The sequence below is a fragment of the Variovorax sp. 01N429 genome, from assembly GCF_056399425.1.
The window spans coordinates 226,384-281,173 of the sequence record NZ_JBFTRG010000005.1 but is presented as its reverse complement, the minus strand read 5'-3'; the positions used below and the strand labels follow the sequence as shown (position 1 = coordinate 281,173).

The 54,790-nt window shown below is 63.4% G+C and carries 55 protein-coding genes (2 of these 55 running past the window's edge); 32 read left to right on the top strand and 23 right to left on the bottom strand.

Going from position 1 to position 54,790, the window contains the following annotated elements:
• From AC1DSF_RS11800 to AC1DSF_RS11770, 7 genes are all read right to left on the bottom strand, one after another.
• Positions 1 to 447, bottom strand: partial view of a ParB/RepB/Spo0J family partition protein gene (locus AC1DSF_RS11800; RefSeq protein ID WP_478127620.1) — the beginning only. The gene continues 495 nt to the left of window position 1, outside the view; the window shows 447 of its 942 coding nt (coding positions 1–447); it begins with the start codon at positions 445 to 447; its stop codon lies beyond the left edge, outside the window.
• 5 nt (positions 448 to 452) lie between these two features.
• A complete protein-coding gene (locus tag AC1DSF_RS11795) occupies positions 453 to 995 on the bottom strand; it encodes an RBBP9/YdeN family alpha/beta hydrolase (RefSeq protein ID WP_478127619.1) in 543 nt (180 codons plus the stop codon).
• 28 nt (positions 996 to 1,023) lie between these two features.
• The gene (locus AC1DSF_RS11790; RefSeq protein ID WP_478127618.1) at positions 1,024 to 1,878 is read right to left on the bottom strand and encodes a ParA family protein; all 855 of its coding nucleotides are present in this window, start codon (positions 1,876 to 1,878) and stop codon (positions 1,024 to 1,026) included.
• A gap of 65 nt (positions 1,879 to 1,943) precedes the next feature.
• Positions 1,944 to 2,558, bottom strand: coding sequence for a LysE family transporter (locus tag AC1DSF_RS11785; RefSeq protein ID WP_478127617.1), 615 nt, complete (start codon positions 2,556 to 2,558; stop codon positions 1,944 to 1,946).
• Between the two features lie 59 nt (positions 2,559 to 2,617).
• Positions 2,618 to 3,256: a 16S rRNA (guanine(527)-N(7))-methyltransferase RsmG gene (gene rsmG, locus AC1DSF_RS11780; protein WP_478127643.1), complete on the bottom strand. Its 639-nt coding sequence runs from the start codon at positions 3,254 to 3,256 to the stop codon at positions 2,618 to 2,620.
• Positions 3,257 to 3,261: 5 nt separating this feature from the next.
• Entirely contained in the window at positions 3,262 to 5,208 is a 1,947-nt protein-coding gene (gene mnmG, locus AC1DSF_RS11775; protein WP_478127616.1) for a tRNA uridine-5-carboxymethylaminomethyl(34) synthesis enzyme MnmG, read from the bottom strand.
• Between the two features lie 165 nt (positions 5,209 to 5,373).
• Positions 5,374 to 5,568, bottom strand: coding sequence for a DUF1328 family protein (locus tag AC1DSF_RS11770; RefSeq protein ID WP_478127615.1), 195 nt, complete (start codon positions 5,566 to 5,568; stop codon positions 5,374 to 5,376).
• 173 nt (positions 5,569 to 5,741) lie between these two features.
• Here AC1DSF_RS11770 and gstA point away from each other — a divergent pair, with 173 nt between their 5' ends.
• The gene (gene gstA / locus AC1DSF_RS11765) at positions 5,742 to 6,350 is read left to right on the top strand and encodes a glutathione transferase GstA (RefSeq protein ID WP_478127614.1); all 609 of its coding nucleotides are present in this window, start codon (positions 5,742 to 5,744) and stop codon (positions 6,348 to 6,350) included.
• Between the two features lie 32 nt (positions 6,351 to 6,382).
• Here the strand turns inward: gstA and AC1DSF_RS11760 are convergent, their stop codons facing one another.
• Entirely contained in the window at positions 6,383 to 7,618 is a 1,236-nt protein-coding gene (locus AC1DSF_RS11760) for a YbfB/YjiJ family MFS transporter (protein ID WP_478127613.1), read from the bottom strand.
• A 118-nt stretch (positions 7,619 to 7,736) separates the two neighbouring features.
• On the opposite strand from AC1DSF_RS11760, the gene AC1DSF_RS11755 reads away from it, so the two are divergent.
• Positions 7,737 to 8,837 carry an alkene reductase gene (locus AC1DSF_RS11755; RefSeq protein WP_478127612.1) on the top strand — a complete coding sequence of 367 codons (1,101 nt, stop codon included), beginning with the start codon at positions 7,737 to 7,739 and terminating at the stop codon, positions 8,835 to 8,837.
• Positions 8,838 to 8,967: 130 nt separating this feature from the next.
• Here the strand turns inward: AC1DSF_RS11755 and AC1DSF_RS11750 are convergent, their stop codons facing one another.
• Positions 8,968 to 10,338, bottom strand: a complete 1,371-nt coding sequence (locus AC1DSF_RS11750) for a sensor histidine kinase (protein ID WP_478127611.1) — start codon at positions 10,336 to 10,338, stop codon at positions 8,968 to 8,970.
• On the bottom strand, positions 10,335 to 11,024 hold the full coding sequence (locus AC1DSF_RS11745; protein ID WP_478127610.1) for a response regulator transcription factor: 690 nt from the start codon (positions 11,022 to 11,024) through the stop codon (positions 10,335 to 10,337). Before AC1DSF_RS11745 ends, AC1DSF_RS11750 begins: the two co-directional genes overlap by 4 nt.
• Before the next feature lie 157 nt (positions 11,025 to 11,181).
• On the opposite strand from AC1DSF_RS11745, the gene AC1DSF_RS11740 reads away from it, so the two are divergent.
• A complete protein-coding gene (locus AC1DSF_RS11740; protein ID WP_478127609.1) occupies positions 11,182 to 11,376 on the top strand; it encodes a heavy-metal-associated domain-containing protein in 195 nt (64 codons plus the stop codon).
• Positions 11,377 to 11,415: 39 nt separating this feature from the next.
• Here AC1DSF_RS11740 and AC1DSF_RS11735 read toward each other — a convergent pair whose 3' ends face one another.
• Positions 11,416 to 12,456: a cupin-like domain-containing protein gene (locus AC1DSF_RS11735; RefSeq protein WP_478127608.1), complete on the bottom strand. Its 1,041-nt coding sequence runs from the start codon at positions 12,454 to 12,456 to the stop codon at positions 11,416 to 11,418.
• Positions 12,457 to 12,555: 99 nt separating this feature from the next.
• On the opposite strand from AC1DSF_RS11735, the gene creB reads away from it, so the two are divergent.
• Together creB and creC are read left to right on the top strand one after the other, a co-directional pair.
• Entirely contained in the window at positions 12,556 to 13,317 is a 762-nt protein-coding gene (gene creB, locus AC1DSF_RS11730) for a two-component system response regulator CreB (RefSeq protein ID WP_478144803.1), read from the top strand.
• A gap of 4 nt (positions 13,318 to 13,321) precedes the next feature.
• Positions 13,322 to 14,761, top strand: a complete 1,440-nt coding sequence (gene creC, locus AC1DSF_RS11725; protein WP_478144802.1) for a two-component system sensor histidine kinase CreC — start codon at positions 13,322 to 13,324, stop codon at positions 14,759 to 14,761.
• Here creC and AC1DSF_RS11720 read toward each other — a convergent pair.
• Both AC1DSF_RS11720 and AC1DSF_RS11715 read right to left on the bottom strand, forming a co-directional pair.
• A complete protein-coding gene (locus tag AC1DSF_RS11720) occupies positions 14,755 to 15,360 on the bottom strand; it encodes a hypothetical protein (RefSeq protein WP_478182871.1) in 606 nt (201 codons plus the stop codon). The genes creC and AC1DSF_RS11720 overlap by 7 nt on opposite strands.
• A 64-nt stretch (positions 15,361 to 15,424) precedes the next feature.
• A complete protein-coding gene (locus AC1DSF_RS11715) occupies positions 15,425 to 17,809 on the bottom strand; it encodes a penicillin-binding protein 1A (RefSeq protein ID WP_478182870.1) in 2,385 nt (794 codons plus the stop codon).
• Positions 17,810 to 18,151: 342 nt separating this feature from the next.
• Here AC1DSF_RS11715 and AC1DSF_RS11710 point away from each other — a divergent pair, with 342 nt between their 5' ends.
• From AC1DSF_RS11710 to AC1DSF_RS11660, 11 genes are all read left to right on the top strand, one after another.
• Positions 18,152 to 20,218 (top strand): VIT and vWA domain-containing protein, encoded by a 2,067-nt coding sequence (locus AC1DSF_RS11710; RefSeq protein ID WP_478127603.1) that lies wholly within the window; start codon positions 18,152 to 18,154, stop codon positions 20,216 to 20,218.
• Between the two features lie 20 nt (positions 20,219 to 20,238).
• Positions 20,239 to 21,129, top strand: a complete 891-nt coding sequence (gene xrtQ, locus AC1DSF_RS11705) for an exosortase Q (RefSeq protein ID WP_478127602.1) — start codon at positions 20,239 to 20,241, stop codon at positions 21,127 to 21,129.
• On the top strand, positions 21,110 to 21,682 hold the full coding sequence (locus AC1DSF_RS11700; protein WP_478127601.1) for a hypothetical protein: 573 nt from the start codon (positions 21,110 to 21,112) through the stop codon (positions 21,680 to 21,682). The genes xrtQ and AC1DSF_RS11700 overlap by 20 nt, the downstream gene beginning before the upstream one ends.
• 7 nt (positions 21,683 to 21,689) lie before the next feature.
• A complete protein-coding gene (locus AC1DSF_RS11695; protein WP_478127600.1) occupies positions 21,690 to 22,970 on the top strand; it encodes a biosynthetic peptidoglycan transglycosylase in 1,281 nt (426 codons plus the stop codon).
• Positions 22,971 to 23,014: 44 nt separating this feature from the next.
• On the top strand, positions 23,015 to 24,127 hold the full coding sequence (locus tag AC1DSF_RS11690; RefSeq protein WP_478127599.1) for an ABC transporter ATP-binding protein: 1,113 nt from the start codon (positions 23,015 to 23,017) through the stop codon (positions 24,125 to 24,127).
• 73 nt (positions 24,128 to 24,200) lie between these two features.
• Positions 24,201 to 25,472, top strand: coding sequence for an ABC transporter substrate-binding protein (locus AC1DSF_RS11685; protein ID WP_478127598.1), 1,272 nt, complete (start codon positions 24,201 to 24,203; stop codon positions 25,470 to 25,472).
• Positions 25,473 to 25,620: 148 nt separating this feature from the next.
• Positions 25,621 to 26,538, top strand: a complete 918-nt coding sequence (locus AC1DSF_RS11680) for an ABC transporter permease (RefSeq protein ID WP_478127597.1) — start codon at positions 25,621 to 25,623, stop codon at positions 26,536 to 26,538.
• Positions 26,535 to 27,425 (top strand): ABC transporter permease, encoded by an 891-nt coding sequence (locus AC1DSF_RS11675; protein ID WP_478127596.1) that lies wholly within the window; start codon positions 26,535 to 26,537, stop codon positions 27,423 to 27,425. Before AC1DSF_RS11680 ends, AC1DSF_RS11675 begins: the two co-directional genes overlap by 4 nt.
• Positions 27,425 to 28,159 carry an aspartate/glutamate racemase family protein gene (locus AC1DSF_RS11670; RefSeq protein WP_478127595.1) on the top strand — a complete coding sequence of 245 codons (735 nt, stop codon included), beginning with the start codon at positions 27,425 to 27,427 and terminating at the stop codon, positions 28,157 to 28,159. Before AC1DSF_RS11675 ends, AC1DSF_RS11670 begins: the two co-directional genes overlap by 1 nt.
• Before the next feature lie 49 nt (positions 28,160 to 28,208).
• Positions 28,209 to 29,120: a pirin family protein gene (locus AC1DSF_RS11665; protein ID WP_478127594.1), complete on the top strand. Its 912-nt coding sequence runs from the start codon at positions 28,209 to 28,211 to the stop codon at positions 29,118 to 29,120.
• Between the two features lie 154 nt (positions 29,121 to 29,274).
• The gene (locus tag AC1DSF_RS11660; RefSeq protein ID WP_478127593.1) at positions 29,275 to 29,838 is read left to right on the top strand and encodes a Spy/CpxP family protein refolding chaperone; all 564 of its coding nucleotides are present in this window, start codon (positions 29,275 to 29,277) and stop codon (positions 29,836 to 29,838) included.
• A 76-nt stretch (positions 29,839 to 29,914) separates the two neighbouring features.
• Here the strand turns inward: AC1DSF_RS11660 and AC1DSF_RS11655 are convergent, their stop codons facing one another.
• Positions 29,915 to 30,343 (bottom strand): serine/threonine protein kinase, encoded by a 429-nt coding sequence (locus AC1DSF_RS11655; RefSeq protein WP_478127592.1) that lies wholly within the window; start codon positions 30,341 to 30,343, stop codon positions 29,915 to 29,917.
• A 208-nt stretch (positions 30,344 to 30,551) separates the two neighbouring features.
• Between AC1DSF_RS11655 and AC1DSF_RS11650 the strand changes: the two genes are divergently transcribed.
• The 4 genes from AC1DSF_RS11650 (at position 30,552) to AC1DSF_RS11635 (ending at position 34,404) form a co-directional block, all read left to right on the top strand.
• Complete coding sequence (locus AC1DSF_RS11650; protein WP_478127591.1) at positions 30,552 to 31,307, top strand: endonuclease/exonuclease/phosphatase family protein; 756 nt, start codon at positions 30,552 to 30,554, stop codon at positions 31,305 to 31,307.
• On the top strand, positions 31,304 to 32,545 hold the full coding sequence (gene clsB / locus AC1DSF_RS11645) for a cardiolipin synthase ClsB (RefSeq protein ID WP_478127590.1): 1,242 nt from the start codon (positions 31,304 to 31,306) through the stop codon (positions 32,543 to 32,545). Before AC1DSF_RS11650 ends, clsB begins: the two co-directional genes overlap by 4 nt.
• Positions 32,545 to 33,537, top strand: coding sequence for a lysylphosphatidylglycerol synthase domain-containing protein (locus AC1DSF_RS11640; protein WP_478182869.1), 993 nt, complete (start codon positions 32,545 to 32,547; stop codon positions 33,535 to 33,537). The genes clsB and AC1DSF_RS11640 overlap by 1 nt, the downstream gene beginning before the upstream one ends.
• A gap of 117 nt (positions 33,538 to 33,654) precedes the next feature.
• Positions 33,655 to 34,404 carry a TIGR03915 family putative DNA repair protein gene (locus tag AC1DSF_RS11635; RefSeq protein ID WP_478182868.1) on the top strand — a complete coding sequence of 250 codons (750 nt, stop codon included), beginning with the start codon at positions 33,655 to 33,657 and terminating at the stop codon, positions 34,402 to 34,404.
• Here AC1DSF_RS11635 and AC1DSF_RS11630 read toward each other — a convergent pair.
• Positions 34,346 to 35,056, bottom strand: coding sequence for an acyloxyacyl hydrolase (locus tag AC1DSF_RS11630; RefSeq protein WP_478127587.1), 711 nt, complete (start codon positions 35,054 to 35,056; stop codon positions 34,346 to 34,348). The genes AC1DSF_RS11635 and AC1DSF_RS11630 overlap by 59 nt on opposite strands.
• A 42-nt stretch (positions 35,057 to 35,098) precedes the next feature.
• Between AC1DSF_RS11630 and AC1DSF_RS11625 the strand changes: the two genes are divergently transcribed.
• Positions 35,099 to 35,599 carry a polyhydroxyalkanoate granule-associated phasin gene (locus tag AC1DSF_RS11625; RefSeq protein WP_478127586.1) on the top strand — a complete coding sequence of 167 codons (501 nt, stop codon included), beginning with the start codon at positions 35,099 to 35,101 and terminating at the stop codon, positions 35,597 to 35,599.
• A 3-nt stretch (positions 35,600 to 35,602) separates the two neighbouring features.
• Here the strand turns inward: AC1DSF_RS11625 and AC1DSF_RS11620 are convergent, their stop codons facing one another.
• From AC1DSF_RS11620 to dnaA, 6 genes are all read right to left on the bottom strand, one after another.
• Entirely contained in the window at positions 35,603 to 36,784 is a 1,182-nt protein-coding gene (locus AC1DSF_RS11620) for a metallophosphoesterase (RefSeq protein WP_478182867.1), read from the bottom strand.
• A gap of 144 nt (positions 36,785 to 36,928) precedes the next feature.
• Positions 36,929 to 37,399, bottom strand: coding sequence for a hypothetical protein (locus AC1DSF_RS11615; RefSeq protein WP_478127584.1), 471 nt, complete (start codon positions 37,397 to 37,399; stop codon positions 36,929 to 36,931).
• Between the two features lie 126 nt (positions 37,400 to 37,525).
• Positions 37,526 to 38,023 carry a hypothetical protein gene (locus AC1DSF_RS11610; protein ID WP_478127583.1) on the bottom strand — a complete coding sequence of 166 codons (498 nt, stop codon included), beginning with the start codon at positions 38,021 to 38,023 and terminating at the stop codon, positions 37,526 to 37,528.
• Positions 38,024 to 38,159: 136 nt separating this feature from the next.
• Entirely contained in the window at positions 38,160 to 40,787 is a 2,628-nt protein-coding gene (gene gyrB / locus AC1DSF_RS11605) for a DNA topoisomerase (ATP-hydrolyzing) subunit B (protein WP_478127642.1), read from the bottom strand.
• A gap of 134 nt (positions 40,788 to 40,921) precedes the next feature.
• Complete coding sequence (gene dnaN / locus AC1DSF_RS11600) at positions 40,922 to 42,028, bottom strand: DNA polymerase III subunit beta (RefSeq protein WP_478127582.1); 1,107 nt, start codon at positions 42,026 to 42,028, stop codon at positions 40,922 to 40,924.
• A gap of 269 nt (positions 42,029 to 42,297) precedes the next feature.
• Entirely contained in the window at positions 42,298 to 43,677 is a 1,380-nt protein-coding gene (gene dnaA, locus AC1DSF_RS11595) for a chromosomal replication initiator protein DnaA (protein WP_478127581.1), read from the bottom strand.
• 350 nt (positions 43,678 to 44,027) lie between these two features.
• On the opposite strand from dnaA, the gene rpmH reads away from it, so the two are divergent.
• From rpmH to AC1DSF_RS11560, 7 genes are all read left to right on the top strand, one after another.
• Positions 44,028 to 44,162: a 50S ribosomal protein L34 gene (gene rpmH, locus AC1DSF_RS11590; protein WP_047486751.1), complete on the top strand. Its 135-nt coding sequence runs from the start codon at positions 44,028 to 44,030 to the stop codon at positions 44,160 to 44,162.
• A 75-nt stretch (positions 44,163 to 44,237) separates the two neighbouring features.
• Positions 44,238 to 44,627 (top strand): ribonuclease P protein component, encoded by a 390-nt coding sequence (locus tag AC1DSF_RS11585; protein ID WP_478127641.1) that lies wholly within the window; start codon positions 44,238 to 44,240, stop codon positions 44,625 to 44,627.
• Complete coding sequence (yidD, locus tag AC1DSF_RS11580) at positions 44,624 to 44,914, top strand: membrane protein insertion efficiency factor YidD (protein WP_478127580.1); 291 nt, start codon at positions 44,624 to 44,626, stop codon at positions 44,912 to 44,914. Before AC1DSF_RS11585 ends, yidD begins: the two co-directional genes overlap by 4 nt.
• Positions 44,911 to 46,665 carry a membrane protein insertase YidC gene (gene yidC / locus AC1DSF_RS11575; RefSeq protein WP_478127579.1) on the top strand — a complete coding sequence of 585 codons (1,755 nt, stop codon included), beginning with the start codon at positions 44,911 to 44,913 and terminating at the stop codon, positions 46,663 to 46,665. The genes yidD and yidC overlap by 4 nt, the downstream gene beginning before the upstream one ends.
• 65 nt (positions 46,666 to 46,730) lie before the next feature.
• Positions 46,731 to 48,137 (top strand): tRNA uridine-5-carboxymethylaminomethyl(34) synthesis GTPase MnmE, encoded by a 1,407-nt coding sequence (gene mnmE / locus AC1DSF_RS11570; RefSeq protein WP_478127578.1) that lies wholly within the window; start codon positions 46,731 to 46,733, stop codon positions 48,135 to 48,137.
• A gap of 86 nt (positions 48,138 to 48,223) precedes the next feature.
• Complete coding sequence (locus AC1DSF_RS11565; RefSeq protein ID WP_478127640.1) at positions 48,224 to 48,691, top strand: Crp/Fnr family transcriptional regulator; 468 nt, start codon at positions 48,224 to 48,226, stop codon at positions 48,689 to 48,691.
• Positions 48,692 to 49,032: 341 nt separating this feature from the next.
• A complete protein-coding gene (locus AC1DSF_RS11560; protein ID WP_478127577.1) occupies positions 49,033 to 49,557 on the top strand; it encodes a hypothetical protein in 525 nt (174 codons plus the stop codon).
• 16 nt (positions 49,558 to 49,573) lie between these two features.
• On the opposite strand, the gene AC1DSF_RS11555 is transcribed toward AC1DSF_RS11560, so the two are convergent.
• On the bottom strand, positions 49,574 to 51,559 hold the full coding sequence (locus tag AC1DSF_RS11555) for a monovalent cation:proton antiporter family protein (protein WP_478127576.1): 1,986 nt from the start codon (positions 51,557 to 51,559) through the stop codon (positions 49,574 to 49,576).
• 77 nt (positions 51,560 to 51,636) lie between these two features.
• Between AC1DSF_RS11555 and AC1DSF_RS11550 the strand changes: the two genes are divergently transcribed.
• From AC1DSF_RS11550 to AC1DSF_RS11535, 4 genes are read left to right on the top strand one after another with little or no spacing between them, the layout of a single operon-like run.
• Entirely contained in the window at positions 51,637 to 52,638 is a 1,002-nt protein-coding gene (locus tag AC1DSF_RS11550) for a KpsF/GutQ family sugar-phosphate isomerase (RefSeq protein ID WP_478127575.1), read from the top strand.
• Entirely contained in the window at positions 52,638 to 53,186 is a 549-nt protein-coding gene (locus tag AC1DSF_RS11545) for a KdsC family phosphatase (RefSeq protein ID WP_478127574.1), read from the top strand. The genes AC1DSF_RS11550 and AC1DSF_RS11545 overlap by 1 nt, the downstream gene beginning before the upstream one ends.
• Positions 53,183 to 53,836: an LPS export ABC transporter periplasmic protein LptC gene (gene lptC / locus AC1DSF_RS11540; RefSeq protein ID WP_478127573.1), complete on the top strand. Its 654-nt coding sequence runs from the start codon at positions 53,183 to 53,185 to the stop codon at positions 53,834 to 53,836. The genes AC1DSF_RS11545 and lptC overlap by 4 nt, the downstream gene beginning before the upstream one ends.
• Entirely contained in the window at positions 53,833 to 54,603 is a 771-nt protein-coding gene (locus AC1DSF_RS11535; protein WP_478127572.1) for an SDR family oxidoreductase, read from the top strand. Before lptC ends, AC1DSF_RS11535 begins: the two co-directional genes overlap by 4 nt.
• 59 nt (positions 54,604 to 54,662) lie before the next feature.
• Here AC1DSF_RS11535 and AC1DSF_RS11530 read toward each other — a convergent pair whose 3' ends face one another.
• Positions 54,663 to 54,790 carry the end of an RNA recognition motif domain-containing protein gene (locus AC1DSF_RS11530; protein ID WP_478182866.1) on the bottom strand. 412 nt of this gene lie beyond the right edge of the window, so the window shows 128 of its 540 coding nt (coding positions 413–540); its start codon lies off the right edge, out of view; it ends in the stop codon at positions 54,663 to 54,665.

The following is a 54,790-nucleotide window of genomic DNA, read 5'->3' as shown; positions in this document are numbered from 1 at the left end:
CAGGCCTTGGGCTTCCTCCAGGGGATTCAAGTCTTCGCGCTGGATGTTCTCGATCAGTGACATGGCCGCAGCAGCCTCATCGGGCACATCGCGCACCAGCACAGGCACACTGACGAGCCCGGCCAGGCTTGCGGCCCTGAAGCGCCGCTCACCCGCGATGATTTCGAACTCGGCCTTCTTGGCGAGGGCAAGCTCCGGTTCAAGCCGACGAACCAGAATGGGCTGCATGATCCCTTGCGCCTTGATGCTCTCGGCCAACTCGTAGAGCGCGCCCTCGTCCATCCTGGTACGTGGCTGGTACACGCCGGGAACCATCTGATCGAGATTGAGCGTCGTCGGGCTTGGCGGCGCCGAGTCGTCGGAGCTTGCCTGATCGGCTCCGTTGAAAGTCGGCCCGAGAAGGGCTTCGAGTCCTCGGCCCAGGCCCTTGAGTTTTTTGGTCGCCATGGATATCAGTTTTCTTTCAGGAGGTCGGTCAGCAGCTTGCGGCCTTCGAGCCAGTCGCCCAAGCCGGATTCGCTATTGATGTGGCCGCGGGCACCCAGATTGACGTAGTCGGCACCCCAGTCTTCGGCCATTTGGCGGGAGCGTTCGGCGGTGCAGTACGGGTCATTCGTGGCTGCAATCATCAGGGAACGAAACGGCAACGGGCGCCGCATGATGGGCGCCCAGCCGGGAATCATTTGCCGCAGGTCGTCGCGCTCCAGATCACCGGGGGCGACAAGCAGTGCGCCATGCACCTTGCTCGAATGGCTTGAATGAGCCGCCCATGCGGCCACAAGGATGCATCCCAAGCTGTGCGCGACCAACGCCACCGGCCCCGGCGACGCCAGCACCTCTTCCTCGAGCCGAGCCGACCAGTCGCCGCGCAGCGGGCGCATCCAGTCATGCTGATCGACCCGCTGGTCACCGTGAATGGCTTCCCAGCGGCTTTGCCAATGCGCGGGGTCGCTGTTCTGCCAGCCGGGCAGCAACAGGATTTTCGGCGTCTTCATCGATGCAAGATGCGTTCTCGGCGACGGCTCAGATGCCATCGGGGGCATGCACCGTGACCTCCGGTGCATCCATGGGCACGGGTGCGGGTGACGCTGTCTCGGTCGCCATTGCGCTCGCCGGTGGCATCTTGACGACCAATTCTTGCGCAAAGGCAATGAACGCCTGGCTGCCCTTGGCAGGCGGGTCGAAAACCACGCCCGGCAAGCCGTAGCTCGGAGCTTCGGCGAGCCGAACGTTGCGGGGAATGACCGTGTCGAAAACCTTGTCGCCGAAATGCGCCTTCAATTGCTCGCTGACCTGTTGCTGAAGCGTGATACGCGGGTCGAACATCACGCGCAGCAAGCCGATGATCTGCAGGTTCTTGTTGAGGTTGGCGTGCACTTGCTTGATGGTATTGACCAGATCAGTCAGACCTTCGAGCGCGAAATACTCGCACTGCATCGGCACGATGACACCATGCGCGGCGCACAAGCCGTTAAGGGTCAGCAAGCTGAGACTTGGCGGGCAATCGATCAGAATGAAGTCGTACTCCGCGCCCACTGCGGCCAGCGCCGTCCGCAAACGCTTCTCGCGACGGTCGAGCGCCACCATTTCGACCTCAGCGCCGGCCAGCTCGCGGTTTGCGCCCAGGACGTCGTAACCGCACTTCTCAGCCTTCACTCGGGCTTCTGCCACGGAGGCAGACTCCAGGAGCACGTCGTACACCGTCGTCTCGAGCTGACGCTTGTCGATGCCAGAACCCATGGTCGCGTTGCCCTGCGGGTCCAAGTCGATCATGAGCACACGCTGCCCTACGTTGGCGAGGCCGGCGGCAAGATTGACGGTTGTCGTCGTCTTTCCGACCCCACCCTTTTGATTTGCAATGCAGAAGATCTTGGCCATGTCTTAGCCGCCGTGCCCGAGGACATGGCCAGATGCAGGAGTGCGCGGCGGAAGGTTTTGCATACTTATTTGGAAACCGCAAGCCTGACGCCGAACGCGATCAGGAAAACACCGGCGAGCTTGCCTAGGACCCCCGAAATGCGCGGATTGGCCCGCATCCGTTCTGCAAGGAAATGGGTCAAGAGCGTTGCCGTGGCCCCGTACAAAAAGGTGAGCGCTGCGATCGTCAACGCCATAACGGCGAAGGTGGTGATGCCCTGATGACGTGCCGGATCGACGAACAGGGGGAAAAACGCCATATAGAAGACGATGGCCTTGGGGTTGAGCAGCGTGATCATCATCCCTTGGCGCAGGTAGTGCGACGGACGGATGTTGAGAATAGGAGCAGCGCCAGGCCTTGCGCGCAGCATCTTGAAGCCGAGCCACGCCAGATAGACGGCGCCCAACCACTGCACGCCCCGAAACGCCGCAGGATATGCGGTCAGCAGCGTTGCGACGCCGGCAACGGCCGCCCACATCAGCACCTGATCTCCCGCAATCACGCCTAACGTGGCGGCCAATCCGCCACGGATGCCGCCTTTGCTCGTCGACGTGATCAGCGCCAGATTTCCGGGACCGGGGAGCGCCAGAAAAAGAACAATGGCGGCGACGAACGCGCCGTAATCAGCGATGCCGAACATGCAAATTGCTCAAAAAGGGAAGCGTCGAGTCTAAGCGAGGTCGACGCGACAGATGCGGCTCAGGAAACGAGTTTTCGCATCCAGACGATGCATCGCTCGGCATCGAGCCCTGGAACGTTCAGTTGTTCCACGTGAAACGCTTCGGTCTGCGGGGGAAGTTGGACGATTTCGTCCGCAGGCACCCTGCCCTTCATGGCCAGCCAAACGCCGTCAGGCGCCAGCAGGTGTATCGAACCTGAGACGAAATCGACTAGCGAGGCGAACGCGCGAGAACTGATCACCTCGTAAGCGCCCGTCATGGACTCGACGCGCGCATGGAGGCCGCGAAGGTTACGAAGACCAAGCTCAGAGGCGGCTTGCTGGACAAAAGCGGCCTTCTTGGCGACAGCATCCACACAGGTTACGTGCACGTCCGGTCGCATGACGGCGATCACGACGCCGGGCAGGCCCGCACCCGCGCCGACATCCAGGAGCTTCGCAGGGCCGCTGTGCTCTCGTCCGAGTGGCCCGACGGCCGCCAAGCTGTCGAGCAAATGATGCGTGAGAACCGAATCCGCATCACGCAGTGCGGTCAGGTTGTAGACCTTGTTCCATTTCAGTATGAGGGCGCCGTAAGCCAGCAACTGCTCGGTCTGCCGATCGGTCAGCGCGATCCCGAGAGAAAGCGCTCCTTCACGCAGTCTTTCCTCCTGAACCATTCCGGTCATTCGGCAACCGGCGATTTTGACGCGAGGCCAACCGTGAATGCCCGATGGCCGCCTTTGCGGAGATGAATCATAAGAAGCGAGATCGCGGCCGGAGTCACCCCTGATATCCGGGATGCCATGCCCAACGTCTCAGGGCGGTGCTTGGCGAGCTTCTGTCGCACTTCGATGCTCAACGCCTTGACCTGACCATAGTCGAGATCACTCGGCAGCCGGAGATTCTCGAAATGGGCGGCGCGCTCGACTTCATCGTGCTGACGGGTGATGTAACCCGAGTACTTGGCGGCAATCTCGATTTGCTCGACCTCCGTCTCTCCGAGCGGCGCACTCGACCGGTACTTGCCGCCGTCGAGAGACATCAGAGACTCGTAGCTCACATTCGGGCGGCGGAGGAGCTCACCAAGATTGTGTTCGTGGTCGATGGCCTTCCCCAGCACGCGCTCGGATTCGGCTTCTGGCAAGTTCCGAGGATTGACCCATATCGAGCGCAGGCGCTCTGTTTCACGTGAAACAAGGTCGCGCTTCCGCGAAAAAGCGTCCCAACGCGCATCGTCCACGAGGCCGAGCTTGCGTCCAGCGTCGGTCAAGCGCATGTCGGCGTTGTCTTCACGCAGTTGCAGCCTGAATTCCGCACGACTGGTGAACATGCGATACGGCTCAGTGACGCCCTTTGTGATCAGGTCGTCGACCAAGACGCCGAGGTAAGCCTCGTCCCGCCGAGGAAGCCAAGCCTCTTCGTCGCGGCATTGCAATGCAGCGTTGATGCCGGCAAACAGCCCCTGAGCGGCGGCCTCCTCATACCCTGTCGTCCCATTGATCTGGCCCGCGAAGAACAAACCGCGGATTGCGCGCGTCTCGAAGTTGCTCTTGAGCTCACGCGGGTCGAAATAGTCGTATTCGATGGCGTAGCCGGGCCGAAGGATGTGCGCGTTTTCCAATCCAGCCATCGACCGAACCAGCTGGTACTGCACGTCAAAAGGCAGGCTGGTCGAAATTCCGTTCGGGTAATACTCGTTCGTGGTCAGCCCTTCCGGCTCGAGGAAGATTTGATGGCTTTCCTTGTCCGCGAATCGGTTGATCTTGTCTTCGACGCTCGGGCAGTAACGCGGGCCGACCCCATCGATCTTGCCGGTGAACATTGGGCTGCGGTCGAAGCCAGAGCGGATGATCTCGTGGGTGCGCGCGTTGGTGTTCGTGATCCAGCACGGCATTTGCTGCGGGTGCATGTCAGCACGACCCATGAAGCTGAAAACCGGCATAGGTCCCGCACCGCCCGGCATGCCGTCGCCCGGCTGCTCGGTGCATTTTGAAAAATCGATGGTGCGTCCGTCTAATCGCGGAGGCGTGCCCGTCTTCAAGCGGCCTTGGGGCAGTTTCAGCTCCTTGAGACGCGCCGACAAGCTGATCGCCGGCGGATCGCCCGCCCGCCCCGCCTGGTAGTTGTCGAGGCCGACGTGAATACGCCCGTCGAGAAAGGTCCCTGCGGTGAGAACCACGGTCCGCGCCCGGAACGCGATGCCGACCTGTGTGATGGCGCCCACGACACGGTCGCCTTCGATCATCAAGTCATCCACGGCCTGTTGGAACAGCGAAAGGTTCGGCTGGTTTTCCAGGCGGCGACGAATCGCGGCCTTGTAGAGCACGCGATCGGCCTGTGCGCGTGTCGCGCGCACTGCCGGGCCTTTGCTCGAATTGAGCACGCGGAATTGGATACCGCCCTCGTCCGTGGCAATTGCCATGGCGCCGCCGAGCGCATCCACCTCTTTGACCAGATGACCCTTGCCGATGCCACCAATCGACGGGTTGCAGCTCATCTGCCCCAGCGTCTCGATATTGTGGGAGAGCAAGAGCGTGCGGGCGCCCATTCTGGCGGATGCGAGCGCCGCTTCGGTGCCCGCGTGACCGCCGCCGACGACGATCACATCGAATTCTTCGGGATAAAGCATGAGAGTGAGGGCGCACTGACGCGTGCGCTGCGCAAAGGGGCGCTGATTTTAATCTCCGGCGCCTGTTTGTGCCGGTCAGGGCCAAATCCGCCCAGACCGTCCTCGTTCCAATCCCGGGCCAGCATTGGCCCCCAAGCTATCAAATCGATAGCAGTTGCTTTGGATTCACGGGGATCGGTCCACAGCGTTCTTCACTGCGCCGACACCCAGCGCAGCGAGCACCAGGAACACCACGGCAAGTATCAGGAACAGCCCAAACAGGATCTTTGCGATACCGGCAGCCCCTGCCGCCACGCCGCCGAAGCCCAGCGCGCCGGCGATCAGCGAAATCACGGCGAAAACAATGGCGTACTTCAACATGTACAGGCTCCTCGCGATGACTTCATCGCAGTGCCGCGAGCTTAGAAACCCGCGAAATGTGCACTCATAGTCGCCGCCCGCGAGAAGCCGTAGGACAAAAACGCCGAGGCCTCGAACTCGCTAGCATCAGCCTCTTCCACCAGAATACGTTCCTCATTCATTGGAGTTTTTGCATGAAGCTGTACTACTCGCCGGGCGCCTGCTCGCTGTCTCCCCACATCGCGCTGCGTGAAGCTGGCCTCGCTTTCGAGCCCGTGCTCGCCAGTACGAAGAGCCACAAGCTGCAAGATGGAACCGACTACTACGGCATCAATCCGCTGGGCTATGTCCCGCTGCTCGAGCTCGATGACGGTACGCGTCTTCGCGAAGGCCCGGCCATCGTGCAGTACGTCGCGGATCTTGCCCCGGCAAAGAACCTCGCTCCAGCCAACGGCACCCTCTCGCGCTATCGCCTGCAGGAATGGCTCACCTTCATCGGGACTGAGATCCACAAGGGCTTCTCGCCGCTCTTCAATCCCAACATGCCTGAAGAAGCCAAGACGATTTCCAAGACCAAGCTAAAGTCGCGCTACGAGTGGCTCGATGCTCAGCTCGCAAGCAAGGACTACCTCATGGGCGAGCACTTCACCGTCGCCGACGGCTATCTGTTCACCGTGACCAATTGGGCGCAGCCCACCGGGGTCGACATTTCCTCATACGCGAATGTGAAGGCGTGGCATGCACGCGTGGGCGCTCGCCCGGCAGTCCAGGAAGCGATGAAAGCCGAAGGTCTGCTCAAGTAAATTTCGAGCAGGAAGAATGGCGCGGGTTTGATTCAGGACGTCAAGGGCTTCTGCCTCGACGCGAGGATCGCACCGGCCCAAAGTGCTGCGGCCGAGGCCACGAGGCCTCGGGCCAGCCCACCCGGACCATCCGAGATCCACCCGGTGACCGTCGGCCCGACGATCTGCCCCAGCGCGAAGGCGATCGTGAATGCACTGATACCCGTTGCCCACTGCGAAGCCGGCAAGTTGTGCCTGACCAAGGCTGTCGTCGAAGCAACCACCGACAAAAACACCCCACCGAACAACAGCCCCGATGCCATGGTCATCGGCCAAGCAGAGCTCAGCACCGGCAGCAGGGTGGCAACCCCGAGCAGCGCGTTGAGCAGCGCTTGCGGTCCGCCGCCGCGAGAGCGGTCCAACAGCCCGGCCCAAATTCGTGACGACGCCATGCAGGCCAGCCCGAGCAAGGCGTAGAACAAGGTGATGTCGCCTGGCCTCGCGCCCTGCTCGCGCAACAACGCGATCACGAAGGTCATGTAGCCGATGTATCCGGCCCCGAAAAGCGTGTAGCCGGCGAGTGCCCAACCGAAGCGCCGCACCGGCGCAGCTGCGACAGATGACCCGGCGTGCGGCGAGTTGGGCGCCCTTTGCGCATTTTTTGCATGCATCTGTCCCGGCATTGCACGCATTGCGGAAGCCAAGACCGCGGTCGCCGCAAAGCTGGCGGCTGCCAGCGCCCACCATGCCCAGGCCCAGCCGTGCGGAGCCCCCTTTGCACCTTGCAGAACAGCCGGCACGAGGAGCGCGGAGAGCGTGATTCCGGCACCCGTACCGCCGTAGTACAGCCCCAGCAGAAAACCTGCACGAGAAGGCTGCAGTGTGCCCAGACGCGCGGCGAGCAATCCCCCGGCAACGAAGACCCAGGCGCTCGCAAGGCCTGCCAGCAACCGCTGCAGCAGCAACGCGGCCGCTGAAGTGAAGAACCCACTGGCGACCATGAAGAGGCTCGCCCACAGCGCGCCGCCCACGAGCAGGCGCACGGGTCCGAAGCGCCGTAGCAGCGCGGGCGTCATTAACGCGCCGAGCAGGTATCCCGCAGCATTGGCCGTGTTCATGCTGCCGGCCAGCGTATAGCTCCAGCCGAGGTCTTCGCGCATCGGCGGCAGCAGCAGGCCGTATGAAAAACGCGTGATCCCAAGTGAAACAGCGGCGCCCAACGAGAGTGCCAGCGCGAGCCGCAGTACTTGTGCGGGGGTGGTCAGAAGCGGGGCGTCGTGAACGATCATGGATGCGCGGTCATTCTGCGGCACTGCATAGCAGCAATGCGACAACCCCGCGACAGCGAAGGGAGACGCCGAGGGTTTACCCTCCGTTTCGCCTCCACAACAACCATCAAGATCAAAAATGTCCTCCCTCTTCGATCCCGTGCAAGCTGGCGACCTCCAGCTCAGCAATCGCATTGTCATGGCGCCGCTGACGCGCAACCGTGCGCCCGATGCGGTGCCGCGCGACATCACCGCCACCTACTATGCACAGCGGGCCAGCGCCGGCCTGCTGATCACAGAGGCCACCGCGATCAGCCATCAAGGCCAGGGATACGCGGATGTGCCCGGACTCTACGGCACAGAGCAGCTCGACGGCTGGAAGCGCGTTACCCAGGCCGTGCATGCAGAGGGCGGCAAGATCGTCGTGCAGTTGTGGCACGTCGGGCGCGTCTCGCACACCGAGCTTCAGCCGGAGGGAGGCAAGCCGGTTGCGCCGTCGGCCATTGCGGCCAAGACCAAGACCGTGCTGATCAAGGACGGCGTGCCGACTTTCGTCGATACCTCCGAGCCTCGGGCGCTCGACGTCGGTGAGCTGCCCGGCATCGTGCATGACTACGCCGTCGCCGCACGCAACGCCATCGAAACGGCTGGCTTCGACGGCGTGGAGATTCATGGCGCCAACGGGTATTTGCTCGACCAGTTCCTCAAGAGCGGCAGCAACAAGCGCACGGACGACTACGGCGGCAGCATTCAGAACCGTGCGCGGCTTTTGCTCGAAGTGACGCGCGCCGTGGCGGACGCCGTTGGCGGCGGCAAGACCGGCATCCGCTTGTCGCCCGTCACGCCGGCCAACGACGTGCATGACGACAACCCGCAGCCGCTTTTCGACTATGTCGTTCGACATCTCGCGCCACTGAATCTCGCCTACATCCACGTGATCGAAGGCGCCACCGGTGGCCCGCGCGAACTCGCCGACCGTCCCTTCGACTACGAAGCTCTCAAGGCCGCCTACCGCCAGGCTGGCGGCAAGGGCGCGTGGATGGTGAACAACGGCTATGACAAGCCGCTCGCGGAAGAAGCACTCAAGGAGGGCGACGACCTGGTCGCCTTCGGGAAGCCCTTCATCTCCAACCCCGATCTGGTTCGCCGTCTGCGCGAAGGCGCACCGCTGAATGCGTGGGACAAGAATACGTTCTACGGCGGCGGCGAAGAGGGGTATATCGACTATCCGGTGATGTAGCTCGCCCCCAGGCTTGCCCACTTCGTGTGGCCGCCAACCCCCTGCCGGGGGCAACCCCGGTGGCCCGGCGGAGCCGGTTCCACGGGGTTTCTGGAGGGGCACCGCAGTCTTTGGGGTGGGTGCGCCGGCTTCAGGATGGGGGGAACGCGAGGCTTACGCGGAGGCCGCCTTCGGGGGACGCTTTGGCGAAGGTGAGTTCGGCGCCCAGCAACCTTGCGTAGCGAGCGACGATCGCCAAGCCGAGGCCGGCGCCTTGGCCGAGCTTTTGGCCGGCGGGGCCTTGCGCCCAGCGGCGCAAGAGGTCGCTCTGGGTTTCCGGCGGGATGCCGGGGCCGTCGTCGACGACGCTCATCGTGTGGCCAACGAGTTCGATGGTGATCGTGCGGCCACCGTAGCGCAGTGCGTTGTCGATCAGGTTATCGAGCGTTCCTTCGACCAACGCGGCATTCGCCAGCACGGTCACGGGTTCGTCGAGACCCTGCGCGCCGAGGTCAACGCCCTTGGAATCCGCGCGCGCGAGGTGCCGCAGCACCGCTTGCTGGATCAGCTCGTCCAGCCTCAATGGCTGGCGCTGGAGTCCGGTGCGGCTTTCGTCGGCCAGCGCGAGCGCAAGCAATTGGTCCACGAGATGGCTGGCCCGCGCCTGGCTGGCAGCGATGTTCTGCAACTGCTCCCGCCAGACGTCCGGCGCCTGCTGGGCAAGGCCGTATTCGGCCAAGGCGCGTATTCCTGCCAGAGGCGTACGCAGTTCATGCGCGACATTGCCGGCAAACTCACGCTGAGCCGACGCGCTCTGCGCAAGCCGATCGAGCAGCGCATTGAGGGTGTCGCCCAACTGCTCGAGTTCGCGTGAGCTTCGGGCGACCGGCACGGGGGCAAGATCGTGAGCATCCCGCTTCTCCAGGGTCTGCCGCAGTTCCCCGAGTGGACGAAGCTCGCGTCCGATGCCGCGCCAGAGCCAAGTGGCCAGTGCCGCCAGAAGCACGAACTGCGGCGCGAGCGAATAGACCAGCAGCCGCTCGACCAGCACTGTTCGCGCCTGCGTGGTCTGCGCGATGACCACGCGATACGCGTCCGGCGCCTCGTGGTTCAGCACCACGGCGCGCAATGCCTGGCCGTGATACAGCACATGCGAGAAACGATATCGCGCGCCCGCCTCCGGCGCAGGCGCCTGCAGCCCTTCATGGCCCGCCAGCAGTGACCCATCGGGCCGCAGCACGGCAAAGAACACCGCTTCGGACTGATCGAAAAGCACACTCGTCACCTCACGCGGCGAGAGCAACAACTCCATGCCGCGCTCGCCCGCCTGCACGTTGGCGGACACGGAATAGGCATCGTCGAGCATCGCCCGGTCGAAAGCCTGCTCGGTGAAATAGCTCGCCACATAGAGCGCGACTGCTGTCCCGACCAGCCACGTCAGTGCCAGCGGGAACAGCACGCGCTGCAGCACGCGCGCGGTCAACGATGGCGCCGCCGAGTTGCGCGGCGGCGTTCCGGTCACGCGTCGGCTTCCAGCAGATAGCCGATGCCGCGCAGGGTGCGAATGACGGCCCCGCTGCCGACCAATTTCTTGCGCAAGCGGGAAATGAATGCTTCGAGCGCGTTGTCGCCCAACGATTCATCGAAGGTCGAGAGCTTGTCGGACAGCTCTCGCTTGCTGATCGTGCGGCCGGGCGGGCTCATCAACTCCCATAGCACTTCGAATTCGCGGGCGGGCAGGTCGAGCGGCATGCTGCCGACACCGAAGCGCCGTGCTCGCCGGTCGAGGCGCAGGTGTCCGAGGATCGCAATGTCTTCCGTGCCCTGCGCTCGCCGGACGAGCGCGCGCAACCGCGCCTCGACTTCCGCGAGATCGAAGGGCTTGCCCAAATAGTCGTCCGCGCCCGCATCGAGCCCGGCGATCCGTTCCTCTGTGCGATTGCGCGCGGTAAGAACCAGCACCGGCGTCCGGTCGCCCCGGGCTCGCGCATGGCGCAATGCCGTCAATCCGCTCGCAAGCCCGCTGGTCGGGCTGACCGTTGCAGGCAAATTGAGATCCAGCAGCACGGCATCGAAAGTCTGCACTCGCCAGAGGTGATCTGCCTCCTCTACGCTTGCCGCCACGTCGACACGGTGACCCGCATCACCAAGGCTGCGCAGCATCACGCCGCGCAGGACCGCATCGTCTTCGACCAAGAGGATTCGCATCGGGATTGAGAGATGAAAAGGTACGTCTTTTTACAGCATGGAAGAGGCGGAGCGCCGCGAAGACCGGTAGGCTGGGCGCGTCACGTCCCCTCGCTGGACATTGACATCGTGAGAAGGTTCACACTCCCATTTCACTCAACTCGAAGGAGCAACCACGATGAGCCAGAAGATCCAGGTCACGGGCATGAGCTGCGGACATTGCGCAAACTTGGTGCAAAACGCCGTGCAGACCATCGACCCCAAGGCACAGGTCACGGTCGACCTCGAAACAGGTCATGTCGACGTGGTCAGCCAGCATCCGAGGGAAGACATCATCGTGGCGATCGAGAACGCCGGCTACAAGGCTCAATAACGCGGGCGCTGGCGCCGGCCTCGGCCACGCCCTGGATGCTCAATCCGTAGGAATCCGGATCCGAAGCTGGCGCCGCGAAGGATCGGGCGCCGTTTCCGCAGAGAGGGGCGCGATGATTGCGGGAAACACCAGCGCCCGCGCCAACCCAGGCGAGCGACGCTGAAAACCTTCCAGCCCCGTCAACACTTTGTCGATCAGCGTGAGCCGCTTGGCCAGCGCCTGGGCCGCGCGCTCGGAATTCTTGGTCGCCTCGACCGCCACGACCTCATCCTGAAAGCCCTTCCAGTTCGATGGATCCAGCATGTTCGTGCAGGTCGAGATCGACGTCGACAACGCCCTCGCCGCATGCCACCAGCGCGCCGGCACGAAGATCATGTCTCCCGGCTTGAGCACCGTGCGATACAGCGTTGCCTTGGCCAGCAGCGGAAAGCGCACGCGATCCTGCATCACCGGGTCGTCGACCATCGATTGGTTCGGCAATGCCGAACGCGGATAGAGGTACTGGCTGTCTTCGGGTGGAAAGACCACGAATTCCTTCTCGCCGTAGATCTGGACGATGCCAGCGTGAGAGTTCTCGCCATCGAAATGCATGACCGGAAACTTGCTCCCGACCCCGCCCACCAGCAGCTTGAGGTAGCCGTCCGGACGGCGCCACTTTTCCGGCATTAGCGGGCTGGCATAGCGCCGCGGAAATGAAAACTTGATCTGCGGCCGCACGTCCGGCAGCAATTCCGGCAGCACCTCATGCAGGAACGATCGGTACATGTACGGACCCGGATTCTCGGCACTGGACGCAAGAACCTCGTCGATGAATTGATCGAAAGGCATATCCCGCCCGTAGCCGATCGCCACCGGCTGGCCGCCGAATCGCTTCTTGAAGTTCTCGGGCGTCCAGGTGCGCATGGCGGCCCAGCCTTTGCCGACGTTCGAAATCACGACCGGCCGGTTGCCATGCATGTAGCGCGCGAGGAAATCGTCGTAGCTCAGCTTGTCGCCGTCGACGCGTTCGATGGGAAGCCAGGGGGCCGGCGTGCGCGCCTCGCTTTCAATCGCGATTCCCCCGTCAAGGATATTTTGCATTTGCATACAAAGATACTACAAGGAAGCCCTTGGCTTGCCTAGCAACCATTGGTCGATGTCCAAAGGAACAGCTGCCGCCGGTCGCTACCATCGGCTCCCATGCTCCCCAACCCGCGCATCCTCCTCGTCGAAGACGAATCCGCCATTGCTGACACCGTGCAGTACGTGCTGCGCACCGATGGCTTCGTGCCGCTCTGGTGCCCGACGGCGCAGGAGGCTATCGCGCAGTTCACGGCCGATCCGCCCGCGCTTGCAATTCTTGACGTCGGTCTCCCGGACATGAACGGGTTCGAGCTCTTCAAGCGGCTGCAAGCGCTGCCCGGCGGCGCGCAGGTGCCCATGCTGTTTCTTACGGCGCGAAGCGATGAGATCGATCGCGTCGTGGGTCTGGAGCTCGGCGCGGACGACTACATCGCCAAGCCGTTTTCGCCGCGCGAACTGGTGGCACGCGTACGAACCATCCTTCGGCGCAGCGCACGCACCGGTCAAGCCCCGATCGCGCCTGTGCCCTCATCGTCGCCCTCGCCCTCGTCTTCGCCGGCATCGCCTTCGCCAACAATGCCTTTCGCACTCGACGCCGAACGCATGCAGATCCGCTACTACGGGCGCCTTCTCGAACTCTCGCGCTACGAATATGGGCTGCTGCGCCTGATGGTGCAGCGCCCCGGCCGCGTCTTCACGCGCGACGAATTGCTGCGGCTGGTGTGGGACGAATCGAGCGAAAGCTACGACCGCACGGTCGATGCGCACATCAAGACGCTGCGCGCCAAGCTCAAGGCGATCGCGCCGGACATCGAGCCGATCCGCACCTTGCGCGGCACGGGCTATGCGCTGAACGAAGAACTGCCTCAGAGCACGTGACAGGGTGAGCCGAAGAACACGCATCTTCGTCGGCATCCTGCTGATCTACACAGCGGGCATCGCATTCCTGCTCTATCGGGTGGTTGCCGACATCGATCCGCGCTACCGCGAATCAGCGGAGGAATCGCTGGTCGAGACATCTCAACTCATGGCGAGCCTGATCGAGCAGGACGTCATCGCCGGCGCCATCAACACCTCGCGGCTCGAGCCGTTGTTCCGATCGGTCTATGCCCGTCAGTTCTCGGCGCAAATCTACAACCTGCACAAGCGCCACGTCGAGCTCCGCGTCTACGTGACTGACCGCAATGGTCATGTGCTCTTCGACTCGCTGGGCCGCAGCACCGGGGCGGACTACTCGCAATGGGCCGACGTCAGCCGCTCGCTCGCCGGCACCTACGGCGCGCGCACTTCGCGCGACATCGAAGGCGATCCGATGACCTCCGTGATGTATGTGGGCGCGCCCATTCGCTGGAACGACGAGATCGTCGGCGTGGTCACCGTGGGCAAGCCGGTGCGCAGCTTCGGCCAGTTCGTGCAAGACGCTCGCGCGCGCACGCTAGGTGTCGGCGTGGGCTCGGCCTTTGCGCTGCTGGTGCTCGCGATCATCGTGTCGGTGTGGCTGGTGCGGCCATTCGGATTGATCTCGGACTATCTCGGCTGGCTGCGCAACCAGCGCAGCCCGACCCTCTCGCGGATGATCCGCCGCGCCGTAGATACCTTGCGCAGCGGCGTCGGCGAGATGCGGGATGCGCTCACCGGCCGCAACTATGTCGCCGACTACGTGCAGACCTTCACGCACGAGATCAAGAGCCCTCTGTCGGCGATCCGCGGCGCGGCGGAGCTGATCCAGGAACCGTCGATGCCGCAAGCCGTGCGCGAACGCTTTCTCGCCAACATCACGAGCGAAACGCAGCGCATCCAGGAGATCGTCGACCGCATGATGGAGCTCACGGCCCTGGAGGCGCGGCGCGCGCTGGAGCGCAGCGAACCGGTCGCGCTCGCGCCGCTTCTTCGTGAGGTCGGCGCGGGCGCGCAAGCCGCGGCCTCGGCGCGCGATATTCATGTGAACGTCGCCATCCACAACGAAGCCAGCGTCGAGGGCGACCCCTTTCTCCTGCGCCGCGCGATCAGCAATCTGCTGGACAACGCCATCGATTTTTCGCCTCCAGGCGCCGAGGTTCTTCTCGCGCTGGAGACAGGCGGCCGCAGAGCCCGAATCATGGTGCGCGATCGCGGACAAGGCATTCCGGACTACGCGAAAGACAAGGTGTTCGAGAAGTTCTATTCGCTCGCACGGCCGCACAACCGCAAGAAGAGCACCGGGCTCGGGCTCGCATTCGTCAAGGAAATTGCCACGCTGCACCGCGGCCGGGTCGAGCTCGCCAATGCGCCGCGCGGCGGCGCGCTGGCGACGCTCACACTGCCGCTGCTTTCACATCACTGACCAACCAGCGCCAGATAGGCCTTGCGCGTGCCGGGACTCACCGAGTCGATGAGCTGCTGGTAGGAGGTCTTGTGCCGAGCCAGCATGCGCGCGGACGCCACGCTCTTCGATTTGCAATACCAGTGGCAGGTGTGTTGCATCAGGAAGAGCTCGGCCGACATGGTGAAGGCCTTGGCCTTCGAGCTGCGGTGCGCCTCATTGCGCATCACGTCCGCGATGCCGCGTGCGTGGATCGCGAATGCCTTTCGCAGATCGAAGGTCAGGGCCGGAAAGAACTGGTGCGCGTAGGGAATGGCAAGGGGCAGCTTGCTCACGCGCGTCTCGCTTGCGTCGATGTTGGCAAACTCGGCCGCAAAGCTGTCGAACTGCGCGGACAGCTTCTGCTCGGTGCTGTCCAGAAGGGCCCATATCTGGGCGCGACGTTCCACGTCGTCTTCGCCGAGGCACCGCAGATAGCCTTCGGTGAGGTTCTCCATCAGCTTTTCGATCTGGTAGTGGCCCAGATGGCTGCCCAGCAATGCGATGCGGCGGCGCTGATCGACTGACTTGAGAATGGAGGCGCCGACGACGATGAAGGTCGCCAGGATCAGAATTTCCATGACTGCGTGAGAAGAGAGGGATGTGGAGTGTAGATACCTCCGCAAGCCCCCTCGTCTTGGGGCGCTACCTGAACAGATCGAGGATGCGGTTGCGCTCTTCGGGCGCCGCCGGCGGGCTCACCGGCACCCCGGCCAGTTCCTCCGCCGTCGGAGCGGGCGCCTGGACCTGGGTGTCGACGCCCAGGCTCGCGATGCCGCGGCCCGGCGCGTAGTCATCGAAATACCATTCGCCTTCGACGTTGACCACGCCCGCAGGCGCGCGCGGCTCGCTCACCGGAACGCCTTGCAGCGCGGTCTGCATGAAGCCGACCCAGATCGGCAAGCTCAGGCTGCCGCCGGTTTCACCTCGAACGCCCAGCTGACGGGGCGTGTCGTAGCCCACCCATGCAATGCCGACCATCGTCGGCTGGAAGCCCGCAAACCAAGTGTCGAAGGAATCGTTGGTCGTGCCAGTCTTGCCAAAGAGGTCGTTGCGCTTAAGCGCCTGGTGGGCCTTCGTCGCGGTGCCGCCATTGACGACGCTCTGCAGCAGCGATCCCATCACGAAGGCGTTGCGCGCTGGGATCGCGCGCTTGTCTTCCCCAAGCACCGGAGGCTCGGTCTCCAGCAACACCTTGCCGCGGAGATCGGTGACGCGCGTCACAAGATAGGGATTGACGCGATAGCCGCCGTTGGCGAACACCGAATACGCAGCCGCCATCTGCATGGGCGTGACGGACCCGGCACCCAGTCCCATCGGCAGATTCGCCGGCTGCCTCTCGCGGTCGAAGCCGAAGCGCGTGATCCAATCCTGCGCGTAGTCGACGCCAATCGACTGCAGCACGCGGAGCGTGACGAGGTTCTTCGACTCTTGCAGCGCACGGCGCAGCGTGATCGGCCCTTCGTAAGTGCCCTCGAAGTTCTTCGGCTCCCAGGCTTGTCCACCCGGGCCCGCTTCGAAATACAGGGGCGCATCGTTGACGACGGTGCTCGGCGTGAAACCCTTTTCGAGCGCCGCGGAATAGATGAAGGGCTTGAAGCTGGAGCCCGGCTGGCGCCATGCCTGAGTGACGTGGTTGAACTTGCTCTTGCCATAGTCGAAGCCGCCGACCATGGCCTTGATCTCACCGGAGCGCGGATCGAGTGCAACGAATGCGCCTTCGACCTCCGGCAGCTGGGTGATCTCCCAGCCGCCCTTCGCAGTCTTTGCCACGCGGATCACCGCACCCCGCCGGATCTTGATCGCGGCAGCCGCCTTGTCCGACAGACCCGACTGCGCAGGCCTCAAGCCTTCGCCCGTGATCTGCAGCGTCTCTCCGTTCGCGCGGACGGCCTTGACCTCCTTCGCGTTGGCCTGGAGAACCACGGCCGCGAGCACGTCGCCGTTGTCCGAATGGTCGGCGAGCGCGTCGTCGACAGCGTCATCGAGATCCTTGGGATCGTCCGGAAGCTCCGCAAAAGCCTCAGGGCCGCGATAGGGCTGGCGGCGCTCGTAATCCATGATGCCGCGGCGCAGCGACCGGTAGGCCGCCGCCTGGTCAGCGGCGACGATCGACGTGTAGACGTTGAGGCCGCTCGTGTAGATGCTGTCGCCGTACTGCGCATGCATCATCTGCCGCACCATCTCGGCGGCGTGCTCCGCGTGCAGGCGGTTCGGGTCGGCAGCATCGCGCAGATGCAGTTCTTCCGACTTGGCTTGCGCCGCTTGCTCGGCGGTGATGAAGCCGGTTTCCTGCATGCGGTCGATGACGTAGAGCTGCCGCGCACGCGCACGGCGCGGATTGGTCACCGGATTGTTCGTGCCCGGCGCCTTGGGCAGCCCCGCCAGCATCGCGGCCTCGGCGATCGTGACGTCCTTCAGCGGTTTGCCGAAGTAGGTATCGGCAGCGGCCGCGAATCCGTAGGCGCGATTGCCCAGGTAGATCTGGTTCAGGTAGATCTCCAGGATCTGGTCCTTGCTCAGCTCGCGCTCCAGTTGCATGGCCAGCAGGATCTCGTAGGTCTTGCGGCTCAGCGTGCGCTCCGAACTCAGGTAGACATTGCGCGCCACCTGCATTGTGATGGTCGAAGCGCCCTGCTGCCTTCCGCCCTTCAGGCTCGCGACCGCCGCACGCAGGAAGCCCTTGTAGTCCACACCGCCATGGTCATAGAAGCGCGCGTCCTCGACCGCCAGGACGGCGTCTTTCATGACCTGGGGAATATCCGCGAAAGGCGTGAGATTGCGGCGCTCCTCGCCGAATTCGCCGATGAGGCTGCCTTCGGACGAAAACACTCGCAGCGGCAGCTTGGGTCGGTAATCGGAAAGCTCCGAAATATTGGGCAGCTTGGGATAGATCAGGACCGCCGCGATGCCCGCGGTGATCAGAAGCACGAGCGCGCCGGCCGCGACGATGGTGCCGCCCCACAAGGCGATGCGCCGAAGCCGGGTCGACCGCTGGGCGGGCCCGCTGGAAGGTGATGTTTTGGACATGACAAGAAGCGTCGACGGAGGGGAAAAGCTCGGGGAGTCCGTTGCGGAACCGCACTTTGCTATCGAATAGATAGCAGCAGATGGCGGCATGGCGCTGTCGACCCGCAGTAGGAGCGCTCAGACAATTCTCAAGTTCCCCACCGAAATTGCATAAGAAGCGAGGTCCTCATACTCGCCCATGGAACTGAAGCCCATATGAAGTCCCCGCTCGCCGGGACTTCATACAGGCTTCACACAAGGCCGCTGGCTTCAAACAGGCTTCCAACTGTCTTCTCGCCCGCCCACGACATTGGCTCCCGTGCACTGTTGCACGACGCCCTTCCGAGGGACAAGGACCACGTCATGGACGCCACTACACCCCGCCCCGGCCGCTGGCTCTGGCTCGGCACATTCGGCCTCGCGGCTGCTTGCTTCTTCATGCTCGTGGCGCAGCCCGCAGAGGCCCAGGAAGGGCCCGCGCCGCGCCTCAAGACCGAAAGCCCGTACTTCTTCGTCAAAAGCGACGATCCCGAGGTCGATCGCCTGCCGCTCAAGGGCACCGAAGTCGATGTGAAGATTTCGGGCGTGATCGCCGACGTCACGGTCACGCAAACCTATCGCAACGAAGGCCTCCGCCCCATCGAGGCGAAATACGTGTTCCCTGGTTCGACCAAGGCGGTGGTCAGCGGGCTCAACGTGCGGCTTGCCGATCGCCTGATCACGGCGCAGATCCGCGAGAAGGCACAGGCACGCATCGACTACGACAACGCCAGGAAAGAAGGCAAGACGGCCGCGTTGCTCGAACAGCATCTGCCCAATGTCTTCCAGATGAACGTCGCCAACATCCTGCCGGGCGATGACGTGAAGGTCGAACTGCGCTACACGGAACTGCTGGTTCCCCAGGGCGGCAACTACCAGTTCGTGTTTCCGACGGTCGTGGGGCCGCGGTACAACAGCCCGCAATCTGAAAACGCGCAAGCCCGATGGGTCGGGCAGCCGGTCTTGCGTGCGGGCGTTGCAAGCGGCACCGCATTCAAGCTCAAGGTCGCGCTCGACACTCCGCTCGGCATCAAGGAGATCCGCTCGCTGACGCACGAGATCGAAGTCAGCCGCCGCGACAACGACTCTCATGCCGACATTGCGCTGACCCGATCCGCCGAACCCGCAGACAACCGCGACTTCGTGCTCGACTATCGCCTGGCGGGCGAGAAGATCGAATCGGGCCTCATGCTCTACAAGGGCCAGGGCGAGAACGCGGAGAACTTCTTCCTCGCCATGGTCGAGCCGCCGAAGTCCGTTGCCGCCAGCGCCATCACGCCCCGCGACTACATCTTCGTGGTCGACATCTCGGGCTCGATGCACGGCTTTCCGCTGAACACGGCCAAGGTCGTGCTGGAGCGCCTGATCGGCGGGCTGCGGCCGAGCGACACCTTCAACGTGCTGCTGTTCTCGGGCAGCAACCGGATGCTGTCGCCGCATTCGGTGCCCGCCACGCGCGCCAACATCGATCAGGCGCTCTCCACCATCGGCAACTACAGCGGCGGCGGCAGCACGGAGCTGATTCCGGCACTGAAGCGCGCCTATGCCGAACCCAAGGCAAAGGACGTGTCGCGCACGATCGTGGTCGTGACCGATGGCTACGTCACGGTCGAGCGCGAGGCTTTCGAGCTGGTCCGCAAGAACCTCTCCAATGCCAATGTGTTCGCCTTCGGCATTGGCTCGTCCGTCAATCGGCACCTCATGGAAGGCATTGCACGTGCAGGCATGGGCGAGCCCTTCATCATCACCGACCCCCTTCAGGCGCCTGAACAGGCCACCCGCTTCCGCCGCATGATCGAGTCACCGGTGCTCACCAGCGTCAAGGCTCGGTTCGAAGGACTCGACGTTTATGACGTGGAGCCGGCCGCGCTGCCCGACGTGCTGGGCGAGCGTCCGGTGATCGTGTTCGGCAAGTGGCGCGGCGAGCCCAAAGGCCGCCTCGTGATCGAAGGCCGGAGCGCCAGCGGCCCCTATCGCCAGGAACTGGAGGTCGATCCCCACGCACCGCGCGGCACCGCCGCCTTGCGCAGCCTCTGGGCCCGTCATCGCGTCGCGAGCCTGAGCGATCAGGAAGCGCTGGAAGGCGGCGACGAGTTCCGCCAGCGCATCACCGATCTGGGCCTGCGCTACAGCCTTCTCACGCAATACACGAGCTTCATCGCTGTCGACGAAGTGGTGCGCAACGCAGCACCGCAGAACAACGTCGGCGTCGACCAGCCGTCGCCGCTGCCCAAGGGCGTCAGCGAAATGGCGGTCGGGCAAAGCCTGGGCGCCGAAGTGCCGAGCACACCCGAACCCGAGGTGTTCGGCGCCGTCGCGGTGGTGCTGTCGATGCTGGCGATGCTGCGCCGTCGCGCACGCCGCAACGACACGCGTCGATTCACTTCGTGAATGCGGGGAGGAACGACGCCATGACGCTCGCAGGCCTTGCACAAACCCATCCGCGTGTCATCGACTGGGGCATCCAGCTCGATCGCGCGCCCGCCGCCGGCTTGCTGGCTTTGCAAGCCGCCGCCCTCGCGCCACACTGGATCTGGATGGCCCAGCGGCTGCGCGACGGATCGGACGATCCGCTCGGATTGCTGGCACTCGCAGCGCTGGCCGTACTGACCTGGAAATTGCGGCGCGAGCTTCGGACTTCGCCCCGGCTTGGTTGGCTCTCGGCGGCCACGCTCGGCACGTTGGCAGCCACCCTTCTGCGTACCGGTGCAGGGGCGTTGCCATCGATTCCGCCGCTTGCAGCCGGTCTTGTCGCGGTGCTCTCGGTGGCGTGCGCGATGCTGGCCTTTCTGCCAAAGCGCGTGCCGGCACTGCCTGTCGCAGCCCTCGCTGTGCTTGCACTGCCGCTCTTGTCCTCGCTTCAGTTCTATGCGGGCTATCCCCTGCGCGTGCTCGTCGCCGAGGCCTGCCGCTGGATGCTGGCATCCGGATTCGACGTGATGCGTGAAGGCAGCAGCCTGTGGATCGACGGGCAATTGGTGATCGTCGACGCCCCGTGCTCCGGCGTGCAGATGGTCTGGCTTGGCTACTTCACCGCGTGCGTGGTGGCGTTGTGGGCCGGGCGCGACGATCGAGGTTTTCTCGCGCGCTTGCCAGCGGTCGGCCTGCTGGTGCTGGCCGGCAACATCATTCGCAATGGCGTGCTGATGGCCCTCGAAGCAACGGGACATTCGCCGGCGCCCTGGGCGCACGAGCTGTTCGGCCTGGCCATCCTTGCGCCGGTCTGCGGCGGCATCGCGTGGGTCATGGGTCGTACCGTTTTCACATCCCCCGGAGGCCGCAGTGTCCATCACGTTCCTTGACCGCTGGTTCGCCAATCGATTCGTGAACCGGATCGCTCACAAGTCACTCTTCGCGGCCGCGATGCTGTTGTGCGTGGTCTGGTCCGCTGCCACGGCCTTGCACCCACGCATGGAGCCCGGTTCCCGCGCCGCCTTCCAGGAGTGGCCAGCCGAATGGGACGGCGAACCGCTGCGGCCCCTGGCCCTCGGCGAAGTGGAGCAGCGATTCGCCGCCCACTTTCCGGGCGCCATTGCCCGGCTGACCGATGGCCGGCAAGTCCTGGTCATGCGACGCGTCGACAAGCCGACCCGCATGCTCCACCCTGCCGCCGATTGCTATCGTGCGCTCGGCTACGGCATCGCACAGGCGCGGCTGGAGCGAGACGTCCATGGCCGACTGTGGCGTTGTTTCGTCGCCGAGCGCAGCGGCATACAGAAATTGCACGTCTGCGAGCGCATCGTCGATGCCGGCGGCAACGCTTTCGCCGACACTTCAGCCTGGTACTGGGCGGCAGCCAGTGGCCGTTCGAACGGGCCCTGGCAAGCTGTGACCCTGGCCAGACCGATCGAGTGAGAGAGATTTGCTCAAAAAAGCGCTGCTTTATTTTTTCTTCGCGACCCTGGCCCTGGTGCTGACCGCCGCGGTCGCCGCGTTCCTGATCGTGAGACTGGCGCTGGCCCCCGGCCCCGACGAGTGGCCAGCCCGTGTCCAGGCCGGCCCGCTGTCTTTCGATGTCGGCGTGCCGACAGCCATCCGGCTGGCGACTTCGTCATGGTTCGCGCCCTGGATTGCCGGCCGGACGCTCGACACCAGCTTCGGCCCTGTCGCTTTTGGCTGGAACGAGCCTACGGGCACGCTTGAACTGCAATGCGCCCCCTGCAGCGCGACGGTGCCCGCGCTGGGCAGCGCACCCATTCGGTTCGAGCGCCTGAAGGCCACCGTGCGGCGCGACGCGGGCACGCTCAGCGGCATTCTCGAAGCCTCGCCTTCCGATCCAACCTCGACCGTCACCGAGGCGAAGGGCAACCAGACGCTCCACGCACGATGGGATGGACGCCTGTCGCAGAAGGCCCTGCTCCTCAACATTAACGTGCCGGAAGCACCGATCGCCAGCTGGTACGCCATCCTGGCACCTGATTTGGCCGAGCTGCGGCGGGCACGCATCGGCGGCACGCTGGGCCTGCATGCCCAAGTCGCCCTCCCGGCGGGTACGTTCTCGTTGCAGCCGCAGATCAGCCAGTTCACCGTCGACGGATTGGGGACCGAGGCGATCGCCAACGCACGCACCGTTTGCGGCGCACCAAGCCGGCTCACGAGCGAAAGCTGGCTCGCCCGCGCCGTCATCGCGGCTGAAGATCAACGCTTTTTCATGCATCCCGGCTACGACCTCACCGAACTGGCCGCCTCACTGGAAATCAACCAGAAAGCGTCCAAAGTCGCTCGGGGCGGCAGCACGCTGACCCAGCAACTGGCCAAATTCCTCGTTACCGGCGGACAGCAAAACGCCGACCGCAAGCTGCGCGAGTTGCTCTACGCGGTCGAAATGGAGCAGACGCTGGGCAAGGCGCGCATCCTCCAGCTGTACCTCGACAACGCACCGTGGGGCGCCCAGATCTGCGGCGCGGAAACCGCGGCACGCACCTATTTCAAGCGCTCTGCGCGCAATCTCGAACCGGCGCAGGCGGTGTGGCTGGCTGCCATGCTGAACAACCCGGCCGCCGCCGTGCGCAAGTGGCAGCAGGAAGGCAACATCAATCTCGATCGCGCAAAGTGGGTGGCGGACGGCGTACGCGGCATCACCAAGCCTCAACGCGACGCGCTGCTGAGCAAAGTCGCCGCAGCCCGCTTCGCACCACCCTGACGTGGCTGGGATCGCTGGCACATGTCTTGCGATGACACGCATCAATGGATGCTGTCACCGCCCCTCCGCCCGCAGCCGTTGAGATCGTCGCGCTGACCAAGCGCTACGTCGCCGGTGCACCGCCCGCCGTCGACCAGATCGACCTGCGCATCGCCAGCGGCAGCTACTGCTGCCTGCTGGGCCCATCGGGTTGCGGCAAGAGCACGACGCTGCGAATGGTCGCGGGTCACGAGTCAGTATCGGGCGGAGACATCTTGCTGGACAACCGCAACATCACCAACCTGCCCGCCGCAGCGCGGGGCACGGCGATGATGTTCCAGAGCTTCGCGCTCTTTCCACATCTCTCGGCGCTCGACAACGTCGCCTTCAGCCTCAAGATGAAAGGCGTGTCCAAGAGCGAGCGCCACAAGCGCGCCAGGAACCTGCTGGAGCGCGTCGCGATGGGCCAGCTCGCAGAACGCAAGCCGGGAGAGCTCTCGGGCGGACAACAGCAACGGGTCGCTTTGGCGCGCGCGTTGATCACCGAGCCGCGCGTCTTGCTGCTCGACGAGCCGCTTTCCGCACTCGACCCCTTCCTGCGGATCCAGATGCGCGCCGAGTTGCGCCGCTGGCAGAAGGAGCTGGGCCTCACCTTCATTCACGTCACCCATTCGCAGGAAGAAGCGATGGCGCTGGCGGACACGATGGTCGTCATGAACCACGGGTTGATCGAACAGGTCGGTCCGCCGCATCAGGTCTACAACCATCCATCCAGCGAATTCGTCGCGCGCTTCATGGGCGGCCACAACGTCTTCGCCGTGCATGACGGACTCATCGCGGTGCGCAACGATCACATGCAGATCGCGCCGGCGACCGGCGCCGCAGGAGAGACTGGCTTGCCGGCGCACGTCACCGATGTGGAATACCAAGGCACCTACGTGCTGCTCGGACTGCGGCTCACGGGCGTGCGGCCCGAGCAAAGCAGCGTCTCGGTGCTGCTGTCCGAAAAGGCCTTCGTCAGCCGCACCTTCGAAGTCGGCGAAAGCGTGCGCCTGAGCTGGTCAGAGGCCGACGCCCGCCCGCTCGGCGCCGGCGCCACGCGCCCTGTCAAACCTGGCAACGGCGCACCGATTCCGCTGCGCGAACCCCTCGCCGCGCTGGCCGCAATGGCCGCCTGACAAGCCGCAAGAAGCCCGGGTCGCAGCCGCCGTCCTCCTCAGTTTCCTCACCACCGCCTCTTCGGAGACCACCATGTCCAAAAAAATCGAAACACCCTCCACCGGCGTGCAGCGCCGCACGCTGCTGCAAGGCACAGCGGGCATCCTCGCGAGCGGCGTCTTCCCCGCCATCCATGCACAGGAAAAGAGCGTGCTGCGCTATCTCGGTACCGCGGTCAACCAGGACAAGGCGATCGCGGACAAATTCAAGGCCGACACAGGCATCGAAATCCAGTACGTGGCAGTCACCACGGACGACGTCACCAAGCGCGCGGTGACCGCGCCCAACAGCTTCGACCTGATCGATACGGAGTACTTCTCGCTCAAGAAGATCGTGCCCACGGGCAACCTCAAGGGCATCGACACTCAGCGCGTGAAGAATGCCGACAAGATCACCACGCTCTTCACAAAGGGCGAAGTCGCTGGCAAGAAGGTCGGCAGCCAAGGCACCGCGCCCATCAAGGTGATCTACCTGGAAGGCGAGAAAAGCAAGGCATTCGCGGCGTCGCCGACGCGGTTCATGTCGCTCATTCCGACCACCTACAACGCCGACACGCTTGGCATCCGGCCCGATCTGATCAAGCGGCCGATCGGCTCTTGGGCCGAGCTGCTCAATCCCGAGTTCAAGGGCAAGTCGGCGATCCTGAACATCCCGTCGATCGGCATCATGGACGCGGCGATGGTGGTGGAGTCCAAGGGCATCCACAAGTACGCGGACAAAGGCAACATGACGAAGGCCGAGATCGATCTCACGATCAAGACGCTGATCGAAGCCAAGAAGGCGGGGCAATTTCGTGCGCTGTGGAAGGACTTCAACGAGTCGGTGAACCTCATGTCGTCGGGCGAAGTCGTGATCCAGTCGATGTGGTCGCCTGCGGTCACCGCCGTGCGAAGCAAAGGCATCGACTGCACCTTCCAGCCGCTGAAGGAAGGCTACCGCGCCTGGGCCTCCGGCTTCGGCCTGCCGGCAACGTTGTCGGGCAGGAAGCTCGACGGTGCGTATGAATTCATCAACTGGTTCCTCGATGGCTGGGCGGGTGCCTACCTCAATCGCCAGGGCTACTACAGCGCTGTCCTGGACACCGCAAAGGCCAAGATGGAGCCATACGAGTGGGCCTATTGGATGGAAGGCAAGCCTGCGGCGCAGGACATCAAGAGCCCGCAAGGCGACGTCATCGCCAAGGCCGGTGCGGTGCGCGACGGCGGCAGCTACGAAGAGCGCATGGGCGCAATTGCCTGCTGGAACGCCGTGATGGACGAGAACGAGTACATGGTGAGGAAGTGGAACGAATTCGTGGCGGCATGAAGCTCGCCCCCCAGGTTGGCTCACTCCGTGTAGCCGCCCACCCCCCTGCCGGGGGGCGACACCAGCGGCCCGGCAAAGCCGGTTCCGCGGTGTCTCACGAACAGGCTTCGTGCGGCTCGCCTCGAGAAATCAACTTTGCTTCTTCGTCATGAGCACTCTTGTTGCGGCCGGCGATGCCGCGCCATCGGCCGCCCGCCCGCTTAACGCGTGGTGGCAGGCGGCGCCGTTCGCGCTGGTGTTCGTGTTGTTCTTCCTGATTCCTCTGTCGCTGATCGCGATGGTCAGCCTGTGGAACTTCAACGAGTACGAACTCATCCCGGCGCTGTCGGCGCGCAACTACCTGAGCATCTTCGAAGGGTGCTCGCACCTCACGGACAACGGTGACCTGTGCGTCACGCTGTCCACCTACATCAGCACGATCAAGTTCTGCCTGCTGGTTTGGGCGATCACCCTGTTGATCGGTTTCGCGGTTGCCTACTTCCTGGCTTTTCATGTGCGTTCGCCGGGCATGCAGACGCTGCTTTTCGTCCTGTGCACGGTGCCGTTCTGGACTTCGAACGTGATTCGCATGATCTCGTGGGTGCCGCTCCTGGGCCGCAATGGACTGGTTAACCAGGGCCTCATGGGCATCGGGCTGATCGACTCGCCTGTCGAATGGTTGCTGTTCTCGGACTTCTCGGTGGTGCTCGCCTTCGTGCACCTGTACACGATGTTCATGATCGTGCCGATCTTCAATTCGATGATGCGCATCGACCCCTTCCTGCTCGAAGCAGCCAGCGACTCCGGCGCGTCCGGCTGGCAGACGCTGTGGAACGTGATCGTGCCGCTCTCGCGCACGGGCATCCTGATCGGCTCGATCTTCGTCATCACGATCGTGATGGGTGACTTCGTGACGATCGGCGTGATGGGCGGACAGCAGATCGCATCAGTGGGCAAGATCATCCAGGTGCAGACCTCGTACCTGCAGTTTCCGCTGGCGGCCGCGAACGCGATGATCCTTTTGGCGGTGGTGCTCATGATCATCTGGGGCCTCACGCGGCTCGTCGACATCCGCAAGGAACTATGAGCATGCGGATCGGCGAACAACGCTCGGCGGGCTTCCGGCCTCTGGCTTTTGTCTTCTCGGTCTTCGTGCTGTTTCTCTACGGGCCGATGATCACGATCTTCGTGCTCAGCTTCCAGGGGCCCGAGGGCGGCCTCACGTTTCCGCTGCGCGGTGTTTCGCTGCACTGGTTCTACAAGCTGGCCGAAGGGCTTGGCACGGTGGACATCGGCGCTGCATTCCGGCGCTCGCTGATGCTGGGCACCGTCGTGATGCTGTTCACTGTGGTGCTGTCGGTGCTGGCGGGCCTTGCCTTCCGCAAGAGCCTCAAGGGCGGCAACGCGCTTTTCTTCATCACCGTGGCGAGCCTGATCATGCCGTCGATCATCGTGTCGCTTGGCATCGGGCTGCAGTTCCGCCTGCTTGATGCGGGGATCAAAGGTGCGCTGACTGCGCTCGATGCGACCGGCACGCTCGAGAACTACGGCACTGCATTGGGCCTGCTCACCTCAGCCCTCGGCGCGCATCTCACGTGGACGCTTCCGTTCGGGCTCCTGATCATGTTTGCCGTGTTCAACCGCTTCAATCCTGCATACGAAGAAGCGGCTCGCGACCTCGGAGCAACGCCCTGGCAGACCTTTTGCCACGTCGTGCTGCCCCTGATCGGGCCGTCCGTCGTGGGGATCGGCATGTTCGGCTTCACGCTGAGCTGGGACGAGATCGCGCGCACCTCGCAGGCGATCGGCGACGTCAATACCTTGCCGCTCGAACTCCAGGGCCTCACATCGACGGTGACGACGCCTTCCATCTATGCGCTCGGCACGGTGACCACTGTCGTGTCCTTTGCTGTCATGGGGCTTGCCCTGGGTGCCGCAGCGCTTCTGCGAAGACGGGCGACGCGTCCCTGCTGATGGCTCGTCTGCTCATCATCAATCCCAACACCTCCGCTTCGGTGAGCCAGTTGCTCGAGCGCCATGTGCGCGCCCAGGCCGGAGATGCGCTTGAAGTGCACACGATCACCGCCCGCTTTGGCGCACCGTACATCGCCAACGAGGCCGGCTACGCGGTTGCGCAGCACGCCACGCTCGATGCCTGGGCGGTCGCGCATGCGCACGGCGAGCGCCCCGACGCCGTGCTGATCGGCTGCTTCGGAGATCCGGGTCTGTTCGCGATGCGCGACGGTGCGGGGGTGCCCGTCAGCGGGCTCGCGGAGGCCGCCTTCACGTCCGCCGCAAAGTACGGCCGCTTCGCCGTCGTGACCGGCGGCGAGCCGTGGCGCCCGATGCTCGAACGGCTGGCGTGGTCGCTCGGATATTCGCCATCGCTCGCGGGTATCCACACCTTGGCACCGACCGGAGCACAACTCGCGGCCGACCCGATCGCCGCCCACGCACTGCTTGCCGAAGCCTGCCGCGACGCGGCCCTGCGCTTCGATGCGCGAGCGGTCATCCTGGGCGGCGCGGGCCTTGCCGGCATGGCCGCCGAAATCGCCCCTGCGGTGCCCGTCCCTGTCATCGACAGCGTGCATGCCGGTGCCGACTGGGCGGTGCTCGCGACCCAGGCGGCTCCCGCATCGGGCGCCACTCGGACGGGCTTCGGCATCGCCTGGCAAAGCGTCTCCTGGGAACTCGAAGCGCTCGGCTGAGGCGCCCCCACCCCTAGCGCGGTCGTCCCGACCGTGCCACCATGCTTGGATGACCACACCCACTCCAAGCCACGCCCACAGCGCGCACGCGGTCGAACCGATCGCCCTGGCCCAACCCCGTGGCGTCGACCAGATCGTTGCCGGCGTGTCCACCAGCGACGGAGATGGCGTCAAGCTCACCCGCGTGCTGCACCAGACGCTGCAGCAGCGGCTCGATCCCTACCTGATGCTCGACGCCTTCGGCAGTGACAACCCCGGGGACTACATCGGCGGCTTTCCGAGCCACCCGCACCGTGGCTTTGAAACCGTGACCTACATGATCTCGGGGCGCATGCGTCATCGGGACAGCCATGGCCACGAAGGGCTGCTGTCCAACGGCGGCGTGCAATGGATGACGGCCGGCCGCGGCCTCGTACACAGCGAGCTGCCGGAACAGGAAGAAGGCCTCATGGAGGGCTTTCAGCTGTGGCTCAACCTGCCGGCCAAGGACAAGATGCGCGAGCCCTGGTATCGCGACATCCAGAGCCATGAGATTCCGGAATTCGTCACGCCGGCAGGCGTTCGGGTGCGTGTCATTGCTGGCGAAAGCCACGGCGTCGCCGGCGCGATGCAGCGTGAACATACCGAGCCGGTCTACCTCGACATCGCGCTGCCACCCGGTGCCGAATTTGCGCAGCCACTGCCGGACCACTACAACGCGTTGATCTACGTGTTTCGCGAGTCGATCTACATCGGAAGCAGCGAGATCCCGACCAAGCGCATGGCGATACTTGCGAACGACCCGGGCAGCGATGGCGTCGTGCTCCGCGCCCCCGCCTCCAATCACAGCATTGCGCGAGCGCTCCTGATCGCAGGCAATCCGCTGCACGAGCCGATAGCCCAATACGGGCCCTTCGTCATGAACACCCGAGAGCAAGTGACGCAGGCCGTGCATGATTTCCAGAACGGAAAGTTCAGCTGAAGCGGAGGCTGAAACCAAGGCCGAAGGCGGCGCGAGCGTTCATCTATCTTTACGCCCGCTAACCCGACCCTCACCGTCGCGAAACACGGGCTCGCCACACTTCCCTTCACCTGCTGCCCATCGGCGGCGGGCTTCTTCGAAAGGAAGCACTCTCATGATCTCGTCTCGCAAAAGCCTTCTCTGTGCCGGTCTGCTGGCAGTCTCGTTCGCCTCGACTGGCGCCTTTGCGCAAGCGACCCCAACGCCGGCGGCGCCTGCTCCAGCAGCGGTCGCACCGCAGCCTGGTGCGAATCCTTCGCACACACGGCCGGACCGCGCGCAGCGCTTCGAGCAGATGCAGCAGCGCCACGCGCAGCATCTCGCAGAGCTGAAGGAAAAGCTCAAGCTCGCGCCTGCGCAGGAAAGCGCGTGGAGCACGTTCACTGCCGCGCAGCAGCCGCCGGCGCCCCCTTCAGGCCAGCCCCGCATGGACCGCGCCGAGTTTGCCAAGCTGACCACGCCGCAACGGCTTGACCTGATGCAATCGCGCCAGGCCGAACGCACCGCCAGGTTTGCCAAACGGGCCGAGGCCACGCGGACTTTCTATGCTGGACTGACGCCCGATCAGCAGAAGACCTTCGATGCCGAGTCGATGCGGCGCTTCGGCCCTGGCGATCGGGGTGAACATGGCGAACACGGCGGCCGTCGCCATCCAACGGCGCCAGCCAGCAAGAGCTGAGCCTCGTCAGCGGATCCCGAAGCCCGCGGCGGAAGTGCCGCGGGCTTTTTCATTTTTGGTTCGCCGGACCTCGAGCCTATTGGGGCGTGCCAGTCTTGGTCGTCGGATTGGTCGGCACGTCAGGCCGCTCACCCTTTTGGCCAAACTGCGGCTTGGCTTTGCGCCCCGACTGGCTCACTTCCGCGCGCGACATCTCGCCCGTCGGCTGCGCAACGGCATTGGGTTGGTTGTTCACGGTCGTTGATGCTTCGCCCTTGGGCACCTGGTTGTTGGCGTTGTTTCGGTTGTGCGCACGCGCCTCTGCCTTCACCGCCTCGCGTGAAGCCGGCTGCGTGCCGTCGGGCCGCTGGGTAGGATTGCCGACGCCCGCCGGAGTCTTCGTACTCGCCTGGCCGGCCACCGCAGGGTCGGGCTGCGCCGGCTGCGAGGTCATCTGCGCGGACGCAATGCCCGCCAGGCCGAGAAGTCCGGCCAAAACGGTGCTCGTGAACAGTGCTTGCTTCATGATGGCTCCTGTCTTGTCTCTCATGGAATGGAATCCACCGTAGGAGGGGTGCCTGCTGCGACATGTGAGGAGCGGCACGCCGTGCCTGTAGGAGCACGCCCATGAGCCGCGCAGGCTGGCAAAGAACGTGGTGCGTTCCTACACTTGCCGAACTTTGGCCAGCTTACAAACTTCAACTGTGAAGCCCTCGTCCCACACGGCGGCTGTGATGCCCTTGCCGACCTCGCTCAAAGTCATGACCGTGAACACCCACAAGGGCTTCACGGCCCTGAATCGCAAGTTCATCCTTCCGGAGCTCAGGGAAGCGGTTCGTACAGTGGGCGCGGACGTCGTGTTTCTCCAGGAAGTGCTCGGCACGCACTCGCGCCATTCGCGCAAGATCGACAACTGGCCGGAGGCGCCGCATTACGAGTTCCTCGCGGACACGATGTGGCCCCAGTTCGCCTATGGCCGGAACGCCGTCTACCCCAAGGGGCACCACGGCAACGCGGTGCTCTCGAAGTTCCCGATCGTGCACCACCGAAACCACGACGTGTCGATCACCGGACCCGAGAAGCGAGGACTGCTGCATTGCGTATTGCGGCTGCCCGCGAGGCCCGTCGACGTGCATGTGATCTGCGCGCACCTCGGGCTGGCTGAAAGCCATCGGCAGGAGCAGCTCGACCTGCTCTGCCATATCGTGCGCGACGAGGTGCCGGCCGACGCGCCCTTGATCGTTGCGGGCGATTTCAATGACTGGCGCGGCAAGGCGCATCGCATCCTCGAAGTGGGCGCCGCGTTGCGGGAGGTGTTCGTGCTCGCGAACGGCAACGCCGCGAGGACCTTTCCGGCGCGGTTTCCGGTGTTGCCGCTGGACCGCATCTACGTGCGCAACGCGGCGGTGCATGCGCCGGTGGTGCTGCCCCGAAGGCCCTGGTCGCATCTTTCGGACCATGCGCCGCTCGTCGCGGAGATCCAGCTGTGAGCGCGGCCGGCAGTCAGCGCTGGATCGGCGGCAACCAAGTCGAGTTGCTCGAGAACGGCGAGACATTTTTCCCGCGTGTGTTCGACGCCATCCGAAGCGCGCGCCAGGAGGTCATCGTCGAAACTTTCATCCTGTTCGAGGACAAGGTGGGCAAGGCGCTCCACGCCGCCATGCGCGCGGCTGCCCAAAGAGGTGTGAAGGTCGACCTCATGGTCGACGGCTTCGGTTCGCCGGACCTTTCGCCTGAGTTCATCGAAGGGCTGACCTCCGCCGGCGTCAAGGTGCGTGTGTTCGATCCCGGCAGGCGCCTGTTCGGGCAACGGCTCAACGTCTTCCGCCGCATGCATCGGAAGATCGTGGTCATCGACGGATCGATCGCCTTTGTCGGCGGCATCAATTTCGCGGCCGATCATCTGCTCGATTACGGCCCCAAGGGCAAGCAGGACTACGCAGTGGCACTCGCAGGTCCGATCGTGGCCGAGATCCATCGCTTCGTGCTGCATGCCATTGCCGTAGGCGGCAAGGGACCCAGCTGGTTCAGGCGGCGCCTGAAGTCCTCTAGTCGAATCCGCCCCGAGCCGCAGGGCGAAGCCGAAGTGCAGTTCGTGACGCGAGACAATCGCCGCCATACCGACGACATCGAACGCCGCTATCGGGCCGCGATCCGGAGTGCGCGGCAACGCATCGTGATTGCCAATGCCTATTTCTTCCCCGGCTACACCTTGATCAAGGAAATGCGACGTGCGGCGCGGCGCGGGGTGGACGTGCGGCTGATCTTGCAGGGCAACCCGGACATGCCTTTCGTGAAGACAGCCGCGAGCATGCTCTATCACCATCTCCTGCACGCCGGCGTTCGCATCTATGAGTATTGCGAGCGGCCGTTGCACGGCAAGGTTGCTCTCGTCGACGAGCAGTGGAGCACAGTCGGATCGAGCAACCTCGACCCGCTCAGCCTGTCGCTGAACCTGGAGGCCAACGCGATCGTGCGCGACCGGGCATTCAATCAGGTGCTGTGGGACCGTCTCGACTCGCTGATGCAGCATGGCTGCAAACAGATTCATGCGGCCGACCTGACGGAATGGAGCGCCTGGCGGCTGGTGCGCAGCTTCTTCATCTTCCATCTCTTGCGCTGGTATCCGGCGTTGATCGGCATGTTGCCGCGACATGCGCCGCTGCTGAAGCCGCTTGAAGGCTCACAGCCACGCGGCTCGGGCGCGACGCGAACGGATGCAGCGTGATGGCCTCCACACCGGCGACGGGCGCCGTGGCGCCCCCAGGAGGCCCTGCCTCGCAAGGATGGCACCGCACTAGACGAATCGCAGCATGGGTCTTCTTTGCGCTGGTGCTGTTCCTGATCTTCCGGCAGGCGCGCACCATCGATTGGCGCGGAGTGCTCGCGTCGGTGCGCGAGATTCCGCTGCCGCTGCTGCTCGCGGCCGCGGCGCTGGCCGTGTGCAGCCACTTGCTCTACAGCACCTATGACTTGCTCGGCCGTCGGATGACGGGCCACCGGCTGCGCACCAGCTCGGTGATGGGTATCACCTTCATCAGCTATGCATTCAACCTGAACCTGGGCGCACTGGTCGGCGGGATCGCCTTCAGGTATCGCCTCTATTCACGGCTCGGCCTGGACAACAACACGATCACCCGCGTGCTCGCCTTCAGCATGTTGACCAACTGGTTCGGCTATTTCGCGGTCGCTGGAGCGGCTTTCTGCTTCTGGCCCATGCCGCTGCCTCCCGAATGGAAGATCGGCGACGAGGGCCTGCGGATTCTTGGCGCTTTGCTGATTCTGGCGGGGCTCGCCTACCTGATCCTTTGCGCCATTGCGCGCGAACACACCTGGCGCATACACGGCCACGAGATCGACACGCCGCCGCTGCGCATTGCGCTGCTCCAACTCGTGATTTCATCCGCCAACTGGTCGCTGATCGGGGGCGTGATCTGGTTCCTGCTCGAGCAACGACTGCCCTACCCAACCGTGCTCGGCGTGTTTCTGGTTGCGGCCGTGGCGGGAGTCATCACGCACATCCCGGGCGGGCTGGGGGTGCTGGAGGCCGTCTTCATCGCGCTGCTGTCGCACCGGCTCTCGCAAGACCAGCTGCTCGGGGCGTTGCTGGCTTATCGCGCGCTCTACTATCTTCTCCCGCTGATCGTGGCCTGCGTGGTCTACATCGCGACCGAAGTGCACACGAGGCGCCTGCGGCGCCGATTGGCAACAGCCAGGTAGCGCCGGATCGGCGGTCGCGAGATGGGCGGCCCCTCGCCAGTGAAGCCAGCGCATCCTTCGCCGTTTTACGCCTCACCGCCTACAGGAGCGTCCAGAAGCGAGACCTAACTTGACGGCATGTCGCTTCATTCCGTCACCCTGGCGAGCCAGACCGACCTGGACGGATTCCGCCGAGAAGCCCGGGTGTTGCTCGCAACGCTTGTTCCGCCAGAGGAAGTCGAGTGGACCGCGCCGCAGGGGGTCGCCATCACCCCTTCATGTGCGGCGGCAAATGGCGAAAAACGGCATTCCGCCGACAGGCCGCACGGGGGCGTCAATCTCTTCCTGCCTCGCTCGTTCATGTCTCTGTGCGATGTCGTCATCCTGCACAGCGACCCCGGTCGTTTCGACCTCCTGTACCGCTTGCTGTGGCGGCTCGTGCACGAACCCGGCCTGCGCCGCAGCCCCTTGGACAGCGATCGCGTGCGCGCGGTGCACATGGCGCAGGCTGTGCGGCGCGATATCCAGCGGACAAAGGCGCTCATCCGCTTCAGGCCTGTCGATTCAGGTGTAGAAGGCGCCCCGCTGCACATCGCGTGGTTGGAGCCCGATCACTACATCGTCGAGGCGATCGCACCCTTCTTTGCGCGCCGGTTCGCCCAGATGAACTGGGCCCTCCTCACCCCGACCTGCAGTGTCCGATGGAATCGCGAGGCTCTGGAGTTCGGGCCGGGAGTCGACAAGGCCGACGAAGGCCTGTGGCTCACGCGCTATAGGCAAGCTTTTGAAAGCGCTCGATCCACGCGCGGATGCAATGAGCCGCCTGAACTCAGAACCGATACAGGTAGCGCACCCGCACAAAGTTCTCGCCTGGGTTCGGCTCTTTGATGCCCCCATTGGAAAAATGCTGGATCCGCAGCGAGAGTTCGTGCTCCCGCGCCGCTCCAAAACTGCGCCCCACGCTCAGTTGCTCGGTGAACTGGAAGGCAGTGGTGAACTGGCGGTCAGGCGTGCGATAGAGGCTGTCCGTCACTGTGCCGCCCAAGCCTGCTTCGACAAACCAGGGGGATTGGCCTTCGCCGAATCTGTAGCGGAAGTTGCCGATCCCGCCGATTTGCGCATAGTTCTTCTTGTCCGCGCCATTGGGCGGTTCTGGTGCACGCCAGGCGCTCAGGAAGAAGTCCCAATAAAAGGTCATGACGCCGCCCCACATCGCTCGTGGCGCCATCAGCGCCGGAACGACCAAGCCAGCAGTCAGGGAGTCGGTGTTATTGGAGCCACTGGGTGTGCGGCCGAAATCGATGTAGGCGCCCTTCATCTCGTCCGAGGAAGCTGCCGCAGCACCCAGAGAGAGGAAAACGGATCCCGCGAACAAAACCGTTCTGAAAACGGCAGGTAAGTGATGCATTCTTCTAATTCCACGAGGATGAAAATCGACGAAGATCGTAAGGTTTTCGAGCCCGATCTGCTGGCCACCACGGCAGGCACGCGAGTAGGACACCATCCTTAATTGAATGTTGCAGCGCAGCAAAAGAGACATGGAAGGTCTATAGTCCAGTGGACTCCAAGCACACAACGTTCCATGACACGCAGCATCTCCTCCCCGCGCTTCTTCAACCCGCTCATGCTGTGGGCTGATGTCGCCGTCAAGACGACAGAAATGCTCGTGTGCTCCCGGTCAGTCATTCAGATGCGCACCGAGCGCATCGCCCGCGCGGGGCTGACCCCCACGGACGAGGACCTTGTCGAATTCCAGCTCATGAGCCACGAAAAGCTGGCGGCAGTGAGCGAAGCCGGTGCCGCGATGGCCAACCAGCTTCACACCACACAGTTCGCGCTCACCAACCGCGCAGTCCGTCACTGGCTCGGCAGCGGCGTGGCTCTTTTCTCGCTGTCCATGAGCGTGACCGCGGCAGAGGCCCTGACGCACGCCGAGGCGCTCGGAAGTGCGGCGGCCGGATCGGCGGCAGCCATCACACAGTTGAGCAGCGCAGGCGCGCGCATCGTGCAGCGCGGGCTCAAGCCGATCCACACGAAGGCGACCTCCAACGCTCGCCGCCTTGCCGACGCTATCTCCGCGTGAGGCTCAGGACGCCACCACGAGGCGCAGCAACGTGATCTCCGAAGGCGCTCCGAAGCGCTTGGGCGGCCCCCAATAGCCGGTGCCGCGGCTCGTGTAGACCCACATTTCGTGCAGCTTGTGCAGGCCGGCCGTGAAAGGCTGCTGCAGCGGAACGAACAGATTCCACGGAAAGAACTGCCCGCCGTGCGTGTGCCCGGAAAGCTGGAGGTGATAGCCCGCCTCGGCTGCGGCTAGCGCAGTGCGAGGCTGGTGCGCGAGCAGTACTCGCGTATGAACCAGAGGAGGCGCGTCCAGCAATGCGCCTTGCGGATCGCTCGTATGTGCGATATCGAAATGCGCTCCGGTGTAGTCCGTCACGCCAGCGACGACAAGCGCGCTTTCGAGCACTTCTTCGTCGGTCTGCGCGCCGCTCACGTTGCGCGTCTGCAGCACCACGTGCTCGTTCAGCAGCACGCGCAGGCCCAGCCGGCGAAGCTCGTCGACCCATGCATGAACGCCGGCGTAGTACTCATGGTTGCCGGTAACCACGAATGTGCCATGCCTCGCGCGCAGTCCCTCGAGGGGCGCGATGTGCTCCCGCAGCTCGGACACGGTTCCATCGACCAAGTCGCCCGTGATTGCGATCATGTCTGCGCTCAACCCATTGACCGCGTCGACGATGCGCTGGATGTAGCTTCGCTTGATGGTCGGACCGACGTGGATGTCGCTGAGCTGCGCAATCGTGAAACCGGCCAGCGCCGAAGGCAGATCGCGAATCGGCACGTCCACACGCACCACGCTGGCCGTACGGCGAGCATTGAAAAAGCCTATCAGCGAAGTCGCTGTGGCAAGTACGGGCACCGCGATGGCGCTCAGTTCCTTCCAGTGCGGCCAATCGACTGCCCACCCGCCGGCCAGCGTCGCAAGCCAACCCAGAAGCAAGCCCGCATCGCGCACGATCGTGAGCACGAACATGGATGAAAACCAGCCCATGCTCAGAAGTCCGATCCATTTCCAGCCATCGGCGAACTGCCGGCGTTTCGAGCGCATGCCGATGAAAGGAAGGGGCATGGTCGCCGCAGAGACAACCAGCACTGCCAGGAGCATTGGCCAGCCGAATCCGTGGCCGGCCAGCGAAGGCAGCAGCCGTAGCCCGATGTAGACGTGCAGCAGCGTGGTGAGGAGGATCAAAGGTCGAAGCGGCATGAGCGCCTGGCAGGACGGGCAAACCCGGACCCCCCATGTGCGAGCAGGAAGCTGCACATTCAAGGTGTGTGCCAGTGGTCGGCCGATATTAATATCGACCGAATATCCGCGCGCGAGCGACTGCGCGTGGGCAACCAGCGAACGTCAGGAGTGCGCTGCGATGCTCGTGCCGGCAGGCCACACGAAAGTCGTACGCGACGAGCTGCCCGGCAGGATGTCCACCTGCTGCTTCAGCGTCTGGCCGCCCAGGGTCGCCTCAACTTCGTAGTGCCCAGGATCAAGGCGCGCCACCATGAAAGGGCCATCGGCAACAACTCGGCTCAGCACCGTCTCGCCGGATGCATTGCGCACCGTCACCACGACCTCAGCGGCAAAGTCCGCGCGCTTTCCGTCCTTGACGGCGAACTCGAAGGTCGCCGGCCATCGAGGCGCGACGGTTTCCATCAACTCGGCCTCGTCGCTCCCCACGCCGCCGCTCATGTACTCGACGCCGTTCATCATGTGGATCGGGGGGTTGTAGACCGCATGTGCCGCCATTGCACCGAAAAGCGACACGCTACCGACGGCCACTGTGAACAGGGTGGCGGCGGGTCGCCAAACACGCATAGTTCTCATCGCGATGTCCTTCTTGTTGCCCAAATGAATGTGAAGCCAGCTTCACGCCATCACTATCTGCAACAACTCTTAGGAGAACCTGAACTGCAAGCGCGTTTTTTTGCGCCGCCTGCAGCGGAATCCGACTCAGTCGCCCGTGCTGGCGGAAGCCTGATGTTCGGGCCGAGGCAATCCCATCTCGGAAGCGAAATCCACGTTCGAGGGCCACGTAAACACAGCTTTCGATCCCAGTCCGTTGAAGACGATCAGCGGCTGGGTGAGCGTCACGCCGCCCATCGTCGCATCGATCTCGTAGGCACCTGGATTCAGCCGTGCGACCATGATGGGAGATCCGGTTGAAACCGTCATCACCTCCCTGCTGGAATACCGCTCCCGCACGACGATGCTCACGTCGGACGGAAACCGGACTCCGGGGGCTGATCGCGCGATACCGAACTCCAGAGCGGCGGCCCAGCGCGGCGCAACCGTCTTCATGAACGACGCTTCATCACTGCTTCTGCCGCCACACATGTATTCGATGCCGTGCGCCACCTTGATCGGTGGATTCGTCAGCGCGTGCGCGGAGGTGAAAGCACCGAAGATGAGCGCGGCCGCGAGGGGCCGGCAAAAACGGTTCGGGATCATTGCTGTGCTGTCCTCTTGCTCAAAATGGCGTGAAACCGCCGGAGATTTTGCTTAGCAAGAGTCGGGCTAGGAATAGCGTTTACACGCAGTTTGCGGTTCCCAGCCCGCAGTTGGTTACCGCAACGACAGCCGAAACTCAAACGTCGATATTGGCCGCCCGAAGCGCGTTCTGCTCAATAAATTCGCGGCGCGGCTCGACCTCGTCGCCCATCAGCATCGTGAACACGCGATCCGCCTCGATGGCGTCGTCGATCTGAACGCGCAGCAAGCGCCGCACGTTCGGATCCATGGTCGTTTCCCACAACTGCTCGGGATTCATCTCGCCGAGTCCCTTGTAGCGCTGGCGTGCGGTTGCGTTCTCGGCCTGGCCGATCAGCCAGCGCATTGCTTCGCGGAAGTCGCCGACCTTTTCTTCCTTGGCTCGGTCGCCTTCGCCGCGCTTGACGACAGCGCCCTCGCCCAGGAGATCACGGAATGTCTTGGCGGCCTCCGCGAGTGCCGCGTAATCCGCACCATGCACAAAATCCTGGGTCAGCACGCTGCTCTTGATATTGCCGTGATGGCGGCGGCTGATACGCAAAAGCGGTTTGTCCGTTCGCGCGTCAAATTCGCTCGAAACGTCCGCCGGTGCACCGGTGGTGTTGAGTTCGCGCAGCTTGTTCTGGAGCGCGACGGCCGACGCCTCGGCACTGGCTGTCGTGTCGAGGTCGAGCGACACCCCGTCGGCAATCGCGCGCAATGCTGCGGCGTCCAGGAAGACACCGAGCCTTGCGATCACGGCTTCCGCCAATTGATGCTTGCGCGCGAGTTCAGCCAAGGTGTCGCCGCTCAGCGTCGTCGGCTTGTCGCCGCCGGTCATCACGCTGGCGTCCTTCAGCGCCACCTTGAGCAAGAAGGCATCGAGCGCGGGCGCATCCTTCAGGTATTGCTCTTCCTTGCCGACCTTCACCTTGTAAAGCGGCGGCTGGGCGATATAGATGTGGCCGCGCTCGACCAATTCCGGCATCTGCCGGTAGAAGAAGGTCAATAGGAGCGTGCGGATGTGGGCGCCGTCCACGTCGGCATCGGTCATGATGATGATGCGGTGATAGCGCAGCTTGGCCACGTTGAAGTCGTCGGCACCGCCGCCTGAAGTCGTCGCACCTGCGCGACCGATGCCGGTGCCGAGCGCCGTGATCATCGTCAAGATTTCGTTGCTCGTCAGGAGCTTTTCGTAGCGCGCTTTTTCGACGTTCAGGATCTTGCCGCGCAGCGGCAGGATGGCCTGGAATTTCCGGTCGCGACCCTGCTTGGCCGATCCGCCCGCGGAGTCACCCTCCACCAGGTAGACCTCGCACAGAGCCGGATCCTTCTCCTGGCAATCCGCCAACTTGCCGGGCAGGCCCATTCCGTCGAGCACGCCCTTCCGGCGCGTCATCTCGCGCGCCTTGCGCGCGGCTTCGCGCGCTCGCGCCGCTTCGACGATCTTGCCGCAGATGATCTTGGCGTCGCCGGGCCGCTCCTGGAGATAGTCGGACAGCAAGCGGCCGACGATGTCTTCGACTGGCGCACGCACTTCGCTCGACACCAGCTTGTCCTTGGTCTGGCTCGAAAACTTGGGCTCCGGCACTTTTACGCTCAACACGCAGCAAAGGCCTTCGCGCATGTCGTCGCCGGTCACTTCGACCTTGGCCTTCTTGGCCAGCTCGTTTTCTTCGATGTATTTATTGATCACCCGCGTCATCGCCGCACGCAAGCCGGTGAGGTGAGTGCCGCCATCACGCTGCGGGATGTTGTTGGTGAAGCAGAGAACCTGCTCGTTGTAGCCGCTGTTCCACTGCATCGCGACTTCGACGCCGATGTGCGTTCCGGGGATGCCGCCATACGTATCCGCCGGCTTTTCTCCCGACGCATAGAAGACGTTCGGATGCAAAACCGTCTTGCCCTTGTTGATGAACTCGACAAAGCCCTTGACCCCACCGGCACCGGAAAAATCGTCTTGCTTGCCCGTGCGTTCATCGATGAGCCGGATCCGAACACCGTTGTTGAGGAAGCTGAGTTCACGAAGGCGCTTGCTCAGGATCTCGTAATGGAAATCCGCGTTTTCCTTGAAGATTTCCGTGTCAGGCAGAAAGTGCACTTCAGTGCCGCGCTTTTCGGTTTCGCCCGTCACCTTCATCGGCGAGACTTCGAAGCCGTTCACCGTCTCCAGGATGCGGTTCTGCACGAAACCCTGGCTGAATTCGAGCGTGTGAACCTTGCCTTCGCGCCGAACGGTGAGGCGCAGCATTTTGCTGAGCGCGTTCACGCAACTCACGCCCACTCCGTGGAGGCCGCCCGAAACCTTGTAGCTGTTCTGATTGAACTTGCCGCCGGCATGCAGTTCAGTAAGCGCGATCTCCGCCGCCGAGCGCTTGGGCTCGTGCTTGTCGTCCATCTTCACGCCCGTGGGAATGCCGCGGCCGTTGTCTGTCACTGACACCGAATTGTCGGTGTGGATGGTGACAACGATGTCGTCGCAGTAGCCCGCGAGCGCCTCGTCGATCGAGTTGTCCACGACTTCGAACACCAGGTGGTGCAGACCCGTACCGTCCGACGTGTCCCCGATGTACATACCCGGACGTTTGCGAACTGCCTCCAGACCTTCGAGGATTGTGATGGAACCTTCGCCATAGGACGTGTCGGCCGACGGCGGCGTCACCTCGATCGGAATCGCGTTGTCGATCTCAGGGGTGTAGACCGGCTCGGTGTGCGGCACTTCCAGCTTGTTCTCTTCGCTCATCAGAATCTTTCTCATCGGCAGCCCCGGAGCTACCGTCATTTCGGGAAACACCGCGGGACCGGCTTTGCCGGGCCCGCTGGTGTTGCCCCCTGCAAGGGGGTTGGCGGCCACTCGAAGTGGGCAAGCCTGGGGGTGTGCTAAATCCTCATCGGCATGACGACGTACTTGAAGGAGGCGTTCTCAGGGATGGTCATCAGCACAGAACTGTTTGAGTCGGCGAGATCCAGCTTCACCATCTCCTGGCTCATATTGGTCAGCGCGTCGATCAGGTAGGTCACGTTGAACCCGATCTCGATCGAGTCCCCGCCGTAGTCGATGTCGAGCTCGTCCTGCGCTTCTTCCTGCTCGGCATTGTTTGAGGCGATGCGCAAGGTACCCGGTTCGATGTTGAGCCGCACGCCTTTGAACTTCTCGCTCGTCAGGATCGCCGTGCGCTGAAGGCTTGCGAGAAGGGGAGCGCGCCCCAGCGTCACCGAATTCTTGTGATTCTTGGGGATCACGCGGTTGTAGTCGGGGAACTTGCCTTCGACTAGCTTCGTGACGAACTCCATCCCGCCAAAGTTGAACTTGGCCTGGTTGTTCGCGAACTGCATCTCGATTGCGCCCTCGGCATCGGACAGCAGCCGCTGCATTTCCAAGACTGTCTTGCGTGGCAGGATCACTTCCTGGCGGGGTACTTCGACGTCCAGCGTTGCCGACGCGAACGCCAGCCGATGGCCGTCCGTTGCCACGAGGCTCAACTGTTTACCTTCGGCCACGAACAGGATGCCATTGAGGTAGTAGCGGATGTCGTGCACCGCCATCGCGAACGACACCTGGCTCAGCAGATCCTTCAGCGTCTTTTGCGGAACGCTGAAAACCGGACCGAAATTGGCGGATTCCTGCACCAGCGGGAAGTCTTCCGCAGGAAGCGACTGCAGCGTGAAGCGACTCTTGCCACCCTTGAGCACCAGCTTGTTCGCGCTGGATTCGAGGCTGACCGTCTGGTCGGACGGCATAGTCCGCAGGATGTCGATCAGCTTGCGCGCGCCAATGGTCGTCGTGAAGTTACCCTCGTCGCCACCCAGTTCAGCCTGGGTGCGAATCTGGATTTCCAGATCGCTGGTGGTCAGCTGCAACTGGCCGCCCGTCTTGCGGATAAGCACATTGGCCAATATCGGCAGGGTGTGCCGCCGCTCCACGATACCCGCCACCGACTGCAGCGCTGCGAGGACTTTGTCTTGCGTAGACTTCAAAACGATCATGTTCTTACCTCTTCCTTTATTTCTTTAATTCAAATTAGTAGTAGTAGATAAGGGGCGCGCCCACCTGTGGACAGGGCGATTTTCCGTTTCTACGACAAGGACTTGGGGAGCTCCGTTCGCTGTGCGCAGCAGTGCTTCCGTGATGTCGTGCAAACGCGAACAACTTCGGGTCGCGCGACGGCCCTGTGGACAAGCTGTCATTTGTGCTTGAACTTTCCCCAGAGTTGTCCTTTGACAGGACTCGAGAATCTGCGTAAAGCGCTCATCCGTCATCCCTTGAGCGTTTGCTCCAGCACGTGCAGTTGCTGATTCAGTTCGGTGAGCTGCTGCCGCTCACCGGAAATCTTGCGCACTGCGTGCAGTACGGTCGTGTGATCGCGGCCTCCGAAAAGCTCCCCGATTTCGGGCAGGCTCTTCTGGGTCAGTTCCTTGGCCAGGTACATCGCGATCTGTCGCGGCCTTGCGATCGAGGCCGGCCGCTTCTTCGAATACATGTCCGCGACCTTGATCTTGTAATAGTCGGCCACCGTTTTCTGGATGTTCTCGACGGAAATCTGACGGTTCTGGATCGACAGCAGGTCGCGAAGTGCTTCCCGTGCCAATGCGATGGAGATTTCCTTTTGATTGAAGCGCGAGTAAGCGAGGATCTTGCGCAAGGCGCCTTCCAGTTCGCGGACGTTGGAACGGACGTTCTTGGCCACGAAGAACGCCACCTCCTCCGGCATTTCGGTGCTTTCGGCGCGCGCCTTGTTGATCAGGATCGCAACGCGCATTTCGAGCTCGGGCGGCTCGATGGCGACAGTGAGCCCTGAATCGAAACGGGAAACCAGTCGCTCGTGGATATCCGCAAGCCCCTTGGGATAGGTGTCGCTCGTCATGACGATGTGCGACTTCTTTGCGAGCAAGGCCTCGAACGCATTGAAGAATTCTTCTTGTGTCCGATCCTTGTTCGCGAAGAACTGGACGTCGTCGATCAAAAGCAGGTCCAGAGAGTGATACCGCTCCTTGAACTCGTCAAAAGTCTTGCGCTGATAGGCTTTGACCACATCTGAGACGAACTGCTCGGCGTGGATGTAGAGAACTTTGGCATCCGGCCGGTCGGTCAACAGCCGGTTGCCGACGGCATGCATCAAGTGCGTCTTGCCGAGACCAACGCCGCCATAAATGAAAAGCGGGTTGTAAAGATGGCCGGGAGTACTCGCGACATGCATCGCCGCGGCGCGCGCCATTCGATTGGCAGTACCTTCGATGAGCGTTTCGAAAGTGAGACCCGAGTTCAGGCGGTTCTTGAATGCGGCGGCTGCCAGATCTTCCCCTGCGCTCGGCAGGTCTCGCGGAACATCGACCTCTGACACGACCGTCAAGCTCGTCGGCCGGTTAACGATTTCTCGAGGAGCAAGCGCTAACTCGATGACAACTGGCTGACCATAAAGGTTCTCGGCCATGGAAGCGATCTTGCCCGCATACTGCGCCCGAATCCAGTCCAGCTTGAACCGGTTGGCAACAAAGACAGTGACACGCGAGAAGTCGTCTGCGACCCTTGCGGTGAGCGGTTTGATCCAAGTGTTGAATTGCTGTTCGGACAGTTCCTGCGCGAGTTGATCGACGCAGGCTTGCCAAAGGCTGTCACCAACGCCGTCACTCGGCATGGGTGCTCTGAAAAGTGGTTTGTCCCTCAGCCATCTCTCGTGTTTGTGTTGTGGATAGTCGCACCCGCGATGCGCCGCCGATTCTAACTTGTCAAAAACTTATCCACACCATTTCGAAGCCTCTTGCGGCGATGTGGATGGCGGCACGGGATTGTCTGCCGCCAAAATCTTTGTGATAATCGCGGGTTTCCCTGAAAACCCTTTAGCGTGTTTCGGGGTATCTCGGGCTCAGGTCGGCCCCAAGCTTTGTCTTCTGGACAGCTTGGAGCGGCTCGGGGCGACTTGGGGTTGACGCCTCGGGGCGCAAATACCGGGACTGCCGGGTCATCCGGTCACATCAGGAATCCATCATGAAACGCACTTATCAAGCATCCAAAACCCGCCGCGCCCGTACCCACGGTTTCCTGGTCCGCATGAAGACTCGCGGCGGCCGCGCGGTCATCAACGCACGTCGCGCCAAGGGCCGCAAGCGCCTCGCCGTCTGACGGCACGCATCGGCACGGTTGCCAGTCATTCGGTGTGCGCCAACATACTCTGACGGCGCCCTGCGGTTGACTTCCATGCAGCGGCTCAAGACCCGCGCACAGTTCCAGGCTGTACTCGCAGGGGCTACCGTGGCGCGCACTGCCCACTTCGCACTGCACCGCTGCACGTTCGACGTGCAGTCGGGCACGACTTCGCTCTTCGACACGCACGATGTGTGGGTCGGCGCCATGGTCCCCAAACGCTGGGCGCGCCGCGCAGTGACCCGCAATTCGATCAAGCGCCAGATCTACACCGTGAGCGGCGCCGCCTCCGAAGGCTTGCTGCAGCGCTCGGCGCATGTCGTGCGTCTCCGTGCGGCATTCGATCGCAAGGCCTTCGTGAGCGCGACATCCGATCGGCTCAAGGCAGCCGTGCGAGCCGAACTTCAACAATTGTTGACACGAGCCGCTGCGGCTGGCCGATGATGAAGCGCCTGTTGATTGGCCTGGTCAAGGCCTACCGCATGCTCCTGAGTCCCTGGCTTGGGCAAGCCTGCCGGTTCGAGCCCACTTGTTCCGTCTACGCCATCGAAGCGCTCGAGCAGCACGGCGCAACGACTGGCAGTTATCTCACCCTGCGTCGCATCGCCAGGTGCCAGCCGTGGTGCCAAGGCGGCCACGACCCGGTTCCCCCCAAGGCCCAACAGTCGACTTCGCCATCGAAGTCGCTGTTCGCCTTTCTCTCTACCGACGACAAGAAGTCTTCTTCATGAACGATATCCGCCGCACCATCTTGTGGGTGATTTTTGGTTTCTCCCTGGTGTTGCTATGGGACCAATGGCAGGTCTACAACGGCCACAAGCCGACCTTCCTTCCGTCGACGAAGACAGCTGCACCGGCCAATGCGCCGGCTACCCCAGCGCCGTCGGCCAATGGTGTGCCCGCCGCGGCCGGTAGCTCTACGAGCGCAGTGCCCGCACAGGGCGCGGTTTCTCCGATTGGCGAAAAGGTGACTGTCTCGACAGACCTTTTCAAAGCGGTGATCGACGGAGAGGGCGGGACCCTGTCCGAGCTGCAACTGCTCAAATTCGTCGACCAGACCAACAACGGCGGTTTGGTCGAATGGGCACGTCGTCTGGTCGGTTTGCCCGTGGCGCAGAGCGAATCCAGACCCGTGATGTTGATGGAAAACGGATCCCCGGCGACGCGCTATGTCGCGCAGACAGGGCTTCTGAATCCGGTGGATACGGGCGATCGATTCCCGAATCACTTGAGTCTGATGTCCGCGCGGAGCGGTCCTCGCGAGTTGGCTGACGGCCAGAACAGCCTGGAGGTGGTATTTGAGTCTCAGCCGGTAGGGGGCCTGAAATACGTCAAGACCTACGTATTCCAACGTGGCGACTACTCCATCCACGTCAAACACCAAATCGTCAACGTCAGTGACCAGCCGCGGGATGCACAGCTGTATCTGCAGTTTGTGCGGCATGGCACGGTCGCATCGGGCACGATGTTCGGCACCAACACCTTCACGGGCCCGGCCATCTTTACCGAACAGAAGAAGTTCCAGAAGATCGCGTTCACCGACATCACGAAGAACAAGATTGAGCTGCCCGCACCCGCCACCAACGGCTGGGTGGCAATGGTCCAGCACTACTTTGTGTCCGCATGGCTTCTCAATGTGCCGGGTAGCGATGCGATCAAGCGTGAGTTCAGGGTGGCGGATCTGGGCAACAACCTGTTCTCCGTAGCCATGGTCCTGGAGTTGCCCAAGCTTGCACCGGGGGCTGCGCAGACCGTCGACAGCAACCTGTTCGCAGGCCCAGAAGAAGAAAAGAAGCTGGAGGCGCTCGCGCCAGGCCTTGATCTGGTCAAAGACTACGGCATCTTCGCAATCATCTCCAAGCCGCTTTACTGGCTGCTCAATCAATTGCACGGAATCCTCGGCAATTGGGGCTGGTCGATCGTCGCGCTGGTCGTTCTGTTGAAGGCGGCATTCTTCTGGCTCAATGCGAAAGCCTACGCGAGCATGGCGAAGATGAAGGCCATCAATCCCAAGATCATGGAGATGCGCGAGCGGCTGAAGGACAAGCCGCAGGAAATGCAGCAGGAGATGATGCGGATCTATCGTGAGGAAAAGGTCAACCCCATGGGCGGCTGTTTCCCGATCGTGATCCAGATCCCTGTGTTCATCGCGCTGTACTGGGTGCTGCTGTCCTCTGTCGAAATGCGGCACGCGCCGTGGATTCTGTGGATCCATGACTTGTCGGCGCCCGATCCATGGTTCATCCTGCCGGTCGTCATGACCGCGACATCGCTGTTCCAGACTTGGCTCAATCCGACGCCGCCGGACCCGATGCAAGCCAAGCTGATGTGGATCATGCCGCTGGCGTTCAGCGTGATGTTCATCTTCTTCCCGGCTGGCCTGGTGCTGTACTGGATCACCAACAACGTGCTGTCGATTGCTCAGCAGTGGTTCATCAACAAGCGCCTTGGTGTGCTTGGCAACAAGACCCCCAAGAAGTAGGGGCGATCACACTCTCATCGAAGAAGGGCCGCGCAAGCGGCCCTTCTTGCTGAAAGAATCACGCCATGCTTGCGCGTCCCACCGATCCGATCGTTGCCATTGCCACGGCCTCAGGCCGCGGTGCCGTCGGGATCGTGCGAGTGTCCGGAGTGCAGATGGCGCCTCTGATCGCAGCGATCTGCGGCCGAAGTCTCAAGCCGCGAGAGGCCACGTACCTCCCGTTTCGGGACGCCACGGGAGAGCCCATCGACCATGGACTCGCAATCCATTTCCCTGCGCCCCACTCGTTCACGGGCGAGGATGTTCTTGAGCTGCAAGCACATGGGGGACCAGTCGTGCTGCAACTGTTGCTGGCGCGATGCCTTGAGGCTGCCGCTGAACTCAATGCCGCGACGGCCCAACCTCGACTCAGTGGCCTGCGAGTCGCCGAGCCCGGTGAGTTCAGCCAGCGCGCCTTTCTCAACGGCAAGATCGATCTGGCCCAGGCGGAAGCCATTGCTGATCTGATCGATGCCAGCACGGAAGCCGCGGCTCGCAGCGCAGGGCGGTCGCTGTCGGGGGAGTTCTCGAAGGAAATCCACACACTGCTCGACGCCCTGGTTCGTCTGCGGATGCTGGTCGAAGCGACGCTGGACTTTCCGGACGAGGAAATCGATTTTCTGCAGGAAGCCGATGCCGCCGGCCAACTGACTTTGCTGAAATCGCAATTGGGGTCCGTTCAGCAACGTGCGCGGCAGGGCGCGCTGTTGCGCGAAGGCATCAAGGTCGTGATCGCTGGTCAACCGAACGCCGGCAAGAGTTCATTGCTCAATGCTTTGGCCGGTGCCGAACTGGCCATCGTCAGTTCGGTCGCCGGCACGACGCGCGACGTGGTTTCGCAGACGATCCAGATCCACGGGGTGCCGCTGCACGTGGTGGACACGGCCGGCTTGCGCCACAGCATCGACGAAGTGGAGCAAATCGGCATCGCGCGTGCCTGGGGACAGATCGAGGACGCAGACGCGGTGCTCTTCCTGCACGATCTCACACGCGCTCAGTGGCCGGACTACGCGGAGGCGGACTCGGCGATATCGGGCGCCCTGGCAACCAAGCTACCTATCGGCGTCCCCGTCATCGATGTGTGGAGCAAGCTGGACGCTGTGCCGTCAGCGCCCGAATCCACAGGCATCAACCTGTCCGCGCGGACCGGCTTCGGGATCGAAGCGCTTCGTGGCCGCCTGCTCGAAGTCGCAGGGTGGCAGTCGGTTCCCGAGGGGGTCTACCTGGCCAGGGCACGCCATGTACAGGCCCTGTCGCGCGTCGAGCAGCATGTCGACTGGGCGGCAGAGCACTTGGCAGCACGAGCCCAGTCCCTGGATCTTCTGGCCGAGGAACTGCGCCTGGCGCAGAACGCGTTGAACGAAATTACCGGCGAATTTGGCGCCGACGACCTGCTGGGCGTGATCTTTTCCCGCTTCTGTATTGGTAAGTGACCGAGAATGCAAGCGCTTGTGACAAGTGTCACTATGCATTTAAGCTTCCGCAGATACTCCAGCAGGCACAGCAGGGGCTCACAACGATGTCATCCAGCATTCAAGATCTTTGCCGCGCGATCGCTCAGAACACCAGTTACGACGCGTTTGCGCCCGCTTTCAATGCCCAGCAATGGGAAACGGTCGCCTCGTATCTACAACCCCACGACATGCCTGCAGGCCAGGTGCTCATCGATCAAGGCGCCGTCGACCGGACGCTCTTTTTTATTGAACGGGGCGCACTCAGCGTTCATTTGATCGGCGAAAAGGGGCAGATGCAACTCGCGATCCTGAATCCTGGTTCCGTCGTCGGCGAGGGCGCATTCTTCTCACGGTTGCCGCGCTCGGCCAATGTGGTTGCGACGGGTGCGGCCCGTGTCTGGCGATTGACGGCGCTGCGATTTGCCGAAATGTCCAACCGCCAGCCGAATCTCGCGCTCGAACTCACGCTGGCTTTGGGCGCTGTGATTGCCAAGCGGATGGTGAACAAGCCGAAACGGGTCGCGGTGACCTGACCATGCCGGCAATATGTGCGGACTGCCGCACGGCCAACCGAGACGGTGCCAAGTTCTGCAAGGGTTGCGGCCATAGGCTCAGGCTCGTTGTGCCGGCCAATTCGACTGAGGGCCGACCCGATACGGAAGAGAACACTGAAGAGGATTGGCCCGCTACGCAGCGCATGCCCATGCGGCACCAGTTGGAGCGCGTCGAAGACTCACCGCCGTCGCGAGGCCTGTACGCATCTCTTCCGTCGGGCGGATGGCAATCCAAGGGTCCAAACTCGTCGGCAGCAAGTCCCCAGACGGTCCAAACGGGCTCGCGCGAGAGCGGGTCAAGGCGAATCGCCTCTTGGGGCTTGATCGCCGCGATCCTCGTCGTGGTCGGCGGCTGGTACGCGCTCAACTCGCGAACCGTCAACGAACCGGCGAAAGTCCTGGATCGCATGCCGGTCGTCCAGCCGACACCTTCGCCCCCTGTTTCAGAGTCAACCGCTTCGGCGCCGGCCGCTGATGCGGCGGAGGCCCCGCCGCCGCCACCACCGGCACCGCCCCAGGCAGAATCGCAGCTCGCGCCGCCGCAGGATGCGCCCATCAAGCCTGCCGCCGCACCTGCCAAGGCGCGCAAGCCGGCAGCGGTCCGCATTGCAGCGCCGGCAGTTCCGCCTCCGCCGTCCCCCGTCGCCGCGCCCGAGCCGGCCCCAGCGCCCGCCGCTCCGCCCAGTCCGCAGTCCGCTTGCGAAGGCCTCAATTTCTTTGCACGCGCAAGATGCATGGCAGCGCTGTGTGCCAAAGCCGACTACAGGGCGCACGCTCAGTGCGAAGCCGTGCGACGCCAGCAGCAGATCGAGGAAGAAAAGCGGAATCCGTCCTTGCTCAACTGACGGGCAAGGCGCCGCATCACCCCTTTTGCAGCTTCTCGATCGCCATCGCCAGCGCGCCAGGTTTGCCTGACAGCACCAGCGTATCTCCATCCGCGAGCACCGCTTCCTCCGTAGCGTCTGCCGTCTTTCCGTCCCGGCGGCGCAGGCTGGCGACGCGTACGCCCAATGCTTCAAGCGCAAGTCGCGCGAGCGGTTGCCCGATGGCGCGCGCTCCCGCCGAAAGAGTGAAGGTGTTGAGCCGCTCATGGTCGACCTCATCGGCCTTGTCGTCATCGGCGCCATGGAAGTACCCGCGCAGCAGGTTGTAGCGCGCATCTCGCTGATCCTGCACCACGCGGATCACGCGACGCATCGGCACGCCGACGAGCGCGAGCGCGTGGCTGGCGAGCATGAGGGATCCTTCGATGGCTTCGGGCACGACTTCGGTGGCGCCGGCGGCCTGGAGCTTCTCGAGGTCGCGATCGTCCTGTGTACGCACGATCACCGGCACCTGCGGTGCATGCGAGCGCGTATTGGCCAACACCTTCAGTGCACCAGGGACGTCCTGGTAGGTCACGACCACCGCGCTGGCACGAGCCAGGCCTGCCGCCATGAGCGCCTGCAGCCGCGCCGCATCGCCAAACACGACGGAGTCCCCCGCCGCAGCGGCCTGGCGAACTCGATCCGGATCGAGATCGAGCGCCAGATAAGGAATGCCTTCGCGCTCCAGCATGCGCGCGAGGTTCTGCCCGCAGCGGCCGTACCCGCAGATGATCACGTGTTGGGCGGTGTTGATCGTCTTGCGGGCGATGCTTGTCATCTGCAACGATTGCTGGAGCCAGTCGCTCGCAACCAGCTTTCGCACGATGCGATTGCTGTACATGATGATGAAAGGCGTGGAGAGCATCGACAGCACCATCGATGCAAGGACGGGATTGACGAGCCATTCCGGCAGCAGTCCTCGGCCCTGTGCCAGCGCCAGGAGCACGAATCCGAACTCGCCTGCCTGGGCCAGATACAAGCCAGTGCGCAATGAGACGCCGCTTGTCGCACCCAGCATGCGCGCGAGCGCCGTCACCAGCGCCAGCTTGAAGGCCAGCGGAATCAGCAGCAGCGCCGCAACGAATACCCACCTCTGAACGACGACATGCCAATCGAGCGACATCCCGACCGTGATGAAGAACAAGCCCAGCAGTACGTCGTGAAACGGGCGGATGTCTGTCTCGACCTGGTGTTTGAACTCGGTCTCGGAAACAAGCATGCCTGCGACGAAGGCTCCCAGAGCCAGGCTCAGGCCAGCCAGTTGCGTGAGCCAAGCCAGTCCGAGGGTGACCAGAAGAAGGTTGAGCATGAACAGCTCTTCGCTGCGCCGCCGTGCGACCAAAGTCAGCCACCACCGCATCACGCGCGGTCCGCCGTACAGGAGAACGGCGATCAGGAAGATTGCCTTGATCGACGCGAGACCGAGCGCCTTGAGAAGCGCTTCCGGAGGTGCGCCCAGAGCCGGAATCAGCACCAGCAGCGGCACGACGGCGAGATCCTGAAACAGCAGCACGCCCATGACGCGCTTGCCGTGCTCACTGTCGAGCTCGAGGCGTTCAGCCATCAGCTTCACGACGATCGCGGTGCTACTCATGGTGAGCGCACCCGACAGCACGAGGGCAGTCTGCCAATCGAGACGCCATTGCTGCGGCAGCACCGTGGCGATCAGCAAGGCGCCCGCGGTCGCCATAGCGATGGTCAACATCACCTGCAGAAGACCGAGCCCAAACACGTGTCTGCGCATCGCGCGGAGCTTGGGGAGGCTGAATTCCAGCCCGATGACGAACATCAGGAAGACGACGCCGAATTCGCCCAGGTGCTGGATGCCTTCGGAGTTCTGGGCCAGTGCAAAGGCATGTGGGCCTATCAAGACGCCGGAAGCCAGGTAGCCAAGCATGGGCGGCAGTTTGAGAGAGCGGCACGCGACCACGCCGATGACCGCGGCAAGCAAGTACATCAGCGTCAGGTCGAATGAGGTCATGGCTTGATGCTACTGAATGTGCGAGGGTTCAGCGGCGCGCATTCCGGCGCGCCGGCCTCGCCCGATAAAATCCCGCGATGAGCTTTCGCCCCGACTCACCCCTGACTGCCGACCCTGAAGCCATGCTCGCGCGAGCTCGCACCACTTTCGACATCGAAGCGGCTGCTGTCCTCGGACTGAAGGAGCGTGTCGGGCCGAGCTTCGTCGAGGCGGTCCAAAAAATTCTCGATGTCCGCGGGCGCGTGGTCGTCATGGGCATGGGCAAGAGCGGCCATGTCGGCCGCAAGATCGCTGCCACGCTCGCTTCGACGGGCACTCCGGCCATGTTCGTGCATCCCGCCGAAGCAAGCCACGGCGACCTCGGCATGATCAAGGCGGTCGACCTCGTGCTCGCCATCTCCAATAGCGGCGAAGTCGAAGAGCTCACCGTCATCCTTCCCGTGGTCAAGCGGCAAGGCGTGCCATTGATCGGCATGACCGGGCGCCGAGACTCCACCTTGGGGCGCCACGCTGACATCGTGCTCGACAGCAGCGTCGAGAAAGAAGCCTGCCCTCTCAACCTCGCGCCGACGGCCAGTACCACCGCGCAAATGGCGCTGGGTGATGCACTCGCCGTCGCCCTGCTCGATGCGCGTGGCTTCGGCACCGATGATTTCGCGCGTTCGCACCCTGGCGGCGCACTCGGCAGAAAGCTCCTGACTCACGTCAGCGATGTCATGCGCTCGGGCGACGACGTGCCGCGCGTCGCGCCTTCAGCCAGCCTGAGTGACCTGATGCGCGAGATGAGCGCCAAGGGACTCGGCGCGACCGCGGTGGTCGACCCCACAGGACGGGCGATCGGCATCTTTACCGACGGTGACCTGCGCCGGCAGGTCGAAACCGGCGCCGACTTGCGCGCGCTCACTGCCGGCGACGTCATGCACGTCGGGCCGCGCACGCTGCGCGCCGATGCGCTGGCTGCTGAAGCGGCCGACCTCATGGAACAACATCGCATCACCAGCGTGCTGGTGGTGGATGCGTCCGGCGTCCTGATCGGAGCACTCAGCATCAACGATCTCATGCGCGCGAAAGTCATTTGATGGCCATTGAATTCCGGCCGGAAACGCTTTTGGCAGCTCAGGACATTCGCGTCGCGTTTTTTGACGTCGATGGCGTGCTGACCGACGGCGGCGTCTACTTCAGCGAGCACGGCGAAACGCTCAAGCGTTTCAGCATCCTCGACGGATACGGCCTCAAGCTGCTGCGCATGGCGGGCATTACGCCAGCGGTCATCACCGGGCGTGATTCGAAACCGCTCCGCGTGCGTCTCGAGGCGTTGGGAATCCAGCATGTGCGCTACGGCACCGAGGACAAGCTGCCAGCCGCCGAGGCGATGCTCGCGCTCCTCGGAACCGACTGGCAACATGCCGCCGCAATAGGCGACGACTGGCCCGACTTGCCTGTGCTTGCGCGCGCAGCCTTCGCGGCCGCACCCGCGAACGCCCATACGGAGGTGCGAGCGATTGCCCATCACGTGACGAACGCACGCGGCGGCGAAGGCGCGGCTCGAGAGTTCTGCGACTTGCTCCTGACGGCTGGCGGACATTACCGCCGGCTGCTGGACGGTGCGCGGGGCCTGCCCGCATGAAGTCGGCCTGGAGTTTCCTGCGCGACGGATTCGATCGCGTCACGATTTATCTGCCGCTCATCCTGACTGCCACCCTCGCGCTGGGAACCTATTGGCTCGTTCGCAATGCGCCGAGGCTGCTCGAACCCACCGCCAAGGAAGCGCCGGCGCACGACCCCGACTTCTTCATGCGCGACTTCGTGGTCAAGAGCTTTCAACCGAACGGCGATTTGCGCACGGAGCTTTTCGGTAAGGAAGGACGCCACTATCCGGACACTGACACGCTCGAGGTCGACGAGGTGCGCTTTCGTTCCATCTCGGACCAGGGCCTGGTCATGCACGGGTCGGCGAACCGCGGTTTGTCGAATGGCGACGGCACGGAGATCCAGCTTTTCGACAATGCCATCGTGATTCGCGATGCCGCGACGACGCCGAAAGGCGCTCCGCTGCCGCGGCTGGAGTTTCGCGGCGATTTCCTGCATGCCTTCACCGACACCGAGCGCGTCAAATCGGACAAGCCGGTCATCCTGACCCGCGGGGCGGACACGTTCACCGCCGATTCGATGGACTACGACAACCTGACGGGTATTGCCAATCTCAAGGGTCGCGTTCATGGCCTTCTGGTGCCGTCGGCAGCGATGGCTGCGCCGGCTCCGAAGCGAAAGCCATGACCCTTGCTTTCATCACCGGCGCGTCCAGCGGCATCGGACAGGCACTCGCAGCCCGCTTCTATGCGGCGGGCTACGATCTCGCGCTCGTGGCCCGCCGCACGGCGGAGATCGAAGCCTGGGCGGTGGAACGGCAGATGGATCCTGCTCGCTGCCAGATCTACAACGCCGACGTGGCGGACATCGACAGCGTTGTCGCGGCCGGAAACGCATGCCTGGAACGCCAGGGCGTTCCCGACGCGGTGATCGCCAACGCAGGCATCAGCGTGGGCATGGACACTGCCGAGCGCGACGATCTTGACGTGCTCGCCCGAACGTTGGCGATCAACAACATCGGGCTCGCTGCGACTTTTCATCCCTTCCTCCGCGCCATGCAGGCAAGGGGGAGCGGTCGTCTCGTCGGCATCGGCAGCGTCGCCGCGATACGTGGGCTGCCGGGGCATGGGGCCTACTGCGCGAGCAAGGCCGGTGTCGTGGCGTATTGCGAAAGTCTCAGGGGAGAAATGCGGGCCAGTGGCGTCAAGGTAGTGACCGTGTTGCCTGGGTACGTCGACACGCCGCTGACGCAGGGCAATCGCTACGGCATGCCATTCCTGATGCAGCCGAACGACTTCGCCGAGAAGGCATTCCGTGTCATCGAGTCGGGCAGCAGCTATCGGGTGATCCCTTGGCAAATGGGCGTGGTCGCGAAGGTCTTGCGCCTGCTTCCGAATGCGTTGTTCGACCGCGCACTGCAAGGTCGCGGACGCAAGAAGCGCGCTGGCGAATAGCCATCAAAAAAGGCTCCCTGAAAGGAGCCCTTTTGCTGTTCGACGTCGGTCGGAATGAATCAGTAGCCGCTGTTGCCGCCGTTGCCACCGCCGTAGCCGCCGCGGCCACCACCGCCGCCGCCACGAGGGCCAGCACCGTAAGGGCTGCGGAAGCCGCCGTCGCTGCCGCCACCGCCGCTGCGGCTGC

What these genes read in the sequence shown, in the direction of transcription:
- AC1DSF_RS11795 (WP_478127619.1), bottom strand. Translation starts at nt 995, where the DNA reads ATGAAGACGCCGAAAATCCTGTTGCTGCCCGGCTGGCAGAACAGCGAC.
- AC1DSF_RS11790 (WP_478127618.1), bottom strand. Translation starts at nt 1,878, where the DNA reads ATGGCCAAGATCTTCTGCATTGCAAATCAAAAGGGTGGGGTCGGAAAG.
- AC1DSF_RS11785 (WP_478127617.1), bottom strand. Translation starts at nt 2,558, where the DNA reads ATGTTCGGCATCGCTGATTACGGCGCGTTCGTCGCCGCCATTGTTCTT.
- rsmG (WP_478127643.1), bottom strand. Translation starts at nt 3,256, where the DNA reads ATGGTTCAGGAGGAAAGACTGCGTGAAGGAGCGCTTTCTCTCGGGATC.
- mnmG (WP_478127616.1), bottom strand. Translation starts at nt 5,208, where the DNA reads ATGCTTTATCCCGAAGAATTCGATGTGATCGTCGTCGGCGGCGGTCAC.
- AC1DSF_RS11770 (WP_478127615.1), bottom strand. Translation starts at nt 5,568, where the DNA reads ATGTTGAAGTACGCCATTGTTTTCGCCGTGATTTCGCTGATCGCCGGC.
- gstA (WP_478127614.1), top strand. Translation starts at nt 5,742, where the DNA reads ATGAAGCTGTACTACTCGCCGGGCGCCTGCTCGCTGTCTCCCCACATC.
- AC1DSF_RS11760 (WP_478127613.1), bottom strand. Translation starts at nt 7,618, where the DNA reads ATGATCGTTCACGACGCCCCGCTTCTGACCACCCCCGCACAAGTACTG.
- AC1DSF_RS11755 (WP_478127612.1), top strand. Translation starts at nt 7,737, where the DNA reads ATGTCCTCCCTCTTCGATCCCGTGCAAGCTGGCGACCTCCAGCTCAGC.
- AC1DSF_RS11745 (WP_478127610.1), bottom strand. Translation starts at nt 11,024, where the DNA reads ATGCGAATCCTCTTGGTCGAAGACGATGCGGTCCTGCGCGGCGTGATG.
- AC1DSF_RS11740 (WP_478127609.1), top strand. Translation starts at nt 11,182, where the DNA reads ATGAGCCAGAAGATCCAGGTCACGGGCATGAGCTGCGGACATTGCGCA.
- AC1DSF_RS11735 (WP_478127608.1), bottom strand. Translation starts at nt 12,456, where the DNA reads ATGCAAAATATCCTTGACGGGGGAATCGCGATTGAAAGCGAGGCGCGC.
- creB (WP_478144803.1), top strand. Translation starts at nt 12,556, where the DNA reads ATGCTCCCCAACCCGCGCATCCTCCTCGTCGAAGACGAATCCGCCATT.
- AC1DSF_RS11720 (WP_478182871.1), bottom strand. Translation starts at nt 15,360, where the DNA reads ATGGAAATTCTGATCCTGGCGACCTTCATCGTCGTCGGCGCCTCCATT.
- AC1DSF_RS11715 (WP_478182870.1), bottom strand. Translation starts at nt 17,809, where the DNA reads ATGTCCAAAACATCACCTTCCAGCGGGCCCGCCCAGCGGTCGACCCGG.
- AC1DSF_RS11710 (WP_478127603.1), top strand. Translation starts at nt 18,152, where the DNA reads ATGGACGCCACTACACCCCGCCCCGGCCGCTGGCTCTGGCTCGGCACA.
- xrtQ (WP_478127602.1), top strand. Translation starts at nt 20,239, where the DNA reads ATGACGCTCGCAGGCCTTGCACAAACCCATCCGCGTGTCATCGACTGG.
- AC1DSF_RS11690 (WP_478127599.1), top strand. Translation starts at nt 23,015, where the DNA reads ATGGATGCTGTCACCGCCCCTCCGCCCGCAGCCGTTGAGATCGTCGCG.
- AC1DSF_RS11685 (WP_478127598.1), top strand. Translation starts at nt 24,201, where the DNA reads ATGTCCAAAAAAATCGAAACACCCTCCACCGGCGTGCAGCGCCGCACG.
- AC1DSF_RS11680 (WP_478127597.1), top strand. Translation starts at nt 25,621, where the DNA reads ATGAGCACTCTTGTTGCGGCCGGCGATGCCGCGCCATCGGCCGCCCGC.
- AC1DSF_RS11675 (WP_478127596.1), top strand. Translation starts at nt 26,535, where the DNA reads ATGAGCATGCGGATCGGCGAACAACGCTCGGCGGGCTTCCGGCCTCTG.
- AC1DSF_RS11670 (WP_478127595.1), top strand. Translation starts at nt 27,425, where the DNA reads ATGGCTCGTCTGCTCATCATCAATCCCAACACCTCCGCTTCGGTGAGC.
- AC1DSF_RS11665 (WP_478127594.1), top strand. Translation starts at nt 28,209, where the DNA reads ATGACCACACCCACTCCAAGCCACGCCCACAGCGCGCACGCGGTCGAA.
- AC1DSF_RS11660 (WP_478127593.1), top strand. Translation starts at nt 29,275, where the DNA reads ATGATCTCGTCTCGCAAAAGCCTTCTCTGTGCCGGTCTGCTGGCAGTC.
- AC1DSF_RS11655 (WP_478127592.1), bottom strand. Translation starts at nt 30,343, where the DNA reads ATGAAGCAAGCACTGTTCACGAGCACCGTTTTGGCCGGACTTCTCGGC.
- AC1DSF_RS11650 (WP_478127591.1), top strand. Translation starts at nt 30,552, where the DNA reads ATGCCCTTGCCGACCTCGCTCAAAGTCATGACCGTGAACACCCACAAG.
- AC1DSF_RS11640 (WP_478182869.1), top strand. Translation starts at nt 32,545, where the DNA reads ATGGCCTCCACACCGGCGACGGGCGCCGTGGCGCCCCCAGGAGGCCCT.
- AC1DSF_RS11635 (WP_478182868.1), top strand. Translation starts at nt 33,655, where the DNA reads ATGTCGCTTCATTCCGTCACCCTGGCGAGCCAGACCGACCTGGACGGA.
- AC1DSF_RS11630 (WP_478127587.1), bottom strand. Translation starts at nt 35,056, where the DNA reads ATGTCTCTTTTGCTGCGCTGCAACATTCAATTAAGGATGGTGTCCTAC.
- AC1DSF_RS11625 (WP_478127586.1), top strand. Translation starts at nt 35,099, where the DNA reads ATGACACGCAGCATCTCCTCCCCGCGCTTCTTCAACCCGCTCATGCTG.
- AC1DSF_RS11620 (WP_478182867.1), bottom strand. Translation starts at nt 36,784, where the DNA reads ATGCCGCTTCGACCTTTGATCCTCCTCACCACGCTGCTGCACGTCTAC.
- AC1DSF_RS11615 (WP_478127584.1), bottom strand. Translation starts at nt 37,399, where the DNA reads ATGAGAACTATGCGTGTTTGGCGACCCGCCGCCACCCTGTTCACAGTG.
- AC1DSF_RS11610 (WP_478127583.1), bottom strand. Translation starts at nt 38,023, where the DNA reads ATGATCCCGAACCGTTTTTGCCGGCCCCTCGCGGCCGCGCTCATCTTC.
- dnaN (WP_478127582.1), bottom strand. Translation starts at nt 42,028, where the DNA reads ATGATCGTTTTGAAGTCTACGCAAGACAAAGTCCTCGCAGCGCTGCAG.
- dnaA (WP_478127581.1), bottom strand. Translation starts at nt 43,677, where the DNA reads ATGCCGAGTGACGGCGTTGGTGACAGCCTTTGGCAAGCCTGCGTCGAT.
- rpmH (WP_047486751.1), top strand. Translation starts at nt 44,028, where the DNA reads ATGAAACGCACTTATCAAGCATCCAAAACCCGCCGCGCCCGTACCCAC.
- AC1DSF_RS11585 (WP_478127641.1), top strand. Translation starts at nt 44,238, where the DNA reads ATGCAGCGGCTCAAGACCCGCGCACAGTTCCAGGCTGTACTCGCAGGG.
- yidD (WP_478127580.1), top strand. Translation starts at nt 44,624, where the DNA reads ATGATGAAGCGCCTGTTGATTGGCCTGGTCAAGGCCTACCGCATGCTC.
- yidC (WP_478127579.1), top strand. Translation starts at nt 44,911, where the DNA reads ATGAACGATATCCGCCGCACCATCTTGTGGGTGATTTTTGGTTTCTCC.
- mnmE (WP_478127578.1), top strand. Translation starts at nt 46,731, where the DNA reads ATGCTTGCGCGTCCCACCGATCCGATCGTTGCCATTGCCACGGCCTCA.
- AC1DSF_RS11565 (WP_478127640.1), top strand. Translation starts at nt 48,224, where the DNA reads ATGTCATCCAGCATTCAAGATCTTTGCCGCGCGATCGCTCAGAACACC.
- AC1DSF_RS11555 (WP_478127576.1), bottom strand. Translation starts at nt 51,559, where the DNA reads ATGACCTCATTCGACCTGACGCTGATGTACTTGCTTGCCGCGGTCATC.
- AC1DSF_RS11550 (WP_478127575.1), top strand. Translation starts at nt 51,637, where the DNA reads ATGAGCTTTCGCCCCGACTCACCCCTGACTGCCGACCCTGAAGCCATG.
- AC1DSF_RS11545 (WP_478127574.1), top strand. Translation starts at nt 52,638, where the DNA reads ATGGCCATTGAATTCCGGCCGGAAACGCTTTTGGCAGCTCAGGACATT.
- lptC (WP_478127573.1), top strand. Translation starts at nt 53,183, where the DNA reads ATGAAGTCGGCCTGGAGTTTCCTGCGCGACGGATTCGATCGCGTCACG.
- AC1DSF_RS11535 (WP_478127572.1), top strand. Translation starts at nt 53,833, where the DNA reads ATGACCCTTGCTTTCATCACCGGCGCGTCCAGCGGCATCGGACAGGCA.